General features: G+C 63.1%; 59 protein-coding genes and 1 tRNA gene. 33 read left to right on the forward strand and 27 right to left on the reverse strand.

Annotation, left to right across the window (positions count from 1 at the left end; translation table 11 throughout):
• The 5 genes from Q0030_RS27760 to Q0030_RS27780 all read left to right on the forward strand — a co-directional run.
• Positions 1–1,158 (forward strand): hypothetical protein (locus tag Q0030_RS27760; RefSeq protein ID WP_298374309.1); only part of this gene is annotated, 1,158 nt, incomplete at its 5' end.
• Positions 1,159–1,353: 195 nt separating this feature from the next.
• Entirely contained in the window at positions 1,354–1,788 is a 435-nt protein-coding gene (locus tag Q0030_RS27765) for a DUF5413 family protein (RefSeq protein ID WP_097673188.1), read from the forward strand.
• A 285-nt stretch (positions 1,789–2,073) separates the two neighbouring features.
• Positions 2,074–3,696 carry an inorganic phosphate transporter gene (locus tag Q0030_RS27770; protein ID WP_298374316.1) on the forward strand — a complete coding sequence of 541 codons (1,623 nt, stop codon included), beginning with the start codon at positions 2,074–2,076 and terminating at the stop codon, positions 3,694–3,696.
• A gap of 62 nt (positions 3,697–3,758) precedes the next feature.
• A complete protein-coding gene (locus tag Q0030_RS27775; protein WP_298374318.1) occupies positions 3,759–4,127 on the forward strand; it encodes a cyclic nucleotide-binding domain-containing protein in 369 nt (122 codons plus the stop codon).
• 214 nt (positions 4,128–4,341) lie between these two features.
• A complete protein-coding gene (locus Q0030_RS27780) occupies positions 4,342–4,905 on the forward strand; it encodes a DUF4112 domain-containing protein (protein WP_298374321.1) in 564 nt (187 codons plus the stop codon).
• Between the two features lie 158 nt (positions 4,906–5,063).
• Here Q0030_RS27780 and Q0030_RS27785 read toward each other — a convergent pair whose 3' ends face one another.
• From Q0030_RS27785 to napE, 10 genes are all read right to left on the reverse strand, one after another.
• On the reverse strand, positions 5,064–5,354 hold the full coding sequence (locus tag Q0030_RS27785) for a hypothetical protein (RefSeq protein ID WP_097673192.1): 291 nt from the start codon (positions 5,352–5,354) through the stop codon (positions 5,064–5,066).
• Between the two features lie 222 nt (positions 5,355–5,576).
• Positions 5,577–5,741: a DUF3309 family protein gene (locus Q0030_RS27790; RefSeq protein WP_074131060.1), complete on the reverse strand. Its 165-nt coding sequence runs from the start codon at positions 5,739–5,741 to the stop codon at positions 5,577–5,579.
• 253 nt (positions 5,742–5,994) lie between these two features.
• Positions 5,995–6,408 carry a peptide-methionine (R)-S-oxide reductase MsrB gene (msrB, locus tag Q0030_RS27795; protein WP_298374330.1) on the reverse strand — a complete coding sequence of 138 codons (414 nt, stop codon included), beginning with the start codon at positions 6,406–6,408 and terminating at the stop codon, positions 5,995–5,997.
• 145 nt (positions 6,409–6,553) lie between these two features.
• On the reverse strand, positions 6,554–7,270 hold the full coding sequence (msrA, locus tag Q0030_RS27800) for a peptide-methionine (S)-S-oxide reductase MsrA (protein WP_092117294.1): 717 nt from the start codon (positions 7,268–7,270) through the stop codon (positions 6,554–6,556).
• Positions 7,271–7,563: 293 nt separating this feature from the next.
• Positions 7,564–8,673, reverse strand: coding sequence for an ATP-dependent RecD-like DNA helicase (locus Q0030_RS27805; RefSeq protein ID WP_298374338.1), 1,110 nt, complete (start codon positions 8,671–8,673; stop codon positions 7,564–7,566).
• Positions 8,674–8,775: 102 nt separating this feature from the next.
• Complete coding sequence (locus tag Q0030_RS27810; protein WP_298374339.1) at positions 8,776–9,414, reverse strand: NapC/NirT family cytochrome c; 639 nt, start codon at positions 9,412–9,414, stop codon at positions 8,776–8,778.
• Positions 9,411–9,881: a nitrate reductase cytochrome c-type subunit gene (locus tag Q0030_RS27815; protein WP_298374678.1), complete on the reverse strand. Its 471-nt coding sequence runs from the start codon at positions 9,879–9,881 to the stop codon at positions 9,411–9,413. The genes Q0030_RS27810 and Q0030_RS27815 overlap by 4 nt, the downstream gene beginning before the upstream one ends.
• Positions 9,878–12,391, reverse strand: a complete 2,514-nt coding sequence (gene napA, locus Q0030_RS27820) for a nitrate reductase catalytic subunit NapA (protein WP_298374341.1) — start codon at positions 12,389–12,391, stop codon at positions 9,878–9,880. The genes Q0030_RS27815 and napA overlap by 4 nt, the downstream gene beginning before the upstream one ends.
• Positions 12,392–12,433: 42 nt before the next feature.
• A complete protein-coding gene (locus Q0030_RS27825; protein WP_298374342.1) occupies positions 12,434–12,760 on the reverse strand; it encodes a chaperone NapD in 327 nt (108 codons plus the stop codon).
• A 28-nt stretch (positions 12,761–12,788) separates the two neighbouring features.
• Entirely contained in the window at positions 12,789–12,974 is a 186-nt protein-coding gene (gene napE, locus Q0030_RS27830; protein ID WP_298374344.1) for a periplasmic nitrate reductase, NapE protein, read from the reverse strand.
• Between the two features lie 386 nt (positions 12,975–13,360).
• On the opposite strand from napE, the gene Q0030_RS27835 reads away from it, so the two are divergent.
• The 7 genes from Q0030_RS27835 (at position 13,361) to Q0030_RS27865 (ending at position 20,450) form a co-directional block, all read left to right on the forward strand.
• A complete protein-coding gene (locus tag Q0030_RS27835) occupies positions 13,361–14,566 on the forward strand; it encodes an LLM class flavin-dependent oxidoreductase (RefSeq protein ID WP_207835220.1) in 1,206 nt (401 codons plus the stop codon).
• 420 nt (positions 14,567–14,986) lie between these two features.
• Positions 14,987–15,937: a sulfonate ABC transporter substrate-binding protein gene (locus tag Q0030_RS27840; protein WP_298374349.1), complete on the forward strand. Its 951-nt coding sequence runs from the start codon at positions 14,987–14,989 to the stop codon at positions 15,935–15,937.
• A 39-nt stretch (positions 15,938–15,976) separates the two neighbouring features.
• Positions 15,977–16,930, forward strand: a complete 954-nt coding sequence (locus Q0030_RS27845; protein ID WP_298374350.1) for a sulfonate ABC transporter substrate-binding protein — start codon at positions 15,977–15,979, stop codon at positions 16,928–16,930.
• The gene (gene ssuD / locus Q0030_RS27850; RefSeq protein ID WP_298374352.1) at positions 16,912–18,093 is read left to right on the forward strand and encodes an FMNH2-dependent alkanesulfonate monooxygenase; all 1,182 of its coding nucleotides are present in this window, start codon (positions 16,912–16,914) and stop codon (positions 18,091–18,093) included. Before Q0030_RS27845 ends, ssuD begins: the two co-directional genes overlap by 19 nt.
• 158 nt (positions 18,094–18,251) lie before the next feature.
• On the forward strand, positions 18,252–18,998 hold the full coding sequence (locus tag Q0030_RS27855) for an ABC transporter permease subunit (protein ID WP_163153663.1): 747 nt from the start codon (positions 18,252–18,254) through the stop codon (positions 18,996–18,998).
• Positions 18,999–19,006: 8 nt separating this feature from the next.
• Positions 19,007–19,852 (forward strand): ATP-binding cassette domain-containing protein, encoded by an 846-nt coding sequence (locus Q0030_RS27860; RefSeq protein ID WP_298374683.1) that lies wholly within the window; start codon positions 19,007–19,009, stop codon positions 19,850–19,852.
• 7 nt (positions 19,853–19,859) lie between these two features.
• Positions 19,860–20,450, forward strand: coding sequence for a flavin reductase family protein (locus Q0030_RS27865; RefSeq protein WP_298374354.1), 591 nt, complete (start codon positions 19,860–19,862; stop codon positions 20,448–20,450).
• Between the two features lie 26 nt (positions 20,451–20,476).
• Here Q0030_RS27865 and Q0030_RS27870 read toward each other — a convergent pair whose 3' ends face one another.
• The gene (locus Q0030_RS27870; protein ID WP_298374356.1) at positions 20,477–20,845 is read right to left on the reverse strand and encodes a hypothetical protein; all 369 of its coding nucleotides are present in this window, start codon (positions 20,843–20,845) and stop codon (positions 20,477–20,479) included.
• Between the two features lie 187 nt (positions 20,846–21,032).
• On the opposite strand from Q0030_RS27870, the gene Q0030_RS27875 reads away from it, so the two are divergent.
• Positions 21,033–21,188, forward strand: coding sequence for a hypothetical protein (locus Q0030_RS27875; protein WP_171947754.1), 156 nt, complete (start codon positions 21,033–21,035; stop codon positions 21,186–21,188).
• Between the two features lie 42 nt (positions 21,189–21,230).
• On the opposite strand, the gene Q0030_RS27880 is transcribed toward Q0030_RS27875, so the two are convergent.
• From Q0030_RS27880 to Q0030_RS27905, 6 genes are all read right to left on the reverse strand, one after another.
• The gene (locus Q0030_RS27880; RefSeq protein WP_298374359.1) at positions 21,231–22,616 is read right to left on the reverse strand and encodes a sigma-54 dependent transcriptional regulator; all 1,386 of its coding nucleotides are present in this window, start codon (positions 22,614–22,616) and stop codon (positions 21,231–21,233) included.
• Between the two features lie 54 nt (positions 22,617–22,670).
• Entirely contained in the window at positions 22,671–23,021 is a 351-nt protein-coding gene (gene fliN / locus Q0030_RS27885) for a flagellar motor switch protein FliN (protein ID WP_021076999.1), read from the reverse strand.
• A gap of 18 nt (positions 23,022–23,039) precedes the next feature.
• Positions 23,040–23,663, reverse strand: coding sequence for a FliH/SctL family protein (locus Q0030_RS27890; protein ID WP_298374362.1), 624 nt, complete (start codon positions 23,661–23,663; stop codon positions 23,040–23,042).
• A complete protein-coding gene (fliG, locus tag Q0030_RS27895; RefSeq protein WP_223969659.1) occupies positions 23,663–24,748 on the reverse strand; it encodes a flagellar motor switch protein FliG in 1,086 nt (361 codons plus the stop codon). Before fliG ends, Q0030_RS27890 begins: the two co-directional genes overlap by 1 nt.
• A gap of 1 nt (position 24,749) precedes the next feature.
• A complete protein-coding gene (fliF, locus tag Q0030_RS27900; protein ID WP_298374367.1) occupies positions 24,750–26,381 on the reverse strand; it encodes a flagellar basal-body MS-ring/collar protein FliF in 1,632 nt (543 codons plus the stop codon).
• A 173-nt stretch (positions 26,382–26,554) separates the two neighbouring features.
• A complete protein-coding gene (locus tag Q0030_RS27905) occupies positions 26,555–26,830 on the reverse strand; it encodes a DUF1153 domain-containing protein (RefSeq protein WP_002714638.1) in 276 nt (91 codons plus the stop codon).
• A gap of 571 nt (positions 26,831–27,401) precedes the next feature.
• Here Q0030_RS27905 and Q0030_RS27910 point away from each other — a divergent pair.
• The gene (locus tag Q0030_RS27910; protein ID WP_298374370.1) at positions 27,402–28,181 is read left to right on the forward strand and encodes an alpha/beta hydrolase; all 780 of its coding nucleotides are present in this window, start codon (positions 27,402–27,404) and stop codon (positions 28,179–28,181) included.
• Between the two features lie 142 nt (positions 28,182–28,323).
• Here the strand turns inward: Q0030_RS27910 and Q0030_RS27915 are convergent, their stop codons facing one another.
• Both Q0030_RS27915 and Q0030_RS27920 read right to left on the reverse strand, forming a co-directional pair.
• On the reverse strand, positions 28,324–29,550 hold the full coding sequence (locus Q0030_RS27915; RefSeq protein ID WP_298374373.1) for an OpgC domain-containing protein: 1,227 nt from the start codon (positions 29,548–29,550) through the stop codon (positions 28,324–28,326).
• Between the two features lie 151 nt (positions 29,551–29,701).
• The gene (locus Q0030_RS27920; protein WP_298374376.1) at positions 29,702–29,881 is read right to left on the reverse strand and encodes a hypothetical protein; all 180 of its coding nucleotides are present in this window, start codon (positions 29,879–29,881) and stop codon (positions 29,702–29,704) included.
• Positions 29,882–29,920: 39 nt separating this feature from the next.
• On the opposite strand from Q0030_RS27920, the gene Q0030_RS27925 reads away from it, so the two are divergent.
• The 3 genes from Q0030_RS27925 (at position 29,921) to Q0030_RS27935 (ending at position 32,183) form a co-directional block, all read left to right on the forward strand.
• Complete coding sequence (locus Q0030_RS27925) at positions 29,921–30,142, forward strand: hypothetical protein (protein ID WP_298374378.1); 222 nt, start codon at positions 29,921–29,923, stop codon at positions 30,140–30,142.
• A gap of 304 nt (positions 30,143–30,446) precedes the next feature.
• A complete protein-coding gene (locus tag Q0030_RS27930; RefSeq protein ID WP_298374382.1) occupies positions 30,447–31,424 on the forward strand; it encodes an AraC family transcriptional regulator in 978 nt (325 codons plus the stop codon).
• Positions 31,425–31,895: 471 nt separating this feature from the next.
• Entirely contained in the window at positions 31,896–32,183 is a 288-nt protein-coding gene (locus tag Q0030_RS27935; protein WP_298374385.1) for a hypothetical protein, read from the forward strand.
• A gap of 136 nt (positions 32,184–32,319) precedes the next feature.
• On the opposite strand, the gene Q0030_RS27940 is transcribed toward Q0030_RS27935, so the two are convergent.
• From Q0030_RS27940 to Q0030_RS27950, 3 genes are all read right to left on the reverse strand, one after another.
• Positions 32,320–32,502: a hypothetical protein gene (locus Q0030_RS27940; protein WP_298374388.1), complete on the reverse strand. Its 183-nt coding sequence runs from the start codon at positions 32,500–32,502 to the stop codon at positions 32,320–32,322.
• Between the two features lie 682 nt (positions 32,503–33,184).
• Positions 33,185–33,901 carry a flagellar hook capping FlgD N-terminal domain-containing protein gene (locus tag Q0030_RS27945; protein ID WP_298374391.1) on the reverse strand — a complete coding sequence of 239 codons (717 nt, stop codon included), beginning with the start codon at positions 33,899–33,901 and terminating at the stop codon, positions 33,185–33,187.
• Positions 33,902–33,911: 10 nt separating this feature from the next.
• Positions 33,912–35,504, reverse strand: coding sequence for a flagellar hook-length control protein FliK (locus tag Q0030_RS27950; RefSeq protein ID WP_298374393.1), 1,593 nt, complete (start codon positions 35,502–35,504; stop codon positions 33,912–33,914).
• 359 nt (positions 35,505–35,863) lie between these two features.
• Here Q0030_RS27950 and mnmA point away from each other — a divergent pair, with 359 nt between their 5' ends.
• From mnmA to Q0030_RS27975, 5 genes are all read left to right on the forward strand, one after another.
• Positions 35,864–37,060 carry a tRNA 2-thiouridine(34) synthase MnmA gene (mnmA, locus tag Q0030_RS27955; protein WP_298374395.1) on the forward strand — a complete coding sequence of 399 codons (1,197 nt, stop codon included), beginning with the start codon at positions 35,864–35,866 and terminating at the stop codon, positions 37,058–37,060.
• 25 nt (positions 37,061–37,085) lie between these two features.
• Positions 37,086–37,724, forward strand: coding sequence for a methyltransferase domain-containing protein (locus Q0030_RS27960; RefSeq protein ID WP_298374398.1), 639 nt, complete (start codon positions 37,086–37,088; stop codon positions 37,722–37,724).
• Positions 37,725–37,777: 53 nt separating this feature from the next.
• Positions 37,778–38,134 (forward strand): hypothetical protein, encoded by a 357-nt coding sequence (locus Q0030_RS27965; protein ID WP_298374400.1) that lies wholly within the window; start codon positions 37,778–37,780, stop codon positions 38,132–38,134.
• A gap of 116 nt (positions 38,135–38,250) precedes the next feature.
• Positions 38,251–38,327, forward strand: a tRNA-Met gene (locus Q0030_RS27970).
• A 726-nt stretch (positions 38,328–39,053) separates the two neighbouring features.
• The gene (locus tag Q0030_RS27975) at positions 39,054–39,257 is read left to right on the forward strand and encodes a hypothetical protein (RefSeq protein ID WP_298374403.1); all 204 of its coding nucleotides are present in this window, start codon (positions 39,054–39,056) and stop codon (positions 39,255–39,257) included.
• Between the two features lie 254 nt (positions 39,258–39,511).
• Here Q0030_RS27975 and Q0030_RS27980 read toward each other — a convergent pair whose 3' ends face one another.
• On the reverse strand, positions 39,512–39,823 hold the full coding sequence (locus Q0030_RS27980) for a hypothetical protein (protein WP_298374406.1): 312 nt from the start codon (positions 39,821–39,823) through the stop codon (positions 39,512–39,514).
• Between the two features lie 77 nt (positions 39,824–39,900).
• On the opposite strand from Q0030_RS27980, the gene tenA reads away from it, so the two are divergent.
• The gene (gene tenA / locus Q0030_RS27985; RefSeq protein ID WP_298374409.1) at positions 39,901–40,575 is read left to right on the forward strand and encodes a thiaminase II; all 675 of its coding nucleotides are present in this window, start codon (positions 39,901–39,903) and stop codon (positions 40,573–40,575) included.
• A gap of 351 nt (positions 40,576–40,926) precedes the next feature.
• Here tenA and Q0030_RS27990 read toward each other — a convergent pair whose 3' ends face one another.
• From Q0030_RS27990 to Q0030_RS28000, 3 genes are all read right to left on the reverse strand, one after another.
• The gene (locus Q0030_RS27990) at positions 40,927–41,349 is read right to left on the reverse strand and encodes an SseB family protein (protein WP_298374411.1); all 423 of its coding nucleotides are present in this window, start codon (positions 41,347–41,349) and stop codon (positions 40,927–40,929) included.
• A gap of 94 nt (positions 41,350–41,443) precedes the next feature.
• A complete protein-coding gene (locus Q0030_RS27995) occupies positions 41,444–43,321 on the reverse strand; it encodes a sigma-54-dependent Fis family transcriptional regulator (RefSeq protein WP_298374414.1) in 1,878 nt (625 codons plus the stop codon).
• Complete coding sequence (locus Q0030_RS28000; RefSeq protein ID WP_298374417.1) at positions 43,315–43,527, reverse strand: hypothetical protein; 213 nt, start codon at positions 43,525–43,527, stop codon at positions 43,315–43,317. Before Q0030_RS28000 ends, Q0030_RS27995 begins: the two co-directional genes overlap by 7 nt.
• Before the next feature lie 129 nt (positions 43,528–43,656).
• On the opposite strand from Q0030_RS28000, the gene Q0030_RS28005 reads away from it, so the two are divergent.
• The 10 genes from Q0030_RS28005 (at position 43,657) to Q0030_RS28050 (ending at position 53,537) form a co-directional block, all read left to right on the forward strand.
• A complete protein-coding gene (locus tag Q0030_RS28005) occupies positions 43,657–44,700 on the forward strand; it encodes an NAD(P)-dependent alcohol dehydrogenase (RefSeq protein WP_298374419.1) in 1,044 nt (347 codons plus the stop codon).
• 57 nt (positions 44,701–44,757) lie between these two features.
• Positions 44,758–45,129: a hypothetical protein gene (locus tag Q0030_RS28010; protein ID WP_298374421.1), complete on the forward strand. Its 372-nt coding sequence runs from the start codon at positions 44,758–44,760 to the stop codon at positions 45,127–45,129.
• Positions 45,126–45,359, forward strand: coding sequence for a hypothetical protein (locus Q0030_RS28015; RefSeq protein ID WP_298374424.1), 234 nt, complete (start codon positions 45,126–45,128; stop codon positions 45,357–45,359). Before Q0030_RS28010 ends, Q0030_RS28015 begins: the two co-directional genes overlap by 4 nt.
• Before the next feature lie 152 nt (positions 45,360–45,511).
• Positions 45,512–47,182: an aromatic/alkene/methane monooxygenase hydroxylase/oxygenase subunit alpha gene (locus tag Q0030_RS28020; RefSeq protein ID WP_298374427.1), complete on the forward strand. Its 1,671-nt coding sequence runs from the start codon at positions 45,512–45,514 to the stop codon at positions 47,180–47,182.
• Positions 47,183–47,286: 104 nt separating this feature from the next.
• Complete coding sequence (locus tag Q0030_RS28025; RefSeq protein ID WP_298374430.1) at positions 47,287–48,327, forward strand: 2Fe-2S iron-sulfur cluster-binding protein; 1,041 nt, start codon at positions 47,287–47,289, stop codon at positions 48,325–48,327.
• Positions 48,328–48,376: 49 nt separating this feature from the next.
• Entirely contained in the window at positions 48,377–49,480 is a 1,104-nt protein-coding gene (locus Q0030_RS28030; protein ID WP_298374433.1) for an aromatic/alkene monooxygenase hydroxylase subunit beta, read from the forward strand.
• Positions 49,481–49,524: 44 nt separating this feature from the next.
• Positions 49,525–49,881: an MmoB/DmpM family protein gene (locus Q0030_RS28035; RefSeq protein WP_029085595.1), complete on the forward strand. Its 357-nt coding sequence runs from the start codon at positions 49,525–49,527 to the stop codon at positions 49,879–49,881.
• A gap of 111 nt (positions 49,882–49,992) precedes the next feature.
• Entirely contained in the window at positions 49,993–51,036 is a 1,044-nt protein-coding gene (locus tag Q0030_RS28040) for an amidohydrolase family protein (RefSeq protein ID WP_298374439.1), read from the forward strand.
• A 5-nt stretch (positions 51,037–51,041) separates the two neighbouring features.
• Entirely contained in the window at positions 51,042–51,842 is an 801-nt protein-coding gene (locus Q0030_RS28045; RefSeq protein WP_298374442.1) for an iron-sulfur cluster assembly protein, read from the forward strand.
• A gap of 66 nt (positions 51,843–51,908) precedes the next feature.
• Entirely contained in the window at positions 51,909–53,537 is a 1,629-nt protein-coding gene (locus tag Q0030_RS28050; RefSeq protein WP_298374445.1) for a molecular chaperone GroEL, read from the forward strand.
• Positions 53,538–53,633: 96 nt separating this feature from the next.
• Here Q0030_RS28050 and Q0030_RS28055 read toward each other — a convergent pair whose 3' ends face one another.
• On the reverse strand, positions 53,634–55,559 hold the full coding sequence (locus tag Q0030_RS28055) for a sigma-54-dependent Fis family transcriptional regulator (protein WP_298374447.1): 1,926 nt from the start codon (positions 55,557–55,559) through the stop codon (positions 53,634–53,636).
• Positions 55,560–55,932 lie beyond the last annotated feature (373 nt).

Raw genomic sequence — 55,932 nt, forward strand, 5'->3', positions numbered from 1 at the left:
CCGCAGGCCCCTGCCGGCCCGGATACCCAGGCGCCGCAAGCCCGGCCGACGCCGCCGCGCCGTGGCCCCGAAGGCGCGCCGCCCCCGACGCCGCCGGCCGCCCCGGGTGTGCGCGGCTTCCGCGACATCACCGCCGACGCCGACGATCTCGGGCGTGCCGCGGCGCAGGCCAGCCGCAACGCGCGCAAGACCTACGCCAACGTGCCGTCGCCCTCGCCGGAATTCGACCGCCTCGAGCCGAGCCTCGAAAACCGCGGCGGCGATCCCGAGGCACCGTATTCCTACGACGAGTCGGTCGAGGAGGCGGAGCGCTACACCCCGCAGCCGCCCCAGGCACCGCCGCCGCCGCGCGCGCGGGTCAGCAATGCCGAGCGCGAGCCGAAGCGGCCGCGTGTCGGTTCGATGTTCCCGTTCAAGACCGCGATCGTGATCGGCATCCTGCTGATCCTGGTCGGCACCGGCATTCTGTTCCACCAGCAGGCCGCCACCCTTGTCAGCAGCCTGTTCAAATCCTCGGCCCCCGTCGAGACGCCGAAGGATGCCGCGGCGACGCCTGCGAGCAAGAAGATCACCGACCGCGTCGGCCAGCCGTCGTCGTCTGGCGAGCCGGTCGCTCCGGTGGCGCAGCGCGTGGTGCTCTATGACGAGGATCCGTCGGATCCGAAGGGCAAGCAGTATGTCGGTTCGGTGGTCTGGCGCACCGAGCAGGTCAAGGGATCGGGCAACCAGAAGCCCGACATCGCCGTGCGCGCCGACATCGACATCCCTGACCGCAAGTTCAAGATGACGATGTCGTTCCGCCGCAACACCGATTCATCGCTGCCGGCGAGCCACACCGCGGAATTGACCTTCATCCTGCCGCAGGACTTCGCCAATGGCGGTGTCGGCAACGTGCCGGGCATCCTGATGAAGTCCAACGAGCAGGCGCGCGGCACGCCGCTGGCCGGGCTCGCGGTGAAGGTCACCGACGGCTTCTTCCTGGTCGGCCTCTCCAACGTCGACGCCGACCGCTCGCGCAATCTGCAGCTCCTGAAGGAGCGCTCCTGGTTCGACGTGCCGCTGGTTTACACCAACCAGCGCCGCGCCATCATCGCGATCGAGAAGGGCGCCCCCGGCGAGCGCGCTTTCAACGACGCCTTCGCGGCGTGGGGTGAGTAGCAGCCTTAACCGCTCACCTCGGTGCTCACGATCTCATCGCCCGGCTTTGTCCGGGCGATTCCGTATCGCAGCGAAGTCCGGCTGTTGCAGCGCATTCGACGCGCTGGCCCCGGAACAATGCCGGGCGCTTTCGAATTTCCCTAGTACCGTCGCGTGACTGCGTTACACTCGCCTGATGTCGGGCAGGGGCACGCCATGAAACGCTATCTGATCTTCGCAGCCATCGGGCCGTTCATCGGCGGCTTCCTGCTGCTGCTCATGACCACCTATCAGTCCGGCTACTGGACCGAGACCAATGGCGGCGAAGTGGCGAAGCTGCTCGTCGTGTTCGTGAAGTCGCTGCAATACAATTATCTGTTCGGCATCGTACCCTCGCTGATGTTCGGTGCGATCGACGACATCCTGATGCATATGCGGCGGATCACGCCAACGGTGCGGATGCTCATTGTCGGCGCGGTGGCATTCGTCGGCGCGGCGCTGACCTACGCCTCGCACGGCTCCGAAAGCGGCGCCGTGCAGTTCATCCTCTACGGGCTGGTCGGCTTCATCCCCGGCGTGATCACGTCCTGGCTGGCGCACAAATACGCCGAAGAGCAGCACGTGCCGGCGACGCCGGCATCCCAGCATTAGGGCACGTGCGCGGTTCCTTTGGAAAAGCAGAAGTGACCGGCTTTGACGCGATCGGCGATCTCTGGCCGGTCGGCGCAAATGAGCGCATCGCCACCGGACAGGAGACTCTGCTTAACGCACGGCGAGCAGCGGGTCGCGCTGTTATCGTAATCTTGTCAATGGATTGCACGCCGGCCTCGAGCCGGTCGCATCGTGCTTCATGGAACTGTCACATGGGCGTCATGTAAACGTAGTCCCAATGTCACACGGTCGCTTTTGTCCTCCCGCGGCCGTGAGGGCGATCATATGAGCGATGTAGCGTTACCTGGTTCGATCGAGCCCGCGCGGCGCCGCGGCCCCGATCTCGAGAAAGGCTTTCATCCTCTCACCGGCATCATCTATCTCGGCGTGATCGGCGCCGCGCTGCTGTTCGTGGCCTACAGCATCTACGCGGACGTCGGCGCGACAGGCGCCGGCAAGACGTCGTATCTCGCGTTCCTGCTGCTGTTCGTGGCGCTGTTGATCTCGCTCGGCTTCGAATTCGTCAACGGCTTTCACGACACGGCGAACGCCGTCGCGACCGTGATCTACACGCGCTCGATGCCGGCCCACATTGCCGTTGTCTGGTCGGGCCTGTTCAATCTGATCGGTGTGCTGCTCTCCAGCGGCGCGGTTGCTTTCGGCATCGTCTCCTTGTTGCCGGTCGAACTGATCCTTCAGGTCGGCAGCAGCGCCGGCTTCGCCATGGTGTTTGCGCTTCTGATCGCTGCCATCATCTGGAACGTGGGTACCTGGTACTTTGGATTGCCCGCCTCGAGTTCGCACACCCTGATCGGATCGATCATGGGCGTCGGTATCGCGAACGCGCTGATGCACGGACGGGAGGGGACCTCTGGCGTGGATTGGTCGCAGGCCGTCAACACCGGCAAGGCGCTACTGCTGTCGCCGCTGTTCGGATTTGCGCTCGCTGCCATCCTGCTCTACGGGCTGAAAACTGCACTGTTGCGCGCAACGCCGGCGCTGTTCGGTGAGCCGAAAGGCGATCAGCCGCCGCCATGGTGGATCCGCGGCATCCTGATCCTGACCTGTACCCTGGTCAGCTTCTTCCACGGATCGAACGACGGTCAAAAGGGCATGGGCCTCATCATGCTGATCCTGATCGGCGTGGTCCCGACCGCTTATGCGCTCAACCGCGCGATGCCTGCGAGCCAGATCGCGGCATTCACCGCGAATTCGGCGGCGGCGAGCAAGGTGATCGAGGATCGGGGAGCCGATCGCAAGGTGACGGGCAATCCGCGTCCGGCGGTGACGAATTACATCACCCTTCGGCAACTCACCGACGACACCTATCCGTCACTCGCCGTTCTCGTCGGCGAAATCAGCGACCAGGTCATTCAATACGGTTCGCTGGCAAAATTCCCGGCCGAGACCGTCGGCAACACGCGTAACGACATGTATCTGGTATCGGAGGCGCTTCGCTCGCTCATGAAGAGCAACGACAGCGGGCTGAACGATGCCGACGTCTCGACGCTCAATCGCTACAAGGGCTCGCTGGATGCCGCCACCAAATTCATTCCGTCCTGGGTGAAGATTGCGGTCGCCATCGCGCTCGGCCTCGGCACGATGGTTGGCTGGAAACGGATTGTCGTGACGGTGGGTGAGAAGATCGGCAAGACCCATCTGACCTATGCGCAGGGTGCCTGCGCCGAGATCACGGCGGCGGCGACCATCGCCGCGGCAGATGGATACGGCTTGCCGGTGTCGACGACGCATGTGCTGTCGTCCGGCATCGCAGGCACCATGACCGCAAATGGGTCCGGCCTGCAATGGTCGACAATCCGCAACATCGCCATGGCCTGGGTTCTGACGCTGCCTGTGGCGATGCTGATCTCGGGCACTCTCTACTTTGTTTTCGCGCATCTATTTTAGCCGGAGCAGCAAGACAACCGGATGCATGAGATCTGCGTCCGGTTCGGAGAAAGGAATTTCGAGTGGCAGATGCAAGCTTCAGCCTTCTGACAGGCAACGATATCGAAACGCGCCTGGTTCGGGCCGGCGGCATTATCTTTCGCGAGGGTGAGCAGGCCAACGAGCTGTTCGTGATCAAGAGCGGCTATGTGCGCATTCAGGTCGGCAACAAGACCATGGCGGACCTGCCGGCGGACACGATCTTTGGCGAGATGGCGTTGATCGACAACGAGCCAAGAAGTGCGACCGCCACGGCGCTCACGGATGTCGAGCTCGTCCCGGTCTCGGAAAAGCAGTTTCTCTTCCTCGTCAGCCAGACGCCGCATTTTGCGCTGAAGGTGATGAGGACGCTGGCCCAGCGGCTCAGAACCATGAACAAGGGCGTGTTCTAGGCGACTCTTGGAGTAAGTCGGCGTCCACGTCGCTCGCGAAAGCGCTCCCACGGATCGTTGCAAGCAAGGACGGCGGACGCTTGCTTCCACCGCCGTTTCGGTCTGACGCTGTCTCCGGCGTGCGGCACGTGATGCGGCCTTGCGTGTGACGGCCTTGAATGTGACACACTGGTAATGTGACGCAACTTGAACCACCTGCCTGCGTTACCATGTGATGGCCATGCCCGAAGACGACATTTTCTCCCCCCACGCCACGCGATCGCGGCCGCCTTTCGGCGGGGCACAGGCGCGCGGCAAGGTCATCGATCAGGACGGGCGCGAGCTCGGCGATGGCCCGCTGCATCCGCAGTTCCAAGGCTTTCAGGGAGCCTTTCAGGAGGGCTTCCGCTTCGACTTCCGCAACTCCTCCGCCAACCCGTTCGGCAATCTGACGCGCGAGGAGCGGCTCGCGCGGCTGGAGATGATTGCAAAGCTGCTCGACGTCGCCTTCGTCGTGCCGGGCACCAATGTCCGCTACGGCATCGACGGGTTGATCGGCCTGATCCCGGTGATCGGCGATCTCATTACCACCGCGATCTCGCTGTGGCTGGTGCGCGAGGCCCGTCTGTTGGGCGCGCCCTGGCACATCACCGCGCGGATGCTTGCCAATGTCGCCGTCGACGGCGTGGTCGGCATGGTGCCGGTGGCGGGCGATGCCTTCGACGTCATGTTCCGCGCCAATATCCGCAATGTGCGGATGCTGCGGCGCTGGCTCGACAAGCAGCCGAGGCGCGCATAATCCGGACCCGAAGGGCCGCGTTAGCGCAAAGTGTGCAGCGGTTTTCCCTCGCGACAAACGCAAGGCGTTTGCGCGGAGATTATGCGCCAATAAATCGCCCCAAAACAAAAGCCCCCGGATCGGTCCGAGGGCTTTTCGTTGAGCGACGAGCCGAAAGTCTACGCGGCGTCGGCGTCGGTCTGGGCCGGCTCAGCACGCGGACGGCGCGGCAGCGGGAAGCCTTCGCTCTCATACAGGGAACGGATGCCGTTCTGGTCGAAACGGGCTTCCTCGACCTGGAGATAGGCGCCGTTCAGCGAATCCGCCGGCAGTTGCTCCATCGCGAACTGCACGGCCTCGGCAGCAGTGCCGAAACGGCGGTAGGCAAAGCCGGCCCGCTTCTTCTTGCGGATCGCGGCAGGGAACAGTTCGGCGGACGTGTTATAGTTGAACGGACGCAGGGGACGCATGGTCGACGACCTCTTGTGTTCTTGGCATAGAGCGGCGAAAGGGATTTTGGGGGACGGCGGCCTATAATCGGCGGCGCGCCGTACATGTCATTTCGATCCCTAATATAGGCCTCTTTGACAAAAATGCGACCCCAGAAGCGCCCCCGGCAGGGCACATGCTGAATCCGCGCATGGCACGCGGTCAATCAGAATAACTCCATTTATTTCAATGGCTTATGGCCATTAAATCTTGTCGAGCCAGGCCAGGATCGCGACCACGATCAAAATCACGCCGAAAAGGCCCATTCCGGAGTGGCCGAGACCATAGCCATAGCCGCGGATACGGCCGCTATAGCCGCCCAGCAGGATAACCAGCAGGAGGATGATGAGGATCAGTCCGAGCGACATGGCGCCCTCCTCAGAAGAGGCGGCAGCCGCTCGGCGAGACGCCGACGGCCCCGCGAATTCAGAGCAAAGCACATTCCGGGGCGCGAGTCGTTAAGGCCGCCGGCCGATCACGAGGATGTTGTTGGGCGCCGGGGCGGCGGAGGCGGGATGTTTGCCAAGCCTACCACCGTCATTGCCGGGCTCGACCCGGCAATCCATCGGGCGAAGGACTGCCTTGATGGATGCCCGGGTCCAGCCGACGAGTTGGCCGCCGTTACTTCTTCTCGTTCAGCTTCAGCGCCGCCGAGTTGATGCAGTAGCGCAGGCCGGTCGGGCCGGGGCCGTCGTTGAAGACATGGCCGAGATGGCCGTCGCATTTCGAGCACAGCACTTCGGTGCGGATCATGCCGTGGCTGGCATCGCGCTCCTCGTCGACATGGCTCTCGACCGCGGGCTTGGAGAAGCTCGGCCAGCCGCAGCCGGAATCGAACTTCTGGTCGGACTCGAACAGCGGCTGCCCGCAGCCGGCGCAGACATAGGTGCCCTTGCGGGGATCATGCTCATATTCGCCGGTGAAGGGCCGTTCGGTCGCCTTTTCCCGCAGCACGGCGTACTGCATCGGCGTCAATTCCTTGCGCCACTCGGCCTCGCTCTTGTGGACCTTGCCGTCGGTTTTCGTATCGGACATGGAAACTCCCTTGTTGTCGTCATTGCGAGCGAAGCGAAGCAATCCAGTGTGAGGGACGCACATGGATTGCTTCGTCCGCGGAGTTTATCATCGGGCCGGCCAAGGCCGGACCCGTTGGCTCCTTGCAATGACGGTGACTGTTCCGTCAGTTGGTGACCTTGGTGCTGCTCACCAGCGTCGGCTTTTCGATGTAATTCTCCGCGAAGATCTTCTTCAGGTTCTCGACCTTCGGGATGTCGTTATAGGCAATATAGGGCTGGTTCGGGTGCAGCGTCAGATAGTCCTGGTGGTAGCCCTCCGCCGGATAGAACGCCTCCAGCGCACCGACCTTGGTGACGATCGGCTTCTTGTAGACCTTGGCCGCATTGAGCTGGGCGATATAGGCGTCCGCCACCTTCTTCTGCTCGTCGCTGGTCGTGAAGATCGCCGAGCGATACTGCGTGCCGGAGTCGGGGCCCTGGCGGTTCAGCTGGGTCGGGTCGTGCACGACGGAGAAGAAGATCTGCAGGATCTTGCCGTAGGAGATCTTCTGCGGGTCGTACTTGATTTCGACGGACTCGGCGTGGCCGGTGGTGCCGGTCGAGACCTTCTCGTAGTCGGCGTTCGCCTTGCTGCCGCCGGAGTAGCCGGACACCGCGCTGACGATGCCGGCGGTGTGCTGGAACACGCCCTGCACACCCCAGAAGCAGCCGCCGGCGAGCACCGCGGTCTTGATGCCGGTTTCCGGCGCGCTCGCGGCCGGCGCCGGGATGACCACGGCGTCCTCGGCGGCAAGCGAGGGCGCAACGGCAAAAGCGGCAACGGCCAGCGCGCCGATCGCGGCGGCGCAAAGCGAGAGGCGGCTGAGGGAGCTTTTGGGCATGGGTTCCTCGTGGGATCGCAATTGGGGGCCAGTCTAGAGCGGGAGCCGGCATTGGCAAACCGGGCCGGGCTGCTCCGACGCTTCAAAATACGGGCGAGGGAGCGTTTTGTTACGGCGCCGGCCACACGGTTTCGTGAGGGAAATCAGCGAGGTCCAGGGATGACGGTGATGGATTTTTGCCCGCGGCCTCTCCACGCCCGTCGTCTTGGCTTTCGCCAGGACGACGCTGAATGTTGGTGCCGCCTGCGAGTCATATACTCACTGTCAGGGTGACGTCGGCGCCTGCGGGACTTTCACACCACGATGCTGAGCCGCTTCGCGGCCCGCGTGATGCCCGTGTAGAGCCACCGCGCGCGCGAGTCCTGGAACGCAAAGCTCTCGTCGAACAGCACGACGTCGTCCCATTGCGAACCCTGCGACTTATGGACGGTCAGTATGTATCCGTAGTCGAACTCGTCATAGGGCTTGCGCTGCTCCCACGGAATGCCCTCGATGCCGCCGTCGAAGCATTCGCCGCGCACCGACACCTTGGTGACCTTGTGGCCAAAGTCCTCGTCCGGCATCACGCGCATGGTGATGATCTTGGATTTCGACTGCGCGCGCGCCTTGACCCGCCACAGCCCGCCGTTGAACAGCGCCTTCTTGCGGTTGTTGCGCAGGCAGACCAGCTTGTCGCCGGCGACGGGGAGAGGATCTTCGATGTTTAGCCGCTGCCGCATCCGCATGTTGTAGGCGCGGCGGGTGTTGTTGCGGCCGACCAGCACCTGGTCGGCGCTCATCACGCGGTCCGGATCGAGCTCCTTGCGCGACACTACCTCGCTCTCGCCATGGCGGCCGATCTCGAGCTCGCGGCCCTCGCGGATATCCATCGACATCCGCACGATCGGATCGTCCTGCGCCTGGCGGTGCACCTCGGTCAGCATCGCGTCCGGCTCGGCGTCGGTGAAGAAGCCGCCGCCCTGGATCGGCGGCAATTGCGCGGGATCGCCGAGCACCAGCAGCGGGCAGTCGAACGACATCAAATCGCGGCCGAGCTCGGCGTCGACCATCGAACATTCGTCGATCACGATCAGCTTCGCTTTTGATGCGGGCGCGTCGTCCCACAACTCAAAGCTTGGCTGCTCGACGCCGGACTCGCGGGCGCGGTAGATCAGGGAATGGATAGTGGAGGCGCTGTCGCAACCCTTGTTGCGCATGACCAGCGCCGCCTTGCCGGTGAAGGCCGCGAATTTTACTTCGCCGTCGACGCCCTCGGCGATGTGCTGGGCAAGCGTGGTCTTTCCGGTTCCGGCATAGCCGAACAGGCGGAACACCGGCGGCGTCCCGTTCTGGCCGGGCTTGGCTTTCAGCCAGTCGGCAACGGCTTTCAGCGCGGAGTCCTGGTGCGGCGTAAAGGTGGTCACGTGAGGCTGTCTTGGGGCTTTCGAAGAGGGAGCCAGCGGGGCATCGCCGCGACTCGGACCCCAAACCTAACCATTCGAGCCGTCCGCGCAAGGCGGCGGGCACTACTGCCAGCCCGGAATACCGTGCATGTCGGGCAGCTTGTGGGCGATGCCCTTGTGGCAATCGATGCAGGTCTTTTCGCCTGAGAACAGGAAGCGCTCATGTGCGATGCTGGCTCGGGGCGATTGCTTGGTGACGTCCATCGATTGCGCGCTGTGGCAGTTGCGGCATTCGAGCGAATCATTGGCCTTGAAGCGGGCCCATTCGTGCAGCGCGAGCTCCAGACGGTGGTCGATGAACTTGTCGCGGGTATCGATGCTGCCGAACAGGTGGCCCCAGACTTCCTTGGAGGCCTGCATCTTGCGAGCGATCTTGTCGGTCCAATTGTGGGGCACGTGACAATCCGGGCAGCTGGCGCGCACGCCGGACCGGTTGCTGAAGTGGATGGTCGATTTCAGCTCCGCGAAGACGTTGTCGCGCATCTCGTGACAGCCGGTGCAGAACTTCTCGGTGTTGGTCAGCTCCAGCGCGGTGTTGAAGCCACCCCAGAAGATCACGCCGGCGACGAAGCCGGCGAGCACGAGCACGCCGAGCCCGAACACCGAACTCGGCCGGATCAGGACGCCCCAGAGCTCGACGGCAAAACGCCAAGCACGCGCAATGAAGCCCTGCCGCCCAGCGGGAGGATCGACGCTGCTCATCTGCGACCACCGGGGGCAGCGCGGTTGAGCATCGTGTCAATGTCGACGAAGTCGTTGGTCACCGGCGGCGTCACCACGTTCTGCGGCACATGGCATTCGGTGCAGAAGAACCGGCGCGGCGATACCGAGGCGAGGAACTGGCCGTCACGATCCATGAAGTGGGTGATGCTGACCATCGGTGCCCGGGACTCGCCGGTGCGTGCGCGGGCATGGCAGGACAGGCATTTGTTGCCCTGGATGTCGACCTGATAGCCGTCGATCGAATGCGGGATGACGGGCGGCTGTTCGGGATAGTTGCGCACCTCCTTTTCGGAGCTGTTGCGCGGTCCCGTCATCGGCGGCGCCGGGCCTTCCTCGTTGAGCGGCGCCGGGCCGCGCAGGCCGGAGTTCAGCCCTTGGGCGGCAAGGGTGCCAGAGCCCGCGGCCAGGATCAGGAGGAGAAGCAGACTGCGGAATTTCATCATCATGTCGTCGCCACCTTCTCGATGCGGACGGCGCATTTCTTGTAATCGGTCTGTAGTGAAATCGGATCGGTGGCGTCGAGCGTCACCTTGTTGATGAGCTTCGACTCGTCGAACCAGGGCACGAACACCAGTCCTCGCGGCGGCCGGTCGCGGCCGCGCGTTTCGAGCCGTGCGCGGATGAAGCCGCGGCGCGATTCGACCTTGACCTCGTCGCCGCGCCTGAGCTTGAGCTCCGTCGCATCGTCCGGGTGCATGAAGCAGACGGCCTCCGGAAATGCCTTGTAGAGCTCGGGCACGCGCCGCGTCATGGTGCCGGAATGCCAGTGCTCCAGCACACGGCCGGTCGACAGCCAGAACGGATAGTCGTTGTCGGGGGATTCCGCCGGCGGCTCGTAGGGCAGCGCGAAGATGCGCGCCTTGCCGTCCGGGAAGCCGTAGAACTGCACCTCGGCCCCCTGCCGCACATAGGGATCGAGACCTTCGCGGAAGCGCCAGCGGGTTTCCTGGCCGTTGACGACCGGCCAGCGCAATCCGCGAACCTGATGATAGGTGTCGAACGGTGCCAGATCGTGGCCGTGACCGCGGCCGAACGAGGCGTACTCCTCGAACAGTCCCTTGTGCACGTAGAAGCCGAATGCCTTGGACTCGTCGTTGGCGTAGCCGGCCTCGATGTCGGTGACGGGAAATTTGTCGACCTCGCCGTTGCGGAACAGGATGTCGAACAGCGTCTTGCCGCGATATTCCGGCTTCTTCGCCAGCAATTCCTCCGGCCAGACCTCCTCGACCTTGAAGCGCTTGGAGAACTCCATCACCTGCCAGAGGTCCGAGCGCGCCTCGCCCGGCGCCGAGACTAGCTGGTGCCACATGTGGGTGCGGCGTTCGGCATTGCCGTAGGCGCCTTCCTTTTCGACCCACATCGCCGTCGGCAGCACGAGATCGGCGGCGAGCGCAGTTACCGTCGGATAGGCGTCCGACACGACGATGAAGTTCTCGGGATTGCGGTAGCCGGGATAGGTCTCCTCATTGGCGTTGGCGCCGCCCTGCAGGTTGTTGTTGACCTGGATCCAGTAGGCGTTGAGCAGTCCGTCCTTGAGCATGCGGTTCTGCAGGACCGCGTGGTAGCCGGGCTTGTCCGGGATGGTGCCCTCGGGAAGCTTCCAGATGTGCTCGGCCTTGTCGCGGTGCTCCTTGTTGGTCACCACCATGTCGGCCGGCAGGCGATGAGAGAAGGTGCCGACTTCACGTGCCGTGCCGCACGCCGAGGGCTGGCCGGTCAGCGAGAACGGGCTGTTGCCGGCTTCGGAGATCTTTCCGGTCAGGAGATGGATGTTGTAGACGAGGTTGTTGCACCAGACGCCACGCGTGTGCTGGTTGAAGCCCATGGTCCAGAAGCTCGTGACCTTGACCTTCGGGTCGGCATAGATCTCGGCGAGCGCCTCCAGGCGATTGAGCGGCACGCCGGACATCTCTGCGGCCTTTTCCAGCGTATAGTCGGCGAGGAACTTGACGTAGTCGTCGTAGCTCATGTCGGTGGCGTCGCCGGCCTTGGCGCGCCCGGTCGCTTTCTTCTCCAGTGGATGTTCCGGGCGCAGGCCGTAGCCGATGTCGGTCTGCCCCCGCTTGAAAACCGTATGCTTGCCGACGAAGTCTCGGTTGACCCGACCGGTCTTGACGATGTGATTGGCGATCGCGTTGAGCAGATAAAGGTCGGTCTGAGGCTTGAACACCAGCCCGATGTCGGCGAGGTCGAACGAGCGGTGCTCGAATGTCGACAGCACGGCCACGCGCACATGCGGCGCGGAGAGCCTGCGGTCGGCGACCCGGGTCCACAGGATCGGGTGCATCTCGGCCATGTTCGAGCCCCATAGCACGAATGCGTCCGCGGCCTCGATGTCGTCGTAGCAGCCCATCGGCTCATCGATGCCGAAGGTGCGCATGAAGCCGGCCGCCGCGGAGGCCATGCAGTGGCGGGCATTGGGGTCGATATTGTTGGAGCGGAAGCCCGCCTTGAACAGCTTCAAGGCGGCGTAGCCTTCCCAGATCGTCCACTGGCCGGACCCGAACATCCCGATGCCGCTCGGCCCGCGCTTCTTCAGCGCCGCCTTGTACTTCTCGGCCATCACGTCGAAGGCCTCGTCCCACGACACCGGGGTGAACTCGCCGTTCTTGTCGAACTTGCCGTTCGTCTTGCGCAGCATCGGCTGCGTCAGGCGGTCATGGCCGTACATGATCTTGGACAGGAAATAGCCCTTGACGCAGTTGAGCCCGCGATTGACCTCCGACTTGATATCGCCATGGGTAGCGACGACGCGGTTGTCCTTGGTCGCCACCATCACGCTGCAACCGGTGCCGCAGAAGCGGCATGGCGCCTTGTCCCATTTCAACTCGCTCTCGCCGCGATCGGTGACGAGATTGGCAGCGCTGGCAGCAACCGGCAGTCCGCCTGCCATGGCGGCCATGGCTGCGGCCTCCAGTTTCAGCACCTGGCGGCGATCAAGCTTGGATGCGGTCATGATGCGTCTCTCTTGTGGCGTATCGGACTTGTAGACAGGAGATCAGGCGCCGGCGACGCCAAGGGCATGGAAGACCAGCGAAGCCGAGTAGACGTCGGGCAGCGTGCTGATCGCGTTGAGCGTCGTCCCGAGCGAGCCGGCATCGGGCGCATCGACCACGACGACGAGTTTTCCCCTGATGTCGCGCTGGTAGATTTCGCAGCCCGCGAGCGCGGTGATGGCGTGCTCGGCCGAGGCGAGGCGCTCGGGGCGCACCTGCACCAGGATGCTCGCGATCTCGCCCCCCGGTGGGGCGACCACCCGCTCGACCTGGGGCAACTGGCCCGTGATGAGGGCTCGGCGATCGATGTTTGTGTGAGGTCTGATCATGGTGGACCGCCGTTCTTGAATGGGCTGTTTAGTAGTGCGCAGGCGGGCCGGGCGGGCCCGTCATCATCTGGTAGATCCACACCGCAAGGCCGTAGCTGCCGACCGTGGCGACCGCCAGGGCGGGCATCACCACCGCGGTGAGGAACAGGAACGCAAAAATTTCCATGCGCCTGCGGCGCGGCCGCGCGCGCGTGCTGTCGCCTGTGGCCGACATGCGTCGTCTCGCTGGGATTATGTGGGGGAAAGGCCTCGTTGCCTTCCTCAGAAAGTAACGATTGAGCCGGAGAATAGCACTGATCCAGATCAATGCGCGCAAAAATTACAATCCTCCAGGAGCGATTCGGATGCGGCAAAGAGCGTCGCTGGAGGCTGGGCAGGGCAGCAGACCGAAGGGCGTGTCTTGTCAGGCGAAATTCACCGACGCGGGCATCCGTTTACCGGACGCAATACGTTGGTGCCGTGCGTAGCGCACTCGTCGCGGATCAGTAATGATGGAGCGTCGCGCGCCAATCCGTCTCGTCTGGCGAAATTCGGCGAGCTGGACTCGGTTTCCCACCGCAATACACTGAGACCAATAACAAACGCCCGGGAGAAAAACTGATGAAATTCGGCATCTTCTACGAGCTGCAACTGCCGCGCCCCTGGAACGACGGCGACGAGCTCCGGCTCTACCAGAACGCGCTGACGCAATTGGAGACCGCCGACCGGCTCGGCTACGATTATGCGTGGGTCGTCGAGCATCATTTCCTCGAGGAATATTCGCACTCGCCGGCACCGGAATCCTTCCTCGCCGCCGCGAGCCAGCGCACCAGGAATATCCGGCTCGGCCACGGCATCTTCCAGCTCACCACCAACCATCCCGCGCGCGTTGCCGAGCGCGTCGCGGTGCTCGATCTGCTCTCCAACGGCCGTTGTGAATTCGGCATGGGCGAGAGCGCCTCGATCACCGAGCTGACGCCGTTCGGCCGCGACATGGAGACCAAGCGCGAGGTGTTCGAGGAGGCGGTCAGTGCGATCTTCCCGATGTTCACCAAGGTCGGCACCGAACATCACGGCAAATATTTCGACATCCCGCTGCGCAATGTCGTGCCGAAGCCGGTGCAGAAGCCGCATCCGCCGCTCTGGATGGCGTGCTCGCAACTGCCGACGATCGAACGTGCCGGGCAGAACGGATTTGGCGCGCTCGGCTTCCAGTTCGTCAGCGCCGAGGCGGCACATGCCTGGGTGCACGCCTATTACAACGCGATCACCAAGCGGCTGAAGAAGCTCGCCGACTACGAAATCAATCCCAACATGGCGCTGGTCTCGTTCTTCATGTGCGCCGAGACCGATGAAGAGGCGCGCAAGCGCGCCGACGGTGCGACCTTCTTCCAGTTCGCGCTGCGCTACTATGGCCAGGCACAGAACCGGCAGCGCCCGGCGCCCGGCACCGTCAACATGTGGGACGAGTACAACAAGTGGAAGCGCGAGAATCCCGAGGCGCAGGAGGCCGCATTGCGCGGCGGCCTGATCGGTTCGCCGGAAACAATCGCTAAGAAGCTGCGGCGCTTCCGCGCCTCGCACATCGATCAGGTGATCCTGCTCAACCAGGCCGGCAAGAACACCCATGAGCACATCTGCGAGTCGCTCGAGCTGTTTGGGAAAGAGGTGATGCCCGAGTTCCAGCACGATCCCGAGCACGATGCCTGGAAGAAGGGTGTGCTTGACGGCTCGATCCAGCTCGAGGAGATCGACACCCAAGCGTTCTCGGATCGCTATGGCAAACTCGCGGTCAATGTCGGTCCGAAGACCGCAGCCGCCGGCTGATCGAGAGCAGTAGCTTGAATAGGTGCGGCCGCGTGTTCGGTCCACCTCTCCCCAACGGGGAGAGGTCGATTTGCGCAGCAAATCGGGTGAGGGGCCGCAGCTCCCGCGAGAGACTGTGACCCCTCACCCGGCGCTGCGCGCCGACCTCTCCCAAGGGAGAGGTGACCTACCGACGTTGCTTGAGATTGCTCTAATCTCATCGCGTTTGGTCCTGTGCAGCCACCTCGCGATCGCGTGAAGAAAATAATTCGCTACGCGCGACCTGCGCCTTAAACGAAACGACACGCGCGATGCCTGCACCGAAGTGCAGGCATCGCTATTTTTGTGCGGTGCTCGACAGCTTCATTCGCGCGCCCCATCATCCTGACAACGCATGATCTTGCAGCGCGATAGCGCGCGTGATCGTCAGGAGATTTTGGAATGAAGCGTCGTGAATTCCTCCAGCTGTCGCTTGCCACAGCCGCTGCCGCTGCACTGTCGCGGCAGGCACAGGCACAGGCGGACGCTAAGGAAATTCGTATCGGCTACCAGAAGAACGGCGTGCTCGTTATCACGCGCCAGCGTGAGGCTTTGGAAAATCATTTCAAGCCACAGGGCGTCAACGTGAAATGGGTCGAGTTCTCCTCGGGCCCGCCGATGATGGAGGCGATGAATGTCGGCAGCGTCGATTACGGCGCGGTCGGCGATTCCCCGCCGATCTTCGCCCAGGCCGCGGGCGCGGCCATCGTCTATGCCGCGGCGCAGCCGATCATGAACGGGTCGGGCGTCTTGGTGCCGCAGCATTCTGCGATCACCACCATCGCCGATCTCAAGGGCAAGCGCATCGGCTTCACCAAGGGATCCAGCGCGCATAACGTCGTGATCCAGACGTTGGAGAAGGCCGGGCTGACCTATGAGGACATCACGCCGGTCTATCTGACGCCGCCGGACGCCGGCCCCGCCTTTGCCAATGGCGGCATCGATGCCTGGGCGATCTGGGATCCATATTTCGCGATCGCCGAGACCAGGCAGAACGGCCGCATTCTTGTCAACAGCCGCGACGTTACCAAGACCAACGCGTTCTACATCGCCAACCGCGACTTCGCGCGGAATCGCGGTGCGATCCTGCAGCAGATCGTCGATGTCACGGCATCGACGGCGAAATGGGCAGAGGCGCATCCCGATGACGTCGCGAAATCGCTGGCAGCGGTCACCGGCGTGCCGCTCGATATCCAGACCATCGCGGCGCGGCGGGCGGGATTCTCGGTCGGCCCCGTGACCGACGACATCATTGCGACCCAGCAGGGCGTCGCCGACCGCTTCTTCAAGCTCGGCCTGATCCCGAAGCAGATCGCGATCCGCGACATCGTCTGGCGCAACACCCAGACCTGATCGACGCGCCTTGGTCAATTCAATGCAGAGGACATTCCCATGACGCGTTTATTTCGACGCTGGGTTGCCCGCGCGGTGCTCTCGGTCAGTATCGTCGCGGCGACCGTCGGCGCCTCCTACGGCCAGGAGAAAGTCGTCCGCATCGGCTATCAGAAGTACGGCAAGCTGGTGCTGCTGAAGAGCAAGGGCTCGCTCGAGGAGAAGCTGAAATCGGTTGGCACCAAGGTGGTGTGGACCGAGTTTCCGTCGGGGCCGCCGCTGCTTGAAGCGCTCAATGTCGGTGCGATCGATTTCGGCAACACCGGCGAAGCGCCGCCGATCTTCGCGCAGGCCGCCGGAGCGCCGATCCAGTATGTCGCCTATGAGCCGCCGGCGCCGAAAGGCGAGGCGATCCTGGTGCCGAAGGACAGCCCGATCAAGTCGGTCGCCGATCTCAGGGGCAAGAAGGTCGCGCTGAACAAGGGCTCCAACGTCCATTATCTGCTGGTGAAGGCGCTGGAGAAAGCCGGCGTCAAATATTCCGAGATCGAGCCGGTGTTCCTGGCGCCGGCCGATGCGCGCGCGGCGTTCGAGCGCGGCGCGGTCGATGCCTGGGTGATCTGGGATCCGTTCCAGGCCGCCGCGGAGGCTGCGACCGGCGCGCGCACCATTGCCGACGGCACCGGCATCGTCGCGAACTATCAGTTCTACTTCGCCTCGAAGAAGTTTTTGCAGACCGATCCGAAGATCGTCGAGCTCGTGCTGGCGCAGCTGAGCGAGGTCGATGACTGGGCCAAGGGCGACATCCACGCCGTCGCCGAACAGCTCGCGCCGAGCATCGGCCTGTCGGTGCCGGTGGTGGAGGTCGCGCTGAAGCGGCAGGCCTATGGCATCAAGCTGGTCACCGACACCGTCATCGCGGATCAGCAACAGGTCGCCGACACGTTCTTCGCGCTCGGCCTGATCCCCAAACATATCAAGATTTCCGACGTCGCATGGAGACCGGGCACGTGAGCACCCCAACCAACGCCAACATCCTCTGGTTCCTGCCGACCCACGGCGACAGCCGCTATCTCGGCACGTCGATCGGCGGCCGTGAGGTGAACTTCAACTATCTGCGCCAGATCGCACAGGCCGCGGACCAGCTCGGCTATTACGGCGTGCTGCTGCCGACCGGGCGGAGCTGCGAGGATTCCTGGGTGGTGGCCTCGGCCGTCGCGCCCTGGACCGAGCGCCTGCGCTATCTGGTGGCGGTCAGGCCCGGCCTGCAGTCGCCGAGCGTTGCCGCCCGCATGACCGCGACCTTGGACCGGCTGTCGAACGGTCGTCTCTTGATCAACGTCGTCACCGGCGGCGATCCGATCGAGAACAAGGGCGACGGCATCTTCCTCGACCACGACGAGCGCTACGCGGTGACGCGCGAGTTCCTCAACGTCTATAGCGATCTGCTCGCGGGCAAGACGGTCAATGTCGAAGGCCAGCACATCCGGATCGAGGATGGCCGCCTGCTGTTCAATCCGGTGCAGTCGCCGCGCCCGCCGCTGTATTTCGGCGGCTCGTCGGACGCCGGCATCGACGTCGCGGTCGACACCGTCGACAAGTATCTGACCTGGGGCGAGCCGCCGGCGCAGGTCGCCGAGAAGATCGCCAAGGTGAAGGCCGTCGCCGCGCAACGCGGCCGCAAGCTGTCGTTCGGCATCCGCCTGCATGTGATCGTGCGCGAGACCAACGCGGAGGCCTGGAAGGCCGCCGACGAACTGATCCAGTACGTCACCGACGACACCATTGTTGCCGCGCAGAAGATCTTTGCGCGGATGGATTCAGTCGGCCAGCAGCGCATGGCGCAGCTGCATGGCGGACGGCGCGACAAGCTCGAGATCAGCCCGAACCTCTGGGCCGGCGTCGGCCTGGTGCGCGGCGGGGCCGGCACCGCGCTGGTCGGCGATCCCCAGACCGTCGCCGCGCGCATCAAGGAGTATCAGGACGTCGGCGTCGATACCTTCATCATGTCGGGCTACCCGCATCTCGAGGAAGCCTATCGGTTCGCCGAACTGGTGTTCCCGCTGCTGTCGCTGGCGCAGCCCGGCAACGTGACGCCGATCCGCGTCAACACCGGGCCGTTCGGTGAGACCATCGGCAACGACTACCGTCCGCAGAAGCAGGCATCGCAATCATGAGCTTGATCGATTCACTCCCGCGTCGCAAAGCGTTTTCAAGCGAAGTGGATGCCGGTTCGCGTGAAGAAAACGCGTCAAAACAAAAATCTGGAGCTCCGTTCCGATCCCATCGGAACGGAAACAGCTCCAGCGCGCCGAAACTCCCCAAGGTCGACGGGCTGATCCCCTGGATCGTGCCGCTTGCCATCGTGCTGGTCTGGCAGCTTGCCTGCGTCACCGGCTTTGTTCCTTCGCGCGTGTTGCCGGCGCCGACCGATGTCGCACTGGCTGGTTGGAAACTATTGCTATCCGGCGAACTGGTCCGCAACATCTGGGTCAGCTTCTGGCGCGCGTCGATCGGCTTTGTGATCGGTGGCGGCATCGGCTTCGCGTTCGGGCTCGCCAACGGGCTGTCGCAGCTGTCGGCGAAGCTCACCGACACCACGCTGCAGATGGTGCGCAACATCCCGCATCTGGCGCTGATCCCGCTCGTCATCCTGTGGTTCGGCATCGACGAGTCGGCAAAGCTGTTCCTGGTCGCGCTCGGCGTGTTCTTCCCGATCTATCTCAACACGCTGCACGGCATCCGCACCGTCGATCCGCAGCTGATCGAGATGGGCCGCATCTACGGCATGACCGACGGCGAGCTGTTCCGCCGGGTGATCTTCCCGGGCGCGCTGCCCTCGATCTTCGTCGGGCTACGCTTTGCGCTCGGCATCATGTGGCTGACGCTGATCGTCGCCGAGACCATCGCGGCCTCGTCGGGCCTCGGCTACATGGCGATGCAGGCGCGCGAATTCATGCTGATCGACGTCGTCGTGCTCTCGATCCTGATCTACGCCTTGCTCGGCAAGCTCGCCGACAGCGCCTCGCGGGCGCTGGAGCGGCTGACCCTGTCGTGGCACCCCGCCTTCCAGAAGAAGTGAGAATGAGAATGCAAGAAGCGCTTCGTTTCCAGCCCGCAGGTGCCGAACCGGTCGACCACGCCGACATCGTCGTGAAGGCGCGGCATTTGCGGCGCGCGGCGGAAGGTACGGCCCGCGGGTTGTCGCTGAGCATCCGCGGCTTGCGCAAGGCGTTCGGCGACAATGAGGTGCTGCGTGGCATCGACCTGCACATCCCGGCCGGCCAGTTCGTCGCGATCGTCGGCCGCAGCGGCTGCGGCAAGAGCACGCTGCTGCGCCTGGTCGCCGGCCTCGACGCGCCGACCGCAGGAAGCATCGCCTTCGGAGAACAACCCCGGGCGCAGGACGTCCGCGTCATGTTCCAGGAGCCGCGCCTGCTGCCCTGGGCGCGGGTGCTGTCCAATGTCGAGGTCGGTCTGGGGCGCGAGCGCTCGTCTGCGGATGCGCAGGCGCGCGCCGAGCGCGCGCTGGTCGAGGTCGGCCTCGGCGACAAGCGCGACCAGTGGCCCTCGGTGCTGTCAGGCGGCCAGAAGCAGCGTGCGGCCCTGGCGCGGGCGCTGGTCTCCCAGCCGCGCGTGCTGGCGTTCGACGAGCCGCTCGGTGCGCTCGATGCGTTGACCCGCATTTCGATGCAGCAATTGCTGGAGCGCGTCTGGCGCGACCAGGGCTTCACCGCGATCCTGGTGACGCACGATGTCGCCGAGGCGGTCGCGCTCGCCGATCGCGTGCTGGTCATCGAGGACGGCCGGATCGCCGAGGATGTCACGATCGACCTGCCGCGGCCGCGCCGGCGCGGTTCGGCCGAGCTCGCCACGCTGGAAGGCGAGATACTAAAGCACCTGCTCGAGGGCAGCGAAGACACATCCGATCTGTGAGGTCGCCATGAATTCCATCGTCCGCAATGTTTCGATCGAGCCCGCGGTGGCGGCCGATGAATTCCGTGGCGCGATGCGCCATCTCACCGGCGGCGTCAGCGTCATCACCGCCGGCCGAGGCAAGGAAATTTCGGGCATGACGGTGACCTCGGTGTCGTCGCTGTCGGTCGAGCCGCCGTCGCTGATCGTCAGCATCAACCGCGCTGCCTCGTCATGGCCGCTGATCGCGCGTCATGGCGTGTTCGGCGTCAACATCCTGACTGCGGATCAGCTCGACATCGCCGAGCGCTTCACCGGCAAGGGCGGCTTGAAGGGCGTCGACCGGTTCACGGGCGCCGAATGGACCACGCGCGCCTCGGGCGTGCGGTTGCTGGTGGGAGCGCTGGCGGCGATCGACTGTGAGGTCGAGGAGGTCATCGAGCGGCATTCGCACGCGATCGTCATCGGTCGCGTGCTCGATGTGATTGCATCGGAGCGCACCGCCGCGCTGGCGTATTGGCACCGCGAATACGTCGCGATCGACCGCGACGAAGACGCCGCCAGGTTGGCCGAGATCAGCCTGCCGTCACGTCACGTCCATGCCCGGGGCGCGCGCTAGCGCACGTTGCTGGTCCGGATCGGCCTTTAGAAGACTGCGCTCCGCGACGCCGGGCTGTCGATGATTACGGTGCTGCCGCGGACGCCAGCCCATACGGCCTGGATGGTCTGAGCTGTATTGCCCAGCGGAATGCCGACGACGAGCGTGGTCGGGATACGGCCGAAGCTCGACGGGGTCTCGTTATAGGTAAAGCTCGCGACCACCGGCGAGACCTTGCCATTGACGGTGACGCCGAACATGCCGCCCGGAATATCGTTCCCCGTGGCGTAGGGATTCGGAACGTTGAGGGTGATGATCGCGGTGGTGCCGCGCCCTCGGGGATCGTCAGGCTGAGGCCTTGCATTGCCGTAAAGGAAGAGGAGTTGGTGGACAGGGTGCCGCTGGTCTGCGCGCAAAGAGCCGTATCACTCTTCAGTTGTCTAAACATAAAAGTGCAATAAAAGATTGCATAAGCCAGTCGACCGCAAACTCAAGGGATGAACGGCAAGGGGACGGCAAGGGGGCTGGCGCGGCATGTTGGCCGTGGCGCTTTGCCGGCAAGCGCACTAAAAGCCGCGGATGTTTCGGAGACATGACGGTTCGATGAAGCGCGTGGGAGCCTGGCTGTTCTATCTCGTCGGCGCAATCGCCGTCGCTTATCTCGCGCTCTATGCGTATGTGACTTTCACCGGCCGCGACATCACACCGGGCGATCCGATCCGGATATTTCGCAAGCCCGATGCGCCCAACTATTCCTGAGGCTCGGCAAGCGGCGGGACTTTCTCCACCGCTCTCCCTTTCTTAGCCGGCGCTTGCCATGCGTTGATAGTCGGGCGCGCCATTGCCGGCCGGGGTGATCGGGATGCCGCCGTCGGCATATTCGTTCAGCTTGTTGCGCAGCGTGCGGATCGAGATGCCGAGGATGTTGGCGGCATGGGTGCGGTTGCCGAGGCAGTGCTTCAGTGTTTCCAGGATCAAATCGCGTTCGACGTCAGCGACGGTGCGGCCGACGAGCGCGCGGGTGACCTGCTCGGCGGCCAGCGTGGCATGCGCGACCGCGGGTGCGGTCTTGGCGAGGTCGAGACGGTCGCCGTCGGGGGTCAGGATCGCGTCCGCACCGATCTCGTCGCCCTGCGCCATCAGGACCGAGCGATGAATGGTGTTCTCGAGCTCGCGGACATTGCCCTGCCAGCGGTTCGCGGTCAGGACGCGGCGGGCCTCGGTCGAGATCGGGCGCACCGCGAGGCCATTAGCCTCGGCATATTTCTTGGCGAAATGCTGCGCCAGCTCGAGGATGTCGGCTGGACGATCGCGCAGCGGCGGGATCTTCAGGTTGACGACGTTGAGGCGGAACAGCAGGTCCTCGCGGAAGCTGCCTTCGCGCACCGCCTCCGACAGATTGCGGTTCGAGGTCGCGATGATGCGGATGTCGACCGGGACCGGCTTGGTGCCGCCGACGCGGTCGATCACGCGCTCCTGGATCGCGCGCAGCAGCTTGGACTGCAGGCGGACATCCATCTCGGAGATTTCGTCGAGCAGCAGCGTGCCGCCGGTCGCTTCCTCGAACTTGCCGATGCGCCGCGCCACCGCGCCGGTGAAGGCGCCTTTCTCATGGCCGAACAGTTCGGATTCAAGCAGGTGCTCGGGGATCGCCGCGCAGTTGATCGAGATGAACGGCCGCTTGGCGCGAGCCGACCGGGAGTGGACATAGCGCGCCAGCACCTCCTTGCCGGTGCCGGATTCGCCGGTGATCATCACGGAGGCATCTGAGCCCGCGATCTGCTGCGCGAGCTTGATCACCCGGCCCATCGCCTCGTCGCGATAGATCAGATCGCGCGCGTCGTTGGCGACCGCGGCGAGCACTGCTGCGATCAGTTCGGGGTCGGGCGGCAGCGGGATGTATTCCTTGGCGCCGGCATGGATCGCGGCGACCGCGGCGCGGGCATCGTTGGAGATGCCGCAGGCGACGATCGGCACGTGGATATGTTCGGCCTCGAGCCGCATCACGAGGTCGCGGATGTCGAGGCCGACATCGACCAGCAGGAGGTCGGCGCCCTTGCCGCTGCGCAGCACATTCATCGCCTGCTCGGCGGCCTCGGCGTGAGTCACCGAGGCGCCGTTGTCCATCGCGATCTTGGTCGCGGTCGTGAGCTGGCCCTTCAGGGTGCCAACGATGAGAAGCCGCATGATGATCTCCTGTTCGTCTGGTCGCGCAGTTCCGCGCGCTACCGTTGCGTTCGTTTAAGAGCGTTCTGCCTTGATGATTTCGGTCATGGTCACGCCGAGCTTGTCTTCCACCAGCACCACTTCACCGCGCGCCACCAGGCGGTTGTTGACGTAGATGTCGATCGCCTCGCCGACGCGGCGGTCGAGCTCGAGCACGGTGCCCGGTCCGAGCTTCAAGAGGTCGCCGACGTCCATCTTGGAGCGGCCGAGCACCGCCGAGACCTGCACCGGCACGTCGAACACGGCCTCGAGATCGGCGGCGATGCGCGCGGCATTTTCGTCCTCGTTGTAGCCGATGTCGTCGATCCCGGGCGCGTCGGCGGCGTTGAGATCGGGAAGCGGGACGTGGGTGTCGGTGTCGCTCATGGTTCAGCCCTCAATCCTTCAGCCGGCCTGGCCGCGGGACGCCAGATAGCGCCCGACGAGTTCGTTGATCTTGCCTTCGATCGCGGCGCGTTCCAGCACCACGCCGCCGTCGGCCCATTCGATCCGGCAGTCGCCGGTCGCGATCGTGGGCTCGGCCAGGATCACCAGCCGGCCCTGGAAGCCGGAATGCGTCGCCATCCGCTCGATATTGTCATGCGCCGCCTCGTAGAGCGCGTCATTGATGCGGACCACGAGATGCGGCGTCGCCACCAGGTGCGAGAAGCAGTCGGAGACCAGCGCGGTGATCTCGCCGAGCGGCTCGCGTGCAATCAGTTCGGAGCAGAGCTTGCGGGCGACCGCGACCGCGACATCCACCGCCTCGGTCTCCATCCGCGTCTCGATGCCGGCGAAGCGGGCGGCGATGCCCTTGATCGCGGTGCCGATCTCTTCCAGCGCCTGGGCCGCGCGGCGGTCGCTCTCGACCTTGGCCTCGCGCAGCGCGGCCTCGTAGCCAGCGCGATAGGCCCGCGCCTCGGCGTCGGCGACCTTCTGCGCGACCTCGGCCGGGGTCGGGGCGCGCTCGCGCGAACGGTCCGGCGCCGAGAAGTCCGTGTCGAACAGGAATTTTGCGGGTGCGGCCATCAGTACACCAGCTCGTCGTCGGCGCGGTTCTTGGTCAGGGTGATCTCGCCGCGCGCGGCGAGATCCTTGGCGAGGTTGACCAGCAGCGCCTGGGCCTCGTCGACGTCGCGCAGCCGCACCGGGCCCATCGCGGCCATGTCGTCCATCAGCATCTTGCCGGCGCGGGAGGACATGTTGCCGAGGAAGAAGCTGCGTACCTCCTCGTTGGCGCTCTTCAGTGCGACGCCGAGCTTGTCCTTGTCGATGTTGCGCATCAGCGTCTGGGCCGAGGCGGAATCGAGCTTGATCAGGTCGTCGAAGGTGAACATCAGCGCCTTGATGCGCTCGGCGGATTCGCGGTTTTCCTCTTCCAGCGAGGTGATGAAGCGGGTCTCGGTCTGGCGGTCGAAATTGTTGAAGATCTCGGCCATCACCTCATGGGCGTCGCGGCGGCGGGTCTGCGACAGGTTCGACATGAACTCGGTGCGCAGCGTCTGCTCGACGCGCTCGATGACTTCCTTTTGCACCGCCTCCATCCGCAGCATGCGGCCGACCACGTCGAGCGCGATGTCCTCGGGCAGGATCGCCAGCACCCGCGCGGCGTGCTCCGGCTTCAATTTCGACAGCACCACGGCGATGGTCTGCGGGTACTCGTTCTTGAGGTAGTTGGCGAGCACCTCTTCCTGCACGTTGGAGAGCTTCTCCCACATGTTGCGCCCGGCGGGGCCGCGGATCTCGTCCATGATTCCGGTGACGCGCTCGGCCGGCAGATATTGCTGCAGCAGCCGTTCGGTGGCGTCGAAATTGCCCATCAGCGCGCCGGAGGCTGACATCCGCGACACGAATTCCAGCATCAAATCCTCGACCACGTCGGCCTCGACGGTGCCGAGCGTCGACATGTGGACCGACAGCTCGCGGACCTCCTCGTCGTCGAGCATCGACCAGATCTTGCCGCCATACTGCTCGCCGAGCGCGAGCATCAGGATCGCGGCGCGCTTGGGACCGGGCAGCGGCTTGCCCTTGGCGCGGCCGCTCTGCCGGCTCGCCAGCGTCGAGAGGACGGTGGCGATGTCGTTGGCGTTGGTGGTCTGGGGTACTGCGGCCATGTCAGTTCTCTACCGGCTCGCTCAGCCATTGACGGACGATGGAGACGGTTTCGTTCGGATTGCGTTCGGCGAGTTCGCCGACCCGGTGCACGGCCTGGGCATGGACCTGACCCTGGATCTGGGCGACGTCGATCAATTGCGCCGCGCCGCTGCCGCTCGGGATCAGCGCCTGACCGGTCGCACCGGCGCTCTCGGCATGGGCTTCGGCCAGCGCGGGCACGCTCGCACCGCCGCCCAGCGCCGGGATCACGTCGGCGGCCACGATGCGCTTGACCAGCGGGCGCACCACCATGAACAGCACGACGAGGCCGAGCATCATCATGACGCCGAGCTCGATGACATACATCACGTCATCCTTGGTGAATTGCAGCATGCCGAGCAGGCCGGTCGGCTCGGCGATCGGCTGCGCGGTCGGTGGCTCGGCAAAGCGGAGGTTGACGACCTCGACCTGGTCGCCGCGCTTCTGGTCGAATCCGATCGCGGAGCGGACCAGGGCGGCGATGCGGTCGAGCTGCTCCTTGGTGCGGTCCTGATAGACCATCTCGCCTTTTTCGTTCTTGGAGTAGGCGCCGTCGACCAGCACCGCGACCGAGATGCGGTTGACGCGGCCGGCCTCGGTCACCTCGGTCTTGGTGGTGCGGGAAATCTCGTAATTGTTGGTTTCCTCGCTCTTCTTGCTCTGGTCGCGGGCGCGCGCGGCGTTGTCCTGGTTCTGGTTGCCCGGCAGCTCGTTGGCGACGGTGACCTGACCGGAATTGTCGGCGGTGAGGCTCGATTCCTCGCGGGTCTGGGTCGAGCGCAGCACGCGGCCCTCGGGGTCGAACTTGTCCGAGGTCTGGGTGATCTTGTTGTAGTCGAAGTCGGCGGAGAGCTGGACGCGGGCGCGCCCGGCGCCGACCACCGAGGAGACGATGTCCTCGACCTGCTTGCGCATCCGCTTCTCGAAGGCGGCGCGGCGCTCGTCGCCGACCGCGGCATCGGCATCGGATTGGGCGCCGTCGGCGAGCAGCTGGCCGGCCTCGTCGACGATCGAGACCCGCTGCGGCTTCAGTCCGTTGACGGCGGAGGCGACGACATGGCGGATCGCGCGGATCTGCTGCGGCTCCAGCGCGCCGCGCACCCTGAGCACGATCGAGGCCGATGGTTCCGGCGTCTCGCGCGAGAACAGCGGCTTTTCCGGCAGCACGAGGTGGACGCGCGCGGCCTGGACGCGGTCGATGGCGCGGATGGTGCGGGCGAGCTCGCCCTCCAGCGCGCGCAGATGATTGATGTTCTGGACGAAACTGGTGGTGCCGAGCGCGTCCGACTTGTCGAAGATCTCGTAGCCGACGCCGCCGCCCTTGGGCATGCCGCCCTCGGCGAGTTTCATCCGGAGCCGCGTCACCTTGTCTTTCGGCACCATGATCGCGGCGCCGTCACTGCGCAGCTCGAACGGGATCGCCTGGCGCTCCAGCTCCTTGATAATGGCCGAGGAATCCTCGGTCGACAGGTCGGTGAACAGGGTGGTCATCTGCGGCGTGGTGACGCGCATGATGACGAATGCGAAGAAACCGATCAGGGCTGCGGTGACCGCAACCATGGCCGCGAGGCGGGCCGCACCTAGACCTCTCAGGAAAGCAACCAGACTTTGCACCAACGGCCCCCAGGGATTCGGCCCACGCGGGTCCGACTGGGCAAATATTGCCTAGGGTATGGTTTCCATATGGTTAACGAAGGTTAAGAACCGCGGCAAAAACGCGGACATGAAAAAAACCGGCTTCGCAAGGCGAGGCCGGTTTTCGTCAAATACCACTCTTTAGGAGAAACTTACTGCCGGTACTGCTGGATACGTGTAGTGCGCAGTCCGGCCAGACCATGCTGGTCGATCGAGAACTGCCAGGAAAGGAATTCATCGACGGTCAACGTGTAGCGGCTGCAGGCCTCCTCAAGGGAGAGCAGGCCGCCGCGGACCGCAGCGACGACTTCGGCCTTGCGGCGGATGACCCACCGTTTGGTACCGGGGGCCGGCAAATCAGCAATCGTTAACGGGCTGCCGTCAGGCCCGATGACGTATTTCACCCTCGGGCGATGGGGTTCTGTCATGGCGTACTCACAAACTCTCAACCACTGAACTCGCGATTGGTAACCTACGCCCACCGGTTTAAAATTTGCCTAAGCCCAAGGCTTCAATACGATTCTCGTTGGAACGGCCGGGAACAGGGCGGCGGATTGGCTGTTGGACGCTGCGCTCGGCGCCGGTTTTCTCGGGTTCGTCGGGCTCCTGAACAAGCGGCACCCCTCTCCCTAACCCTCCCCCACAAGGGGGGGAGGGAACCCGGCCGCCAATGCGTCCCTCACATTTCTTACGCGCAATTCTTGCGCGCAATGCGTGTACGCAACGTGAGGAGAGCACGTCGGTCAGGCTCCCTCCCCCCTTGTGGGGGAGGGTTGAGGAGAGGGGTAAGCCCCGGGCGAGATGATTGATCTTGGCTTGCTCGCGCAGTCACGGCTGCCGTCGCGCAAAAGAACGATCGTCGTGCTTTCCACCTGTTCAACTATCCTTGATCTCCACGGCGCCGTCGCGCGTAACCAGGCGCCTTTGCATGCGTAGGAGAGATTGTCCGCTCACCGCCGGTGGGCGCGGTTTTCCAATCCTTCCATCCGAGCCCTGGTCATGATGATGAACAGACGCACTTTCTCGACCGCCTTGCTTGCGGGAGCTGCAGCTTCGCTGGTGTCCTCGCGCGGCATCGCCGCAACGCAGCCGCCGGTGAAGGCGCGCAACGTCGTCTTGGTGCACGGGCTGTTCGCCGACGGCTCGTGCTGGTCCGAGGTCATTCCGCGCCTGCAGGCCGCGGGGCTCAATGTGACGTCCGTGCAAAATCCGCTCACCACGCTGCCGGAAGCGGTCGCCGCGGCGCAGCGCGTGCTCGATCGTCAGGATGGCCCGACCGTTCTGGTCGGCCATTCCTTCTCCGGCATGATCGTCACCGAAGCCGGCGTGCATCCGAATGTTTCGGCGCTGGTCTATGTCGCCGCGCGCGCACCCGATGCGGATGAGGACTATATCGCGCTTGCCAAAACCTATCCGACGCCGCCCGCGAGCGCCGGCATCGTGTTCGATGGCGACGAGGGCCGGCTGAATGAAGCAGCGTTCCTGCGCGATTTCGCCGGTGACATCCCGGAAGCGAAAGCAAAAGTGCTCTATGCCGTGCAGCAGCCGTTCCACAAGCAACTGCTCTCAGGCAAGACCAGCCATGCGGCCTGGCGCAGCAAGCCGAGCTACTACGCCGTCTCGACCGAGGACCGCACCATCAATCCGGATCTCGAACGCTTCATGGCCAAGCGGATGGGCGCCACCACGATCGAGGTGAAGGCCAGCCATCTCGCGCTGATCTCGCAGCCTGAGCCGATTGCGCGGCTGATCATCGAGGCCACGGGCCGGTCGGAGTGAGGGTCGGCGGCAAGTGTGCTTCGGCAGCGAACTCCGTTTCCGCCTCGCCCCGCGTGCGGGGGAAGGTCGGAATGGTTGCGTCGCGAATGCGTGTGCGCCCGAACGTGGCAAACAGCCGATGTCCGGCACGATTCAAATTTCATCAAGGGCAGTACGTCGACGGAGCGGTGACCGCTCTCAGCTGTGCATCAAGAACGGTCCCGCGTGCGCGATCCTCAACTTTCCGATTTGTAACGTCGGCGGGCATTTTCCGATCAACTGCGCCCACCGCAGGCTTTCGCTTGGTGCTGAGCGCATTCAGGAGCGCCGCGACGGCGGTCATCATCAAGACGCCGCCGAGACTGAGTGCGATCTGCATCGAAAGCCGGTTCGCGACGTCGAACAGATCAAACTGGCAGATCAGCGTCAGGAGCACGCCGAGACAATAGATCGGCAGCGAATTCTCCCCACAACGCCTCGCGCCGCGCAGCATAGGTGTCGACAGCCCTCGCCAACCCTGCGGAACGAGCCATGACGCCACGATCGCGAGAGCCAGGAAATGCAGCAGCCGCAACGGGCTCAGATTCGATTTGTCCAGTGGAAATAGCAAATCCGTCAAAGCCTGCGGCACCAGCGGCTTGATGTGCTGGCCGAGTGCAAGGACCAGGCTCAACGCCAGAAGGAGAACGGAAACAACCAGCGCGGAGCGCGACGTCACCCATCCCCGGATTTTCTTCCCCTCGACCACATACCAAGCGCCCAGCACGACCAGCAACTGCCAGGCCAGCGGATTGAAGAACCACACGCCGCCGGGCCAGGCAGGAACCCGCCAGCCGAAGACGTGCACCAGCGCATAGAGCAACAGCGAGAGGCCAAGCGTCACGTTTGGTGCGCGCAACAGCAGCCACAACAGCGGCGCGAACAGGACGTGACAGATCACAAAGACCGGCAAGACATCGGCATTGACGGGGCGGTATTGCAGAATCGCGGCATGTGCAAGCGTCGCTCCCGGACGCTCGAACAGAACCCGCGTGTTGCTCTCGTCGGCAAGACGATCGCTGCCCGCGATGTAGACGAGGACGGCGCAAGCGAGTGTAAGCAGGAGCAGGGCGGCATAAATGTCCCATCCGCGCCGCAACGAGCGGCCGATCATGCCTCTCCAGCCGTCGCGCTGACGCGTTCTTCCGTAGGCCAGCGCGCAAGTCATGCCCGAGATGAACATGAATATTTCGGCGGCATCGCAAAAGCCGTAGCTGCGCAGCGTCAGCCAGCTTCCGACGTTGTTTGGAATGTGGTCGAGAAAGATCCACCATAGCGCGATGCCGCGGCAAACGTCGATGCGCGGGTCGCGGTCGGTCGATCTGAATTCCGGCGGAGTTTCGCCGATCATTCGCTTCGAGGTGTGGGTTCGGTCATGCATCGGTCGATCTGTCCGGCGTGCGCGTACGGCCTCATCGGGCGTCGGCCCGTGAGACGCCCGGATGCTCCGAGGCGCGCGTGCCGGACTAGCCTCCGGCCAAGCCACAGGATTGTACGCGCGGCTACCCGAGGGTTGGCGGCGCCTTCGCCGGCCAGCCGCAATCAAGGGGCCCGGAACGATCGCCGTCTTCCGGCGGCGGCTGCGGGACTTCGCCGACGGGCGGTATGAAAAGCTGCTTTCGCATTTCGGCGAGGCGGGCACGACAGTACTCGTGATAAAGCATGTCGAATATGATGGACATGATCGAACGCCTTCTTGATCACTGAGGTTGACTTCCCACGTGACAGATTTCGACCATTTCAACCGGCGGCCAAAAAACCAACAGTGCCGCAGGCATTTTATGTCCGACAAATTCTGCTCAGCGATTTGGCTAGAGCAGCGAAATAAAATCGGTATCGGCAATCTTTCAAAACAACCTGCCCGCGGCTCCGTAAACCGGATCAAGTGCGAACAGGGGCATCAAGTTGATCTGCGCTTGCGTGCCGCCAGGGATGTCCAATGAATCCGTTGGCGGCAATTACAGATTGAGCCATCACGACCGTCTCCTCCTAAGGGAGAAATAAAGGCCGCGACTCTCGCGATCAGTATAAACATAATATTCTGACCGACAGGTGAACCAGTTCACACATGCATCGATCACAGGCAATCAGACTAGCAGATCGATAGCATGGCTTCTTGGACTTGCGCGCACGGACCCTGAGAAGGCCGGTGCGTGAATTGCAAAATGCAGACATTGAAAATGCAGATATTGAAAATGGTGTGCCGCAGCATTTCATCCTGATGCTCTGTGAAGGCTGGAGGTCCCCATGCCTACGGACGCAGCCGATTTTGCATCGTATCGTTTTTCGACGCGCGACCTTCCGGAGCGTATTCGCATCCCACTATGGCGCGAGCACTTTGGGCGATGCGTCGTGCACGCCGATATCGAGCCGCTGTCGAACATTCCAATCCAGGCCGATGCGTCGCTGCAGGCGGTTCAGGGTTTGCGTATGCTCGCGCTAAAGGGTACTTCGATGCGCTTTGAGCGTTCGCAGGCGAACCTCGCCGATGGCGATGATTCCGTCGGCGTCATCTTCTGCTCTCCTGGCAGAAGTCAGCTATCGCAACGCGGCCGGGAAGTTGAGCTTCGCGCCGGCGATGCGATCGCAATTCTGCATTCCGAGCCCGTCAGCGTCACCTATGTTGATGGATTGCAATTCGGTCTCGCGGTGCCGCGCGCGGAGCTTGAGCAGCGCGTATCGGATGTCGAAAGCCTGGTCATGCAGCCGATCGGGCGCCGAAAAGAAGCATTCCGACTATTCGCGGCATACCTGAAGTCGGTGCTCAAGGCGAGAGCACTGACCGCCCCAAAACTTCGTCATACGGTCGTGACCCACATCCACGATCTCGTCGCACTCGCGATCGACGAGTGTCCTGCCTTGGGCGAGAGCAGCGCGAGCGCCGTGATGGCTGCGCGGCACAATGCAGCCCTCGACTACATCGCGATGCACTTTCAGAAGCCTGGGCTCAGCGTGCGAACGGTCGCCCGTTGCCAGGGCATCTCGCCGCGCTATCTACAGCGCCTGATGGCGTCGTCGGGAACGTCGTTCACCGAGCGCCTGAATGAATTGCGTCTCCAGCGGGCGCTCGAATTGCTAACCGGGTCTCACGCCGGCCGTCAGCGGATTTCCGATATCGCGCTGGAGGTTGGCTTCTCGGATGTTTCGCATTTCAATCGCTTGTTCCGAATTCGTTTCGGCGATTCTCCCCGCGGCGTTCGGCTTGCCCGAAAGGCGGCCAGTTGAGTCGTGCAAACGTGATCGGCGCGTGTGCATTGCCCATCAAAGGATCTCTTGAAGAGATTGTAAGGCCATGGGCGGCCGGTTCTTCACCGGGGGCTCGGTGTCGGCCGCCAGGACAGGTCGTCGGACCAAAGGTAGATCGCGATCGCTGCCAGGCACAGGCGATGCCGATCCAGAAAACCGGCGAGTGATGGATGGGTCGTCGATCGCTCGGAGTTGGCTTCATTCGATCAACTCATTGCGTGCGGAATATCGAGGCCGGCGATATCTGGAACCGGGAGTGTCGCTCAGGCAGGCCGCTCCTTGCAAGACATCCTCTACGAACGATCCCTCGCAAGGGCCCACGCACGCCGCTGGCGCGCTTGCATCGGTTGCAAAGCAGAGTGAGCTAGCTCACGGCGTGTGTGTGCGTAACCCATCATTGTCGGGGCGTCGCATCGGAGCGGCGAATGGAAAACGAAGGACCCTGACATCATGGCCAATATCGACCACAAGCAAGGCACCTATACGATTGCTGCCAATTCGAGCCAGCCGTTCACGTTCTGGTGGGGCAAGGATTCGAAAGCGCCAAACGAGTTTTTCGACGTGTCGATCGCGCCGCATTTCGAGAAGAACCGGACCTCGATGGAGCCCCTGCACGAAACGGACCGGGCCGTGTACTGGGATCACCGCGGCGGTGTCGGCGTCGTGCTGATCCTGACCCTGCAGAACAGCAACAATTTTCCGGTGACGTTCGAGGCCAATCACGTTCGCATCTATTGATGCGGCGAGGACATGGAGCAGGCCGCGCCGGTTGCGCGGTCGGCACAGGCCAGACCTGTCAGCCATGGCCGGTGTTCGGGGCTCGTGAGCGCGGCGAGACAGCCTCGCGCCCTATCAGTCCACTCCGGCGGCGTTCCTACTCGCCGGCAGTTGGCGGCAGCCGTTCCCGAAGCACTGCGATCTCGAGCATGACCGTGATGGCGATGGTTCTGAGGCGCGCATTCTCGGTCATTGTCTCGGCAAGCTGCGGGTGCGGCGCCACGGCATGGCTTGGAGTGGTCTGGGAGCGATCTGGCGGTGTCGGGGGTGTCGGGGTCACGGGCTAGCTCTTGCCGGCGGTCAAAGGCGCGCAGCCTGGGCAACTGCGGAGTTTCAGGGCGGAATCGGCATTCAAATGTGGAACATGAAGATAACGTCCGCTTGCTTACAGGAAGCTGACGCGTAGCAATTTATTGCTGATTATGTCTGTCGATGTCGCTTGGGAAGCATGGGGCCCTGGCACTGATTTGCCCGACGGCGCAAGCCCCCGTCGCAAGCCCAGTCTCGCCGGCGAGATCACCAAGTAGGCCGTAACCCATCGCGCAGGGAAAGCCGGAGTGTTTCCGGCTACACCTGTGGTGGTCCTACCCCCGAGCTCTCTACCATTGCTCGGGCCCATAGGTGCGATCGGCACCGGCTTTCCCTGCGCCCTCTGCCAACGGAGAGGGCGGAACGAGCAGCAAAGCTCGGACAATCATGTCGCGAGAACGCGGAAGTATGATTCGATGGCCACGCAACAAACTCAGTGTCGTCCCTGCGAAAGCAGGGACCCATAACCACCAAAGTTCTTTGTTGTGCGTTGCTGCATGACGGGTCCCGTCAACAACACCCGCCGCAGAGTATGGGTCCCTGCTTTCGCAGGGACGACAGGTGTGTATGCGGTTACTCGTGACGCGCAAAAGCGCTCGCGCAATTCCCGCGAAGCTGAGCGCTGGATTGGCGGGATGCAGCGAGGCCTTGACTTAGCTGCTGCTCGTCGCGCCGCGCACCACGCGCTTGATCTTGTCGGTGGTGTAGGTCTGGCCGCCGATCGAGAGCAGCGGCGGCGAGGCGGTCAGGTCGACGGAGTCGACGACGCCCTGAACCTCGGTCGAGATGGCGAGGTCGTTGCCCTTGGAATCCTTGCCGGTGGCGGTCAGCGTGTAGGTGCCAGCCGGCCATTGCGTGCCGTCATTGCCTTTGCCGTCCCAGACGAAGCTGGCGTTGCCCTGCTTCAGGTTGAAATTGCCGGAATAGGCGGTCTGGCCGGACGCGCTCGTGATCGTGATGGTGGCGCTGGTGGCTTGCGGGGACACCAGATTCCAGGTCGCGGATTTGTTGAACTGGGTCTTGCTGCCGTCGACCGCGACCGTGTTGCCGACATAGACCAGCGCCTGGGTCGACTGCGCGCTCTTCTCGATCGCGATCAGCTGCTTCAGCTGATCGTTGGATTTCAGCTGCTGCTCGACGCCCGCGAACTGCACGAGCTGCTGGGTGAACTGGTTGGTGTCGAGCGGGTCGAGCGGGTTCTGGTGCTGCAACTGCGTGGTCAGCAGTGTCAGGAAGGTCTGGAAATTGTCGGCGATGCCCTGCGACGAGGTCGTCAGGCCGCCGCCGGTGCTGCTGCTTCCGGAGCTCGTTCCGTTGCTGGTGCCCGGTGCTGAGACGACGGGCGTCGGCATGGTTGCATCGACTGCCATGGTGAACTCCTTACACTCTGATATCGACGCCGCCGAGGGCGCCGGTTGCACGGCCGTAGGAGCGGCCTGCCACCGCGGCGGGAGCACTGTCTTCTTCGGCAACGATCAAACGATGAGCGTTCGGATTGGACTGGCCATTGTTGTTCTGGCCCGACTGCGACTGGTCGCGCAGGCTGAACTGCAATCCGCCATTGCCGGTCGACAGGCCGGCATTATCGAGCGCGCGCTGCAGCTGGTTGGCGTCCTGGCGCAGCATCGACAGCGTTTCCGGGCGTTCGACGGTGAGATGCGAGGTCACCTGGCCGTTGCGATCGACATCGATGCGGACATCGATGCGGCCGAGCTCGGCGGGGTCGAGCCGGATCTCGAAGCGGCTCTTGCCGCTCTTGGCGGAGGCGACGATCTGCATCGCAAGTCCGCTGAGCGGCACGGCGGCGGCTTGCGCGGCGTTGGTCACGGTCAATTGCGCGGTCGCAGACGGCGTCGTCTGGCTGGTCGGCAGTTGCGCCTGGAGTGCATTCGCCGCCTGCGCGCTGGGATCGGGCGTCGTGAGCTGGGCTTGCGCCGCCGCGTGGCCGCCGGCCGTCGGCGTCGGCGCGGCGTTGCCGTCGCCGCTTGCATCGGCCTTGATGGCATCGGCTGCGCCGTCTGCGGTGGCCTTCGCCTTGCCGGATACGGCCGCCGGCTGCGTGGCTGCGGGAATGATGGTGGTCGGAGTGGCCTGTGCGGTGGCGTTGCTGCCCTGGGCCGCGCCGTCCTGGCCGGTTGGCGTTGTCGCGGTCGCGTCGTTTGCAGCCACCTGTGCCTTGGCTTGCGTCGTCGCCTTCGTGGCCGGCGTTCCGGCGGCGACGGTGGCGGCGAGTGTCGCATCGCCGGTCGCCGTCGCTGCGCCCGAAACCGTCGCCGCATCTGTCGTGATGATCTGTCCCTCGGTCTTGACGCCGGCCGCCTTGGCGACCTTGTCGGCATTCGCCGCGGTGGTCGCCGCCGTTGCAGTGTCGGCGCCGGCAGGCGCACCGCTGCCGGCCGCCGCACCGGTGCCGGCGATGGCGGAGCTTGCGGCGATGGCCGCAGCCGCGATCGCAAGCGGTGCCGCCGGCTGGCCGGATGGCGCGGTCGCCGTCGCCGTCGGGTCGGTCGCCGCTGCAGCGGCAACGGGAACGGCAACCACGGCGTTGGCCGCTGCCGCATTGGCTGGGTCCGGCTGCGGCACGGCTTGCGTCGTGGCCTTGTCGCCGGTGGATTGCGCGTCGGTGCTCGACTTCGAGTCGTCGGATTTCGATTTCGACTTGGTCTTGCGCGGCGCGTCGCTATCGACCTTGTTGTCATCGCGCGAGCTGCCGGAATCCCGCGACGTCCGGTCGGGGGCCGTGCTGGTGTCGCGGGAGCGTGCATCGCTCGTCGTGGTCGAATCGTCGGGCCGGCGCGCGGGCGCCGGTTGGGCGTCGTATCTGTTGTTGTCGCTCGTGGACGCAGAATTGCTGTCGACCAGCGCGGCAAAGCCGTCGTTCCCCGCCTGCGAAGCGGGATCGGGCCGCGCCGATCGTGTCGTCGGGCCCTGAAAAGACCGGCTTGCCAATGCTTCCGACGTGACGCTGACCACTGCCAACCCTCGCAAATGAGACTTCCGGCCTTTTGTCAGCAAGGAGCGGGCCAATCATCGGTCGTGACAAATATCCAGCCATTTCAATTGGTTAGGAGTCGCGCGCGCGGCCTGGAACCGGTTCCTGGCAGGTCCCGTTTTTGCCCGGCGGCAAGATTTGCCGTCCGCGCACGGCAAGGCACAGATTCCGCCGGATTGCCTCGCCGGAATACGGCCTATATTAAAGGTGGCCTCCGACGCGTCCCGAACCGACCGAACCGGTCTTGGACGCGTTCTAAGGCTCTCTGGACAAAGGCTTTTTCCAATTTCGTCGCGGAGCGCATAAGCTCGCCGCGACAGTGACCAATGACCGCTTAGAGATGCTCAACAGTCTGGATCTTGAAGGCCGCCCTGAAGACACACGGATCGTCGTTGCCATGTCCGGCGGCGTCGACTCGTCGGTGACGGCTGCGCTGTTGAAGTCGCAGGGCTATGACGTGGTCGGGATCACGCTGCAGCTCTACGACCATGGTGCTGCGACCCATCGCAAGGGCGCCTGCTGCGCCGGCCGCGACATCCACGACGCGCGCAATGTCGCAGAGCGGATCGGCATCCCGCATTACGTGCTGGATTACGAAAGCCGCTTCAAGCAATCGGTGATCGACAATTTCGCCGACAGCTACGCGCTCGGCGAGACGCCGGTGCCGTGCATCGAGTGCAACCGTTCGGTCAAGTTCCGCGATCTGCTCTCGACCGCGCGCGAGCTCGGCGCGCAGGCGCTGGCCACCGGACATTATGTCGCCTCGCGTCGGCTTGCCGACGGATCGCGCTCGCTGACTTGCGCGGCGGATGCCGATCGCGACCAGAGCTATTTCCTGTTCGCGACCACGCGCGAGCAGCTCGACTTCCTGCGCTTCCCGCTCGGCGACATGACCAAGCCACAGACCCGCGAGCTGGCGCGGCGCTTCGATCTCGAGGTCGCCGACAAGCAGGACAGCCAGGACATCTGCTTCGTGCCGACCGGCCGCTACACCGACATCATCGGACGGCTGAAGCCGAATGCGATCGCGCCGGGCGACATCGTCGATCTCGCCGGCAACGTCATCGGCCAGCACCAGGGCATCGTTCATTTCACCGTCGGCCAGCGCAAGGGCCTCGGCATCGCCTCGGGCCACCCGCTCTATGTGGTGAAGCTCGATGCGGCGACCCGCCGGGTCGTGGTCGGTCCCCGCGAGGCGCTGCGGATGGATCGCATCGCGCTACGCGACGTCAACTGGATCGGCGACGGCGCGCTGGACCGCGTGATCGGCGAGGGCATCGAGATCTATGTCCGCGTGCGTTCGACGCGCGCGCCGCAGCCGGCATGGCTGCGCGCCGCCGATGGCGGCTATGAGGTCGAGCTCGTCGCCGGTGAGGAGGGCGTGTCGCCCGGCCAGGCCTGCGTGTTCTACGACGCGGCCTCCGGGCAGGCGCGGGTGCTCGGCGGCGGCTTCATCAGGAGTGCGAGCGCAAGCCGCGTCGTGCGGGCCGCGACGCAGGATACGATGGCGCCGGTTGCGGAAGCGGTTCGCGGCTAGACAGAAGAAGCATCGGGGCAGGGGAATGGCTGGGGACATCGACCGCGAGGGGGTCGAAAAGGCGTATGGCCGCTGGGCACCGATCTACGATCTGGTGTTCGGCAAGGTGTTCGATCAGGGCCGTCAGTCGACGATCGCGGAAGCCGACCGGATCGGTGGGCGCGTGCTTGATGTCGGCGTCGGCACCGGGCTGTCGCTGTCGGAATATGCGCGCACCACAAAACTGTGCGGCGTCGATATTTCCGAGCCGATGCTGCGGCGGGCGCTCAAGCGCGTGCGCACGCAGGGTCTCAGCAATGTCGAGACGCTAGCGGTGATGGACGCCAAGAACCTCGCATTTCCGGATTCGTTCTTCGACGCGGTGGTCGCGCAATACGTCATCACTGCCGTGCCGGATCCCGAGGCGACGCTCGATGATTTCATTCGCGTGCTGAAGCCGGGTGGCGAGCTGATCCTGGTCAATCACATCGGCGCCGAGAGCGGCCCGCGCCGCATCTTCGAGCTCGCCTTCGCGCCGCTGGCGCGGCGGCTCGGCTGGCGTCCGGAATTTCCATGGGAGCGGCTGACCGATTGGGCCGCGAAGCATGGCGGCGTCAGCCTTGCGGAACGCCGGCCGATGCCGCCGATGGGGCATTTCTCGCTGATCCGCTTCCGCAAATCGTGAGACTGCGGCGATCTTGACCGGGAACATCGGCCCGCCGTCACGGTTTTCCCGTCATGAGGATCAATCGAACACTCGCTTTGTCCTGTGCCCTGATCATGGCGCCCGTCGTTGCCGCGGCGCAGGCGCCGCCGACATCAGCCACACCGCCGGCACAGACTGCGCCGCCGGCGCCGTCGCGGGCCGCCGCGAATTGCGCGCCGCAGCAGCCCTCGCATCCGGGTGTTGCGCTTCCGGAGGGAACCACCACCGGGCAGGCTTTGGGCGACAAGCTCGCCAAATCCGACGGCGTGCTGTGTCCGCCGGCCGGTATCGACCCCGAAATACGTGCACCGACCCCGCAGGGCGGCAACACACCGGTGATTCCTCCGCCCGGCAGCTCCGGTGGCGACCCCTCGGTCAGGTCAAAATAGCCTCTATCTGCAATAGTTTGCGGTCCCGTCCGGGTTTGCTTGACAGGCGCGCGTGTCACTCTTTATATGCCGCGCGTTCGCACCCGCGGCTTGCATGCCGCCGATTGCGAGCCCATGGCGGGGTAGCTCAGCTGGTTAGAGCACGGGAATCATAATCCTGGGGTCGGGGGTTCGAGTCCCTCTCCCGCTACCATAAAGCCGTTCACGACCAATGGGATAGTGAGCCAGCGCGGGGCGTAATGTCGGCGCGCAGTTGGCGCCGTAGCAAATCGATAGCGGCCAGGATCTTCGCGTTTAGCAACCTAATCTTTGAGGCCGACCTCGAAGTCTGAATCCTTCAACAGGCAATCTCTTGAAGGGCTGATCGCTCATTCTCTAGTTCTTTTTGCTTGGGTTTTCCCCGCCGCCCTTGGTGTCCGGAAATATTCAAACCGCAGCTGACGTGCGCTGTCGTACGCGAGCGCCCTCGGATGTTCGCATTGACGTTGATCGTTGCACAATCAGGTCTTGTCCTGTCGAGTTGTTCGAATATGAGGGCCACGTGAGATATAATGGAGGAGAGAAAGTTGGCGGACAACAGTCACACGTGAGTCTATCCGCTCCGAAAGCCGCGGAACCGAGCACGATGCCATTCGCCCAGCGGCTCACCTGCACGGTTGACGATGCATGCGAAGTGACCGGCTTGGGACGCACGAAGCTTTACGAGTTGATAGGAGCTGGGCGTATCGTCACGACAACAATCGGACGTCGGTGACTAGTCGTGGTGCGCTCACTTCTGGCGCTCCTTGACACCAACATGGTCGAACCAATGGTCGTGCGACTGAAGGGGTGAAGTTAGTGCCACCAGAGTCAACTGATGAAGAGTTGCGCCTCAATGCGGCTGTGCTAGTACGCCCACTCTCGAATCGAGGAGCTAAAAGTGGCGAAGAAGAAGGCAAAGAAGACGGCTACGAAGAAGAAACCTGTGCGTCGCGAATACACGAAGGCTGACGTGAAGGAGCTGCGCGCTCATTCGAAAGCGAAGACTCCGGTTGCAAAAATTGCGAAGCTCACAAAGCGCTCCGAAGGCTCACTCCGCCAAAAGGCGCTCAAGCTTGGAATCCGGCTCGGTCACCAGCGCTAGAAGGCGGCATCATGACGCTCTTCAATAGAGTGTTCTCGACCAGAACGTTGTTGCAAATCATCTGCGTTCTTGTCGCTGTTGTCGCAATGAAGTTGTTGGGTGCTCACTTCAGCTGGGCAGCCGCAGTTGGCGGTTAACTAGAAGAACGCCCTGGAAGGCTGAGCAGAAAAGAACCACCTAGTGGCGAGCTATCACGCGGCGTTCAAGCGTACGAAGTAATGGCGTCTTCAGTGCCGCAGGGCGAAGGAGACTGGTCAAAAATCCAGCGCGGGCGATTTCCCGATATGAGGGGCAGGACTTGAACCAGCAACCAGGCCGTTATGAGCGGCGGGATAATGGCCGCCGCCGTTGATTTTCTTGCGTTTTTGTAGAATTCGACCACATTCGCCGCGCTTCGTGCGGGTTGTTTCTGGTGCGAAACTGGTGCGGCTCGTCTGCAATCGAAATTTGGACTTAGGGTATAGCGTTCTGTTGGTGATAACGTGAGATCGCAAGTCAGTCCCGGCGACCGACGGCAAGCGAATTCCGTGCACCATCGCTGTCGGCTGATCGCCGCGGCCTGTCAAGGTCAGCGTCCCGGTTCGCGCGCTATCGGTAGCGAGCAAAAGAGGTTCATGGGAAAGCAAGCCAGGCGAAACAGATCGTGAGTTTCTTCGAGCGTCTAAAGACAGAAGCATCCGCTGAGTGGCGGGCCTACACCGAGCATCCCTTCACGAACGGATTGGCGGACGGCTCGCTCGCCGAAGCGGCGTTTCGTCACTACCTCGCGCAGGACTACCTGTTCCTCATCGAGTTTGCGCGCGCCTACGCGCTCGCGGTCTACAAGTCGCCCAAGCTTGCAGACATGCGTGAAGCAGCGGCCGGCCTCTCGGCCATCCTTGATGTTGAGATGAACCTTCATGTGAAGCTCTGCGCCGGTTGGGGTATATCTCCGAGCGACCTTGAACAAACCCCTCCGGCGGTCGAGATGCTGGCCTACACACGCTACGTGCTCGACGCTGGAATGCGCGGCGATCTGCTGGCACTCAAGGTGGCGCTTGCCCCCTGCGTGATCGGGTACGCGGAGATCGCCACGCGGCTCGCCTCGCGACCCGATGCGGACGCTGCGACGAACCCCTATCGCGTTTGGATCGCCGAGTACGCCGGCGCGCCATACCAGGAGGTCGCGGCGAAAGCGCGAGCGCACTTGGAGCATCTCGCCGATTTCTACGCCACACCGGCCCGCGAGGCAGAGCTGATTGCGATCTTCAAGGAAGCCACCCGACTCGAGGCAGATTTCTGGGAGATGGGCTGGCGCGCGGGTCAGCGTGTCGAATAGCCGTTCGGCAATCGTCAGGCTCATAACCTGAAGGTCATAGGTTCAAATCCTATCCGGGATTTGAACCTATTCGAGCACCATTTTGTGTGGCGAGGAATCGCGCGCGAACGGCGGCTCTTGACGGGCTATCAGGAGGCCAGCTCGGGAGTTATTAGGCTGCCCGCCAATAAGAAAACAAGGATTCCAAAATATTGGGTTTAGCGATGTAGCGCTCCCCCTCTACCACCTTCCCCCGACGCCTTATCACTGGGGGATTGGCGGTAGCGCCCTCCCGCCCACCAATCCTGCGATTTCGACGTGGCCTGCCGTGCAGGCTGGTCGTGCCGATACGTTGTTGCACAAGTACCGCGCCTATCGCGCGGACTTCATCGGCATGCCAAAGATCTTGCCACTCATGAGGAGAGCGATTTCGGTGGCGGGCAGCGGCTTCTGACATTCGGATAACGGATTGAGCCAGAAATTAGAGTCAGGCAACATTTCGAACAGATTGCGCGCAGCGGCGCCAAGGCACACCTCAGGCTCCTTGATGTAGTCGTAGATGCGCTTCTTTGAGGTGAAGGCAGGGTGCCATCTTATGTTCTGGAAATCGACCGTTGCGACGTTGATCTCCTCCTGAAACTTGAGCGAGCGACGGCGTCCAGGTTTCATCGGCGCTTCCGGCGTTAGAATGTAAATCTCCGTCTCGAGCAACGCGCGATAGAATGCGGGAACGATGCTGGCGTCCCTTGCGGCGGCCTGCATCAGGGCCTCGAGACTGTTTTCCGGTTCGAACATGGCGATACTCCCATTGGACCCGGCGAGGGGCTGGACCTCAGTGCTTCCAGTTAAAGCCGGATCGAGTCGTCGCGGCTCCTTAGCCGCGATCGTGCTAGTCCTTGTTGCCGCGCAGGGCGCGATAGATCGTATTGCGCGACACGCCGAGGCGGCGCGCGGTCTTGCTGATGTTGTTGCCGGTTTCGGTGTACGCAGTCAGCACGTGCGAGCGCTGAATCTCGTGTAGATTGGCCTTGAGCCCACCACCCGCCGCCTTGCCGGTCAGGCGCTCGCCGCCGGAATGTGCAAGTACGGACTCGACCGATGTCTCGCAGATCAGATCTCCCGGCTCGGCCAGTGACAATCGGGAAAGCACGTTGCGCAGTTCGCGGATGTTTCCATCCCAATCGAGTTCGGCCAAACGATCGATCGCCCCTTCGGTCAAATCCATCAAGGGATCGATCTTGTGGATCAAATGCCGCACGATCTCGGCGAAATCGGAACGCTCGCGCAAAGGCGGCAACGTCACCTCCAGCGTGTTGAGGCGAAACAGCAAATCCGATCGGAATCGGCCCTTCGCTATCGAGTCGTCGAGATTGGCATTGGTGGCAGACACCAGGAGAACGTCGACCTGACGTTTGGTGCCACCGACCGGCCGGACAGTCCAATCATCTAGAAAGCGCAGCAGCACGGCCTGCAACGTCACCGGCATGTCGCCGATCTCGTCGAGGAAGAGCGTTCCGCCGTCCGCTTCCTTGAACAGTCCCGCAGCCCCGCCCTTTTTGGCTCCCGTGAAAGCGCCTTCGGCATAGCCGAACAACTCGGCCTCGATCAGGCTGTCGGGGAGCGCTGCGCAATTCACCGGAACGAAAGCGCCGGCCCGTCCACTGGCGGCATGAGCATGGCGGGCGAGTTGCTCCTTGCCTGTGCCGGTTTCGCCGCGGATGAGGATCGGCATCTTCCGGACGGCCGCGATGCCGACCTGCTGGACCACGGAGGCGATCGCGGGATCCGCCGATACGAATTGCGTGGCGACGCCCTTGGGTGCGGGAGGCCGGGGCCGCGAGACCGCCTGGATCATCGAGAACTGGCGCGCGTTTTCGATGGTTGCGACGAACTGGCTGCCGACCTCATCTTGCAGGCGCTGGCGTTCTTTGTGCCGCCCTTCATCGACAAAGGCGCTGAACTTGGTGCGAAACACGTCGGCGAAGCGGCGCCCCGGTGAGGCGGGCAGGCCATGCAGCAGGACGCTCGCGGCGCGGTTCGCCGCAAGGATACGGCCCTCATTGTCGACGGCGAGCAGGCCGGCGCTCAGGGTGTGGAGGTATTCGCCGCGGTTGTGGAAGGCGATCAGGATGTTGCCGCGGTGATACTCGCGGAACAGGCCGTTCTCGATCTGGGTTGCCGCCATCGCCACCAGCGCCTGGGTGTGAGCCTGGCGCGACATGCAATCCGATGACGCATCCAAGATTCCTGCCAGTTCTCCGTCGGGCGCGAAGATCGGGGCCGCGATGCATGTGAGGTTGCTGTAGCGCGGGAAGAAGTGCTCGCGTCCGTGAACGACGATGGCCCGCTTGAGATAAGCCGCCGTGCCGAGGCCGTTGGTGCCGCAACTGGCTTCGCTCCACACCGTGCCGGGCCGGATACTCGCGGCGTCGGAGGTGTCACTGAAGCTCGAGTCCGAGATGATGTCGAGCAGCAGGCCGTCGGCGTTCGCAAACGCGATCATGAAATTCGAGCCGGCGATCTGCTGATGCAAGGTGTGCATCTCCGCGAGCGCCAGGCCGCGGATCAGTGAGCAGCGCTGCTGTTCCTGGCGCAGCACGGCGCTGCTCACGAGTTCGGGCGACGGCGGACGCAGGGTGTCGAGGCCAAGCGAAATGCAGCGCATCCAGCTATCGTAGATGTCCGCGGACAGAAGTTCGGCCGGCAGTGCGCCGCGCTGCTCGAGCGTCATCCAAGCACTGTCGATGCGTCGGCCGGATGTCAGCATTCTGGCTCCTCCCAGAGTCGCGGCTTGGCGATTTCCTCTTGGTCGCGTCGCTCGGCTCGTCCTGTTCGCGCGACGCAGTTTTCACAATCATAGATCAAGCAGTCGAAAATCCAAATTTCTGCGCCGTCGTTGTCGCGCTCATCGAACTGTTCCGACTCGGAACAGTTGCGCGCAAAGCCTGCTCCGAGGCGGATCGGCGCGCGCACGCCGGCGATCGCAAGAACGATAGGTAGATCAGGCCTTTGTGGGCTTGGCACAGCCCTTGCTGACTTATTCAGCGGGATGGCGATCGCGTCCGATCGACAGAATCAAAAAATTTTGGGGAGGCCTTTTCAATGAAAGCGGCGGTGCTGCATGAGTTCGACGAGAAGCTGACGGCAAAGGAGTTCGTCAGGTTCGAGGACGTGACCGACCCGAAGATCTCGCGTCCGATGGACGTGATCGTGCGCCTCGGCGGCGCCGGCGTCTGTCGCACCGACCTGCATATTGTCGAAGGCATTTGGCGCAGCAAGGTCGACGTCAAGCTGCCTTACATCATGGGTCACGAGAATGCCGGCTGGGTCGAGGCGATCGGGCCGGGTGTCGAAGGGGTCAAGGTCGGCGACAGCGTGATCTGCCATCCGCTGGTGACCAGCGGGCATTGTCTGGCATGCCGCCGCGGCGACGACATGCACGCGCTGGATAGTTCGTTTCCCGGCATCAACGCCAATGGCGGCTATGCGCAATATCTGCTGACCGGCCAGCGCTCGCTGATCAAGTTGCCGAAGTCGCTCGCACCGAAGGACGTCGCTCCCTACACCGACGCCGGCCTCACGGCCTATCGCGCCGCCAAGAAGGCATCCCGCCATCTGCTGCCGGGTGAATATGTCGCGGTGATCGGCGCCGGCGGGCTGGGCCATATCGGCATCCAGGTTCTGGCAGCGCTCTGCGCGGCAGAGATCATCGTGATCGATCGCGCTGCAGACTCGCTCGAGCTCGCCAGGAAGTGTGGCGCGCATCATCTCGTGAAGGCTGACGGCAATGAAGTTGAAGCCGTGCTGGCGCTGACCGGCGGGCGGGGCGCGGAGGCTGTGATCGATTTTGTCGGCGAGGGTGACGCTATCGCCAAGGGCCTGTCGATGACGGCGAACGCCGGCTACTACTACATCGTCGGGTATGGCGGGAAGATCGATATCCCGACCATCGACATGATCACGTCGGAAAAGACGATCGTCGGCAATCTGGTCGGCACCTATGCCGAACTGGTCGAACTGATGGCGCTCGCGGACCGCGGCCTCGTCGAACTCCACACCAAGGAATACCGGCTCAGCCAGGCCAACGAGGCGCTTCATGATCTGCATCATGGGCGCATTCATGGCCGTGCGGTGCTGATCCCCTAGGGCATGTGCCACGAGATGCAAAGCTTCAGTCCGGATCGTCGAGCGAGAGTGGCGCGAGTGACAGACGACAGCCCGCCAAGGCCACAGATCACCGCCGGGGATGCGGCCGAACTGCGGCGCGCCCGCGACCGGATGATCGCCCGGGACAAGGTGATCGACGAGATGGTCGACAACAACGAGCGGCGGATCACCAACGAGCATGCCCGCGGTGGCGCCGAAATCGAGCTCGCCTGTGCCGTGCGTGGCGCGGCGCGTGCCGAAGCCGGGCCTGAGGCGCATGCGGAGTTGGAGCGGGCGATCGCACGCCTGGAGCTGCTCCGGGAGGAGGATCGGCGCCTGGTGGCCGAGCGCGAGTGGCTCAACACGTCACTGCGCGAGATCGACGACGGCCCGTCACCCGGCGAACACGAACGTTCGGGGCACGCATGACGAACGAGGCGACCATGATTGCATCAGAGGAGCAGAAGCAAATGCCGTCTCCGCAACCGGGCATGAGCGAGGAGGACAGGTCGAAAGACGCCTTCTTCATCCAGCTGGCCGCGATCGCGGAAGCCATGATCGCCGCGCACGGCAAGGATTTCGCCACGGGCGCACTGGTTCTCTCGGCGAAATTCGTCGCCGAAGGAAAACCTCTCATCAAACGGGCCAGCGGAGGGTGACGAGGAACGACGAAGTCAGCAGATCGATCAATCCATTTGACGGACTCAAAGTGAGTTTTGCAGCCGAGAATTTCAACAGAACGAACCAGGGGTTTTGACCTCTGATCAAAACGAGAATGCCGGAAGCAACGCAACGTTCAAAGGAGCTGGAAATGACTGCAAGTCTGACACTGAACAAGATAACCGCGCAGAAAGGGATCAGCATCGCTGAAGCGGCCAACCGCGTCGCGGATCTTGGCTGGACGCCAAGCTACGTGCAGGAGGCGATGACGTTCCCGACCGACTACAAGATCTCGAAGACGCCGCGTGACCCGATGAAGCAGGTGCTGCGGTCCTATTTCCCGATGCAGGAGGAAAAGGACAACCGGGTCTACGGCGCGCTGGATGCCGCATTGCGCGGCGACATGTTCCGCAATGTCGAGCCGCGCTGGGTCGAGTGGATGAAGCTGTTCCTGGCGATCATCCCGTTCCCGGAGATCTCGGCGGCGCGTTCGATGGCAATGGTCGGGCGGCTCGCGCCCGGCGAGGAACTGCGCACCGGCTTCACCATGCAGATGGTCGACGAGTTCCGTCACTCGACGATCCAGATGAACCTCAAGAAGTGGTACATGGAGAACTATATCGATCCCGCCGGGTTCGATATCACCGAAGCCGCGTTCGGCAAGTGCTATGCGACCACGATCGGCCGCCAGTTCGCCGAAGGCTTCCTGACTGGCGACGCGATCACCGCCGCCAACGTCTACCTGACCGTGGTCGCGGAAACCGCCTTCACGAACACCCTGTTCGTGGCGATGCCCTCAGAGGCCGCCCGCAACGGCGACTATGCGCTGCCGACCGTGTTCCTGTCGGTTCAGTCGGACGAATCCCGCCACATCGGCAACGGCCACTCGATGCTGATGGCAATGATCAACGATCCGTCGAACCACCAATTGCTGGAACGCGACCTGAAATACGCCTTCTGGCAGAACCACGCGATCGTCGACGCCGCGATCGGCACCTTCATCGAATACGGCACGACCAACCGCGACAAGAACAAGGAGTCCTACGCGGAGCTCTGGCATCGCTGGATCTACGAGGACTACTACCGGACCTACATGCTGCCGCTCGAGAAGTACGGCATCAAGATCCATCACGACGACGTCGCGGCCGCCTGGGACCGGATCGTCAAGAAGAACTACGTCCACAAGACCGCACAGTTCTTCACGGTCGGCTGGTCGGTGAACTTCTGGCGCATCGAGGCCCAGACCGAGCGGGACTTCGAGTGGTTCGAGCATAAATATCCGGGCTGGTACGCCGAATTCGGCGACTTCTGGAAGTGGCACGCAAAGCTCAGTGTGCCCGGCGAGACCAACATCCTGTTCAACAGTGAAGTGGGCTACGTGTACCCGCATCGGTGCTGGAGCTGCATGGTGCCGTGCCTGATCCGCGAGGACTTCGTCTGCGACGAGGTCGATGGCAAGATCTACACCTACTGCTCGGAAGGCTGCCGTTGGACCCACAAGGTGGCGTTCGCCGCGGAATACGAGGGGCGGGCGACGCCGGCGATGGGCCGCTTCAGCGGTCGCCGCGAATGGGAAGACTGCTACCACGGCTGGGATGTCGCCGATGCGATCAAGGATCTTGGTTTTGTCCGGCCTGACGGCAAGACCATGATCGCACAGCCGCATCTGCGCTTCGACGCCAAGGACATGTGGACGCTCGATCACGTGCGCGGCCACACGCTCGGCAGTCCGTTGCGCGGGTTCCGGGCGCTCTCGCCCGCCGAACGTGAGGTCGCGACGGCCGAGTATCGCAAGGGCTTCAAGATCAACCCCTGCCACTAAGCGTGACGATGGGAGGGGCCGCGCTTCGCGGTCCCTCCTGCCGGCGGCCGGCGAAGGTTCGTCCGGCTGTTCTGTTCAATTGCCGTGACGACAAGGCGGGGACGATGACGGACGTGCTGGTTCATAAGGTTCGTTTCGAGCCGGTGGGCATCGAGATGGAAGTGGAAGAGGGCGAGACGGTGCTCGACGCGGCGTTTCGCCAAGGCATCTCGCTGATGCATGGCTGCAAGGAGGGCCAGTGCGGGAGCTGCAAGTCCAGGCTGGTCGACGGCGACATCGAACTGCTGAAATATTCGACCTTCGCCTTGCCGGACTACGAAAGCGAGACCGGCCACGTGCTGCTGTGCAGGACGCATGTCTACAGCGACATCAGCGTCGAGCTGCTCAATTATGACGAGGATCTGCTCAGCCGCTCGATCGCGGTGAAGGCGTTTGCCGGCCGCGTGACTGATGTGACGGCGCTGACGTCCGACATCAGGCTGCTGGAGATCGACATCGACAGACCGATGAAGTTCTGGGCCGGCCAGTATGTCGATCTGACGCTGGAGGATGGCAGCATCACGCGCGCATTCTCGATGGCGAACCCGCCGTCTGAAGCGACCCGTCTCCGCTTCATCATCAAGAAATACCGGAACGGGGCGTTCTCGGCCCAGCTCGATGGGAAGCTCGGTATCGGGGATGCGGTGACCGCCAAGGGGCCTTACGGCACCTGCTTCCGGCGCGAGGAGCGGCCGGGGCCGATGCTGCTGATCGGAGGCGGTTCGGGCATGTCGCCGCTGTGGTCGATCCTGGCCGATCACATCGGCAGCGGCGAGCAGCGGCCGGTGCGGTTCTTCTATGGTGCGCGCACCCGTGCCGACCTGTTCTATCTCGAAGAGCTCGCGGCGATCGCCGCGCGGCTCGACGATTTCAAATTCGTGCCGGCGCTGTCGCATGCCGAGGCGGGCGATGGCTGGGACGGCGAGACCGGGCTGATCCACGAGGTCGTACAGCGGCATCTGCGCCAGGAGAAATTGAGCGGTGCCATCGACGCGTATGCGTGCGGGCCGACGCCGATGATCGACGCCGTGTTGCCCGTCCTGCAAATGAACGGGGTCGAGCCCGAACACATCTACTTCGACAAGTTTACGCCGGCGGTGCGATGACGGCGTTCAAAAGTTCGTCGCAGAACAGAATGGCAAGAGGGAGTGAGCAATGAGCGCGCAAGCAAGTAGAGCAGCAGCAACCAAGCCGGCAGCAATCGTCAAATCCGGGGCAGCGGGGGCCGCAGTGTTCCCCGGCTCTGACAGTCGCAAGTACAACTACTTCGAACCCAAGGGCCGCAAAGCGACCCACTACGAGGACATGACGGTTGACGTTCAACCGGATCCGGAGCGCTATCTGCTGCAGGACTGGATCATCTCCTTCCCGGACGGAACGCCGACCTATTCCAAGGATTGGACGGCTGCGAAAAGTTCGAACTGGCACAAGTTCCGCGCCGTCGACCAGGAATGGGAGCGCACGCACTATCAACGCCAGTCGACGATTTGCGGCATGGTGCAGAACACCATCGAGAACGGCCGGAAATCGGGCGCGCCAACCCGCTTCGATCCGGCCTGGGTGAAGATTTTGCAGAACCATCTCGGCGCCTACAAGCATGCCGAGTTCGGTCTCGGCACCTCCACGATGCAGGCGCAGCGTTACGGTTATACGCAGATGGTCAACAATGCGATCCTGACCAACTCGTCCTACAAACTTCGCTTCGCGCAGGACATCACTCTCTATCTGAGCGAAATCGGCCTCGACCTTCCAGGCTTCGACATTGCCGCCGGCAAGAAGCACTGGCTGGAAGATCCGATCTGGCAAGGCGTGCGCAAGTCGGTTGAGTCGGTGATGGGTTCAAACGACTATCTGGAGCAATATTTTGCGACCAATGTGGTGTTCGAGCCGCTTATCGGAGAACTGTTCCGTTCAGGCTTCCTGATGCAGGCGGCATCTGCGCAGAACGACTTCATCACTCCGGCTGTCGTCTCCGCCGCGGAAGCCGACTATGAGCGCAATCTCGCCAACACAGTCGAGCTGTTCCACATCCTCGGCACCGATCCGACCTACGCGGCGCAGAACCTTTCGTTGTTCAACAAATGGTTGGCCAGGCATGCCGATCTCGCGCTCGATGCCGCCAATCATCTGCAGCCGATCTGGTCGCAGCCGCGTGTCAAGGTCGCGGCTTTCGCCGACGCGCTGGCGCACGCGAAGAATCGCATCAGGGGCATTGCTGCCGAGCTTGGTCTGACGGTTCCGGAAAATCTCGCGTCGTAACCAACACCGCTTCACATCCTCACTCAATTCTTCAGGAGATCGACATGCTGCACGAGAATGACAACATCTTCAAATCGATGAAAGACATCACGTTCGAGGACACGGTATCGCATCAATGCGGGGTCACCATGAACGATAGTGTCGAGGCGCGTGCCATTGCCGAGGTCATGAGCCGTCACGACCACATCAAGGTGACATACATGCCGGCGATGATTCGCATCGATGGCGACGGCAAGATGGAATTCAAGATGGACGAGATCTCGGAAGAGCTCGGCCGGGTCATGACCCCGCATCTCTTCGAGATCTCTACCTCGACGCATTACGGCCGCATGGTGATGACGGATGACAACACCGTCATGCTGTTCGGCGACATGAACGAGATGATGAAATACATCGTCTGATGACCGCCTGCGAACAAACCCTGGCCGGCGCGACGCCGGCCGGGCTCGTTCGACGACATTAATCGCGCGCCTCGTAACAACACGCCATCCAGCGGGATCGGGAGAAACGCCATGTACAGGACAGCCAAGGGTGAAGAGATTTTTGTCATCGATGGGCATACGCATTTCTGGGATGGAAGTCCGGCAAACCAGAAGAACATCCACGGCAAGCAGTTCATCGACTGCTTCTACGCCTACCACTCGAACCTGAGCCCGCCCTCGGAGAAATGGGAGAAGGAGAAGTTCGAGAAATACGATGCCAAGACGATGTTCGACGACCTGTTCGTCACCGGCTATGACGACATGGCGATCCTGCAACCGACCTATCTCACCGATTTCTACAAGAGTGGTTTCAACACCACTGAACGAAATTCGGCGATGAAGAAGAGCCATCCGGATCGCTTCATCCTGAATGGCGCGTTCGATCCGCGTGACGGCACCAAGGGCCTGGAAGCTCTTCATGCGCTGTCCGAGAAGCACAAACTCAAGGGCGTCAAGCTCTACACCGCGGAATGGCGTGGCGAATCGAAGGGCTACAAGCTGACCGACAAGGCGTCCTACCAATATCTCGAGGCTGCGCAAAAGCTTGGCATCAAGAACATCCACGTCCACAAGGGACCGACAATCATCCCGCTCAACCGCGATGCGTTCGACGTGGCCGACATCGATGATGTGGCGACCTCGTTCCAGGACCTGAATTTCATCGTCGAGCATTGCGGCTTGCCGCGGCTCGACGATTTCTGCTGGATCGCGACCCAGGAGACCAACGTCTATGCGGGTCTTGCGGTGGCGCTGCCCTTCATCCATTCGCGGCCGGGTTATTTCGCCCATGTGATTTCCGAACTGTTGTTCTGGGTTGGACCGGAGAAGATCCTTTACGGTAGCGATTACGGCATCTGGACGCCGAAATGGCTGATCGACAAGTTCATGGCATTTGAGATTCCGGCCGACGTCACCAAGGAGACCGGTTCGGTGTTGTCGATGGAGGCCAAGACCAAGATTCTCGGCCTCAACGCCGCCCGCATCTACGGCATCGATGTCGAGGCGCAGAAGAAGAAGATCCGAGCCGGCGGCGGTTATGCCCATTTGCCCGAAGCCGTTCACGCGCCGAGGTGATGGTCATGAAGCGTGGCGTTGAGGGGAGGGAGCGGCAGAGAAGCCGCTCGTCAGATGACAAGCAGTCCCAGATATGGGCCTGCTTGCAAGGCGTGATGGATCCGGAACTCGACGAGTCCGTCACCGAGTTGAATTTCGTGACCAAGGCCGACGTCGACCCGAAGGACCACGTCCACATCGAGTTTCGTTTGCCGACCTATTGGTGCGCTGCCAATTTCTCATTCCTGATGGCAGACGACATGCGCCGGGCTGTCAGCGCGTTGGACTGGGTCAAGGGCGTCAGCGTGGTCTTGGGTGAGCACATGTATGCCGACAAGATCAATGCGGGCCTCGCCCAGGGACGCTCGTTCCAGGAAACGTTTGGCGCCGAGGCCGATGGCAGCCTCGATGATCTGCGTCAGACATTCCTCGTCAAAGCGTTCCAGCGCCGCCAGGTTGCGCTGCTCGGCCACCTCGTTGCGCTCGGGCAGTCGCCAGCACAGATTGTGAGCCTGACGTTGAGGGAGCTGGGTTGCCTGCCGCTCGACGATGCAGGTGAGAAGCTGATTCAGCGCTATCTTGAGCGGCGTGCTGTCGTAGGCCCGGCAAGCGGTGATAGGATTGCCTTTGTCGACGCGAACGGAGCGCGGCTAAGCGCCGACGGCCTCGCCGGATACGTATCGAATCTACGGCGTGTCGGCATCAATGCCGAATTCAACGGCGCGTTGTGCCGTGGCCTGCTTGCCGCGCGATTCGACCTCGAGACACCGTTCGTATCGAAAGCGAGGACGATACCGGCGTCGCCGGGTACGCAACAGGGGCCGTGATGCCGGTGCGCAGCGTCGATAACCAGGCCAGACCAGACGACCTCAAGGCAAAGTCGGGGATTTAGAATGCCGAAGATCATGTTGCACGATGAAGCTGCGCGGGCCGCGCTCGGCCGGGGCGTCGCCAAGCTCGCCAAGGCGGTACGCGGGACGCTGGGTCCGAAGGGCATGAACGCGATCATGGACCGGCCGATCGGCACGCCGATCGTGTCGCGCGATGGCGTCAGTATTGCCAGCGAAATCGAACTTGAATGCCCGTTTGAGAATATGGGCGCGCAGGTGTTGCGCGAGGTTTCAGCGCGAACCAATGAGGTGGCGGGGGACGGCACCACCACGGCCACCGTGCTCGCCGATGTTCTTGTGCAGGAAGGCCTGAAATGTCTGGCGGCCGGCGCCAATCCGGTCGAACTGGTCGAAGGGCTGGAGCTGGCGGTTACCGAAACCATCACGGCGTTACGACGGTCGGCGAGACCGCTGCAGGGGCCTGCCGGCCTGCGGGCTGTTGCGAGCATTGCCGCCAACGACACAGCGCTCGGCGCCATGGTAGGCGAAGCCTTCGAGCGCGCCGGCAATCACGGAATCGTCGCGGTGGAATTCGGCAACACGGTCGAGACGACGCTGGAAATCGTCGAAGGCATGGCCTTCGATCGAGGCTATCTTTCACATCACATGGTCACCGATGTCGAGAAAATGCAGGTGGTTCTAGACAATCCCTTCATCATCATGACCGATCTCAAGATCCAGGCCGGGGAGCAACTCGCTGGTGTTATCTCGCTCATCGAGAAGAGCGGGCGACCCTTGCTGATCATCGCCGAGGAAGTAGCGCCGTCGGTCATCATGCAATTGCTGGCGCATCGGGAGAAATCCAATTTCAAGGTCGCCGCGATTCACCCGCCGGAGTTCGGCCATTGGCGCAAGGCGATGCTCGAGGATATTGCGATCACGACCGGAGGGCGCGTCATCTCGGCTGATCTGGGCGGAAGGCTCGAGAAGGCGGAACTGCACGACCTCGGGTCCGCGCGCCAGGTGCGCATTTCCGCCTCGAAGACCCTGATCACAGCGGGAGGTGGCGATCAGAAGACCATCGCGGCGCGACGCGAACAAGTGTTGCGCCAATACGATGCCGCTCCCGAAAATATCGAACGGGACAAGTTCCAGGAGCGCATCGCAAAACTGTCCGGCGGCACGGCGATGATTCTCGCCGGCGGCGCGACGCCGGTCGAGCAAAAACGCCGGACCCAGTTGATCGAGGATGCCATCAACGCGACCCGCGCTGCGCTCGAAGAAGGTATTGTGCCGGGTGGCGGAGTGGCCTTGTTGAGGATCGCTGCAAGGCTCGACGAATTGATCAATCGCCTGGACGGAGGCGCCAGGCAGGGCGCCGAACTGCTGCAACGCGCACTCAGTCGGCCGCTTTTCTACATCGCCGCCAATGCCGGCCTGAACGGAGAGGCGGAGGTTGCGAAAATTGCCAAGGCCAGGAATGGCTACGGGCTCGACGTGCGCAATGGCTCGGCGGTCGATCTTGTCGAAGCTGGTATCATCGACCCGGTCAAGGTTTGCTACAGCGCGGTTCGCAATGCGGCATCGGTGGCCGGACTTATCCTGACGACGCAGACCTTGATCGCCAAGAAGCCGGATGATTACGATCCGACCGCCGGCCCGGCCCGAGGTGGTGGTGCTGAGCTGCTCTGAACGGAGCGGATCATCGGTTCGAAGCGACCGGCGCTCCATCGCTAGCCGGGCATGCTGCGATACTCGCAACATCCAGCGATTCGAGGCGCTATCGCATCACTCGGGCTTCTTCTGCCCGAGAGCGCGATAAATGGTGTTTCTTGAGACGCCGAGACGGCGCGCGGTTTCGCTGACGTTTCCGGCGGTCTCGGCATAAACCACCAGGATTCGCGCGCGATGGATGTCGTGAAGTGATCCGGACTCCGTTCCGGCGGGGTGAACGATGTTCTCCGCGCCGGCTCCGTTGATAAATCCGTCCGCAGCGGCAAGGCTGAATCGCGCCAGAACGTTGCGGAGCTCGCGGACGTTGCCGGGCCAGGGACGTGCGGCGAGATGCGCAATGTCGGTCGGCGTGATTTCGCAATTCGGGTCGATCGTATTGAGCAGATGGCGAACGATGGCATCAAAGTCGTTTCGATCCCGAAGTCGCGGCAGAGTGACCTCGAGCGTATTGAGACGATAGAGCAGGTCAGATCGGAACCGGCCTTCGACGATGGCCTTGTCCAACCTGGCGTTGGTGGCGGAGATGAGAAAGACATCGACCTTCGATCTGACGCCGCCGACGGGGCGCACGGTCCAGTCGTCGAGCAGGCGCAGGAGCACCGCCTGCAGCGCGACAGGCATGTCGCCAATCTCGTCAAGGAACAGCGTGCCGCCGTCGGCCTCCTTGACCAGTCCAATCGAGCCGCCGCGCCGGGCCCCAGTGAATGCTCCTTCGGCATAGCCAAACAGCTCGCTCTCGATCAGGCTTTCCGGCAGGGCGGCGCAATTCACAGGAACGAACGCGCCGGTTCGCCCACTCGCGATATGGGCGTGGCGGGCAAGCTGTTCCTTGCCGGTTCCGGTCTCGCCGCGGATGAGGATGGACATCTTGCGTGCTGCTGCGGTCTCGACTTGACGGACGATGGCTCGGACCGCCGGGTCGTGCGCAACAAAGCTGGCGGCCATGCTCTGAGGAGACCGTGGTTCCGGCCTTGAATCCTTTCGGGCGGATGATGAACTCGCGCTGTCGCTGCCTTCGGATTCGGACCTCGATTTCCGGGCGTCGGGATGCGTGATTAACTGGCGTCGGCGCGTATGCAGCACCACGATTGCGCCGATGCCGGAGCGTTCATTCTCGACGAAGTTGAAGCTCGCGTTGGGAAGCAGCTTCTTCAGCCTGCTCGGCCACTCATCGAAGGGAACCGTCTTCAAAAAGCGGGTTGGCGCGTCGTTGTGAATGCCGTGGCGATCATGCTGGAGTGCGTTCAGAGCACGCTCGGTGGCGTGGAGGATCATGCCACGACGATCGAGCACGATGCATTCATCGTTCGCCCATTGCGATCTCTTGCCGAGAAAGCGGCATAGCAACTCCTCGTGTTCCTGTCGGACTGATTGAGCCAGAACGCTTTCCACGTGATGGCCGACCGCGACGGCCAAAGCCAGGCTCTGCGGATTGAAGGTGCTCGCAGGACCCGAGATGTCGACCACGCCAAGCAGTTCGCCATCGGTCGGGTCATGAACCGGGACGGCAGCGCAAGTCCACCGCTGCACCTCCGAGCAGAAATGCTCCGTACCGTGAATCTGGACAGGTTTCGATTCAGCTATCGCGGCACCAATCGCGTTGGTGCCAATGTCGGCCTCGCTCCAGCGACCTCCGTGTTCGAGATGGACTGCGCGGCCGGCGTCAATGACCCTGTCGTCGCCCTGCGTATCGATGATCAGCCCACTCGGATCGGTGAGGATCATGATTGAGTTTGCATCGCGTAGAAATGTTTTTGAATTTTCGAGAGCGCAGCGGGCGGCATGACGGAGCGGCGCGTATTTGGAGCGACGACGAAACAACTCGGCGTCCGCGACGAGCGGCGCTCGCGCACGGTCGACGGTGACGCGATGGTTCCTGGATCGCTGCCACGACGCTGCGACCGATGATCTCAAGTCGGATGACAACGCTCCGCGCTCGACGAACTTCTCCCATGCCGCCAGCACTTCCCGTTGGTCCATCCCGGCTCCTCCGAAGTGAGAGGTGCTGCACCCGCTCACGACGGGCCCTGCGATCATTCACCTGAATGCGGGGGAATGCCTGCCGCAACTGCCGGTTCGCTCACGCAAAGTCCGACGGCAAGACCCGTCCAGGCCGCCGTAACGGCCGTCCGATCGGATTCCATTCCGCCGCACCCGCCGTCAAGACGACCGCGCCTTCCGACAAGCAACCCCTTCAGCGTCCCACGTCCCTAACGTCCCAGGCTTTTCTCTCGTACCCGTTGACCAGATCAGCCTATCCTTTTCGAATGGTTCTAGCAAAGGTAGCGATCGAAGTTCCTTCGGGCCGCGGCTGGATATGTTGGAAAATTGGGGCCAGGCGCGCTGTAGTGCG

The sequence above is a fragment of the uncultured Bradyrhizobium sp. genome, assembly GCF_947648125.1.
Classification (GTDB): Bacteria; Pseudomonadota; Alphaproteobacteria; order Rhizobiales; family Xanthobacteraceae; genus Bradyrhizobium.

Excerpts from the sequence above, each read along its gene's own strand:
- Q0030_RS27765 (WP_097673188.1), top strand. The coding sequence starts at position 1,354 with ATGAAACGCTATCTGATCTTCGCAGCCATCGGGCCGTTCATCGGCGGC.
- Q0030_RS27770 (WP_298374316.1), top strand. The coding sequence starts at position 2,074 with ATGAGCGATGTAGCGTTACCTGGTTCGATCGAGCCCGCGCGGCGCCGC.
- Q0030_RS27780 (WP_298374321.1), top strand. The coding sequence starts at position 4,342 with ATGGCCATGCCCGAAGACGACATTTTCTCCCCCCACGCCACGCGATCG.
- Q0030_RS27785 (WP_097673192.1), bottom strand. The coding sequence starts at position 5,354 with ATGCGTCCCCTGCGTCCGTTCAACTATAACACGTCCGCCGAACTGTTC.
- Q0030_RS27790 (WP_074131060.1), bottom strand. The coding sequence starts at position 5,741 with ATGTCGCTCGGACTGATCCTCATCATCCTCCTGCTGGTTATCCTGCTG.
- msrB (WP_298374330.1), bottom strand. The coding sequence starts at position 6,408 with ATGTCCGATACGAAAACCGACGGCAAGGTCCACAAGAGCGAGGCCGAG.
- msrA (WP_092117294.1), bottom strand. The coding sequence starts at position 7,270 with ATGCCCAAAAGCTCCCTCAGCCGCCTCTCGCTTTGCGCCGCCGCGATC.
- Q0030_RS27810 (WP_298374339.1), bottom strand. The coding sequence starts at position 9,414 with ATGAGCAGCGTCGATCCTCCCGCTGGGCGGCAGGGCTTCATTGCGCGT.
- Q0030_RS27815 (WP_298374678.1), bottom strand. The coding sequence starts at position 9,881 with ATGATGATGAAATTCCGCAGTCTGCTTCTCCTCCTGATCCTGGCCGCG.
- napA (WP_298374341.1), bottom strand. The coding sequence starts at position 12,391 with ATGACCGCATCCAAGCTTGATCGCCGCCAGGTGCTGAAACTGGAGGCC.
- Q0030_RS27825 (WP_298374342.1), bottom strand. The coding sequence starts at position 12,760 with ATGATCAGACCTCACACAAACATCGATCGCCGAGCCCTCATCACGGGC.
- napE (WP_298374344.1), bottom strand. The coding sequence starts at position 12,974 with ATGTCGGCCACAGGCGACAGCACGCGCGCGCGGCCGCGCCGCAGGCGC.
- Q0030_RS27835 (WP_207835220.1), top strand. The coding sequence starts at position 13,361 with ATGAAATTCGGCATCTTCTACGAGCTGCAACTGCCGCGCCCCTGGAAC.
- Q0030_RS27840 (WP_298374349.1), top strand. The coding sequence starts at position 14,987 with ATGAAGCGTCGTGAATTCCTCCAGCTGTCGCTTGCCACAGCCGCTGCC.
- Q0030_RS27845 (WP_298374350.1), top strand. The coding sequence starts at position 15,977 with ATGACGCGTTTATTTCGACGCTGGGTTGCCCGCGCGGTGCTCTCGGTC.
- ssuD (WP_298374352.1), top strand. The coding sequence starts at position 16,912 with ATGGAGACCGGGCACGTGAGCACCCCAACCAACGCCAACATCCTCTGG.
- Q0030_RS27860 (WP_298374683.1), top strand. The coding sequence starts at position 19,007 with ATGCAAGAAGCGCTTCGTTTCCAGCCCGCAGGTGCCGAACCGGTCGAC.
- Q0030_RS27865 (WP_298374354.1), top strand. The coding sequence starts at position 19,860 with ATGAATTCCATCGTCCGCAATGTTTCGATCGAGCCCGCGGTGGCGGCC.
- Q0030_RS27875 (WP_171947754.1), top strand. The coding sequence starts at position 21,033 with ATGAAGCGCGTGGGAGCCTGGCTGTTCTATCTCGTCGGCGCAATCGCC.
- Q0030_RS27880 (WP_298374359.1), bottom strand. The coding sequence starts at position 22,616 with ATGCGGCTTCTCATCGTTGGCACCCTGAAGGGCCAGCTCACGACCGCG.
- fliN (WP_021076999.1), bottom strand. The coding sequence starts at position 23,021 with ATGAGCGACACCGACACCCACGTCCCGCTTCCCGATCTCAACGCCGCC.
- Q0030_RS27890 (WP_298374362.1), bottom strand. The coding sequence starts at position 23,663 with ATGGCCGCACCCGCAAAATTCCTGTTCGACACGGACTTCTCGGCGCCG.
- fliG (WP_223969659.1), bottom strand. The coding sequence starts at position 24,748 with ATGGCCGCAGTACCCCAGACCACCAACGCCAACGACATCGCCACCGTC.
- Q0030_RS27905 (WP_002714638.1), bottom strand. The coding sequence starts at position 26,830 with ATGACAGAACCCCATCGCCCGAGGGTGAAATACGTCATCGGGCCTGAC.
- Q0030_RS27910 (WP_298374370.1), top strand. The coding sequence starts at position 27,402 with ATGATGATGAACAGACGCACTTTCTCGACCGCCTTGCTTGCGGGAGCT.
- Q0030_RS27915 (WP_298374373.1), bottom strand. The coding sequence starts at position 29,550 with ATGATCGGCGAAACTCCGCCGGAATTCAGATCGACCGACCGCGACCCG.
- Q0030_RS27920 (WP_298374376.1), bottom strand. The coding sequence starts at position 29,881 with ATGTCCATCATATTCGACATGCTTTATCACGAGTACTGTCGTGCCCGC.
- Q0030_RS27930 (WP_298374382.1), top strand. The coding sequence starts at position 30,447 with ATGCCTACGGACGCAGCCGATTTTGCATCGTATCGTTTTTCGACGCGC.
- Q0030_RS27935 (WP_298374385.1), top strand. The coding sequence starts at position 31,896 with ATGGCCAATATCGACCACAAGCAAGGCACCTATACGATTGCTGCCAAT.
- Q0030_RS27945 (WP_298374391.1), bottom strand. The coding sequence starts at position 33,901 with ATGGCAGTCGATGCAACCATGCCGACGCCCGTCGTCTCAGCACCGGGC.
- mnmA (WP_298374395.1), top strand. The coding sequence starts at position 35,864 with ATGCTCAACAGTCTGGATCTTGAAGGCCGCCCTGAAGACACACGGATC.
- Q0030_RS27960 (WP_298374398.1), top strand. The coding sequence starts at position 37,086 with ATGGCTGGGGACATCGACCGCGAGGGGGTCGAAAAGGCGTATGGCCGC.
- Q0030_RS27965 (WP_298374400.1), top strand. The coding sequence starts at position 37,778 with ATGAGGATCAATCGAACACTCGCTTTGTCCTGTGCCCTGATCATGGCG.
- Q0030_RS27990 (WP_298374411.1), bottom strand. The coding sequence starts at position 41,349 with ATGTTCGAACCGGAAAACAGTCTCGAGGCCCTGATGCAGGCCGCCGCA.
- Q0030_RS27995 (WP_298374414.1), bottom strand. The coding sequence starts at position 43,321 with ATGCTGACATCCGGCCGACGCATCGACAGTGCTTGGATGACGCTCGAG.
- Q0030_RS28005 (WP_298374419.1), top strand. The coding sequence starts at position 43,657 with ATGAAAGCGGCGGTGCTGCATGAGTTCGACGAGAAGCTGACGGCAAAG.
- Q0030_RS28015 (WP_298374424.1), top strand. The coding sequence starts at position 45,126 with ATGACGAACGAGGCGACCATGATTGCATCAGAGGAGCAGAAGCAAATG.
- Q0030_RS28020 (WP_298374427.1), top strand. The coding sequence starts at position 45,512 with ATGACTGCAAGTCTGACACTGAACAAGATAACCGCGCAGAAAGGGATC.
- Q0030_RS28025 (WP_298374430.1), top strand. The coding sequence starts at position 47,287 with ATGACGGACGTGCTGGTTCATAAGGTTCGTTTCGAGCCGGTGGGCATC.
- Q0030_RS28030 (WP_298374433.1), top strand. The coding sequence starts at position 48,377 with ATGAGCGCGCAAGCAAGTAGAGCAGCAGCAACCAAGCCGGCAGCAATC.
- Q0030_RS28035 (WP_029085595.1), top strand. The coding sequence starts at position 49,525 with ATGCTGCACGAGAATGACAACATCTTCAAATCGATGAAAGACATCACG.
- Q0030_RS28040 (WP_298374439.1), top strand. The coding sequence starts at position 49,993 with ATGTACAGGACAGCCAAGGGTGAAGAGATTTTTGTCATCGATGGGCAT.
- Q0030_RS28045 (WP_298374442.1), top strand. The coding sequence starts at position 51,042 with ATGAAGCGTGGCGTTGAGGGGAGGGAGCGGCAGAGAAGCCGCTCGTCA.
- Q0030_RS28050 (WP_298374445.1), top strand. The coding sequence starts at position 51,909 with ATGCCGAAGATCATGTTGCACGATGAAGCTGCGCGGGCCGCGCTCGGC.
- Q0030_RS28055 (WP_298374447.1), bottom strand. The coding sequence starts at position 55,559 with ATGGACCAACGGGAAGTGCTGGCGGCATGGGAGAAGTTCGTCGAGCGC.